General features: G+C 43.8%; 47 protein-coding genes. 22 read left to right on the top strand and 25 right to left on the bottom strand.

What is annotated here, in order from left to right:
* Positions 1-392 precede the first annotated feature (392 nt).
* From KNQ13_RS09615 to KNQ13_RS09605, 3 genes are all read left to right on the top strand, one after another.
* Positions 393-2,027, top strand: a complete 1,635-nt coding sequence (locus KNQ13_RS09615; RefSeq protein WP_026830650.1) for a DUF2075 domain-containing protein — start codon at positions 393-395, stop codon at positions 2,025-2,027.
* Positions 2,024-2,329: a nucleotide pyrophosphohydrolase gene (locus KNQ13_RS09610; protein ID WP_026830649.1), complete on the top strand. Its 306-nt coding sequence runs from the start codon at positions 2,024-2,026 to the stop codon at positions 2,327-2,329. Before KNQ13_RS09615 ends, KNQ13_RS09610 begins: the two co-directional genes overlap by 4 nt.
* A 99-nt stretch (positions 2,330-2,428) precedes the next feature.
* Complete coding sequence (locus KNQ13_RS09605; protein WP_251027401.1) at positions 2,429-3,313, top strand: phosphoadenosine phosphosulfate reductase domain-containing protein; 885 nt, start codon at positions 2,429-2,431, stop codon at positions 3,311-3,313.
* 103 nt (positions 3,314-3,416) lie between these two features.
* On the opposite strand, the gene KNQ13_RS09600 is transcribed toward KNQ13_RS09605, so the two are convergent.
* The 5 genes from KNQ13_RS09600 to KNQ13_RS09580 all read right to left on the bottom strand — a co-directional run bounded on the left by KNQ13_RS09600 (position 3,417) and on the right by KNQ13_RS09580 (position 16,305).
* Positions 3,417-6,764, bottom strand: a complete 3,348-nt coding sequence (locus KNQ13_RS09600) for a hypothetical protein (RefSeq protein ID WP_026830647.1) — start codon at positions 6,762-6,764, stop codon at positions 3,417-3,419.
* Positions 6,761-7,627 carry a DUF4007 family protein gene (locus KNQ13_RS09595; RefSeq protein ID WP_026830646.1) on the bottom strand — a complete coding sequence of 289 codons (867 nt, stop codon included), beginning with the start codon at positions 7,625-7,627 and terminating at the stop codon, positions 6,761-6,763. Before KNQ13_RS09595 ends, KNQ13_RS09600 begins: the two co-directional genes overlap by 4 nt.
* Before the next feature lie 63 nt (positions 7,628-7,690).
* Positions 7,691-12,886 carry an FtsK/SpoIIIE domain-containing protein gene (locus KNQ13_RS09590; RefSeq protein ID WP_026830645.1) on the bottom strand — a complete coding sequence of 1,732 codons (5,196 nt, stop codon included), beginning with the start codon at positions 12,884-12,886 and terminating at the stop codon, positions 7,691-7,693.
* Positions 12,887-12,915: 29 nt separating this feature from the next.
* The gene (locus KNQ13_RS09585) at positions 12,916-14,535 is read right to left on the bottom strand and encodes a hypothetical protein (protein WP_026830644.1); all 1,620 of its coding nucleotides are present in this window, start codon (positions 14,533-14,535) and stop codon (positions 12,916-12,918) included.
* 33 nt (positions 14,536-14,568) lie between these two features.
* A complete protein-coding gene (locus KNQ13_RS09580; protein ID WP_209548322.1) occupies positions 14,569-16,305 on the bottom strand; it encodes a hypothetical protein in 1,737 nt (578 codons plus the stop codon).
* Positions 16,306-16,457: 152 nt separating this feature from the next.
* Here KNQ13_RS09580 and KNQ13_RS09575 point away from each other — a divergent pair, with 152 nt between their 5' ends.
* Positions 16,458-16,844, top strand: coding sequence for a RidA family protein (locus tag KNQ13_RS09575; RefSeq protein WP_026830642.1), 387 nt, complete (start codon positions 16,458-16,460; stop codon positions 16,842-16,844).
* 35 nt (positions 16,845-16,879) lie between these two features.
* Here the strand turns inward: KNQ13_RS09575 and KNQ13_RS09570 are convergent, their stop codons facing one another.
* Genes KNQ13_RS09570 through KNQ13_RS09560 form a run of 3 tightly spaced genes read right to left on the bottom strand, consistent with a single transcriptional unit; the run spans position 16,880 to position 17,918 of the window.
* Positions 16,880-17,146: a hypothetical protein gene (locus KNQ13_RS09570; RefSeq protein WP_034774156.1), complete on the bottom strand. Its 267-nt coding sequence runs from the start codon at positions 17,144-17,146 to the stop codon at positions 16,880-16,882.
* Positions 17,147-17,160: 14 nt separating this feature from the next.
* Entirely contained in the window at positions 17,161-17,544 is a 384-nt protein-coding gene (locus tag KNQ13_RS09565) for a hypothetical protein (protein WP_026830640.1), read from the bottom strand.
* A complete protein-coding gene (locus KNQ13_RS09560) occupies positions 17,541-17,918 on the bottom strand; it encodes a hypothetical protein (protein WP_026830639.1) in 378 nt (125 codons plus the stop codon). The genes KNQ13_RS09565 and KNQ13_RS09560 overlap by 4 nt, the downstream gene beginning before the upstream one ends.
* A 199-nt stretch (positions 17,919-18,117) precedes the next feature.
* Between KNQ13_RS09560 and KNQ13_RS09555 the strand changes: the two genes are divergently transcribed.
* The 6 genes from KNQ13_RS09555 to KNQ13_RS09530 all read left to right on the top strand — a co-directional run bounded on the left by KNQ13_RS09555 (position 18,118) and on the right by KNQ13_RS09530 (position 21,735).
* The gene (locus KNQ13_RS09555; RefSeq protein ID WP_026830638.1) at positions 18,118-18,456 is read left to right on the top strand and encodes a PadR family transcriptional regulator; all 339 of its coding nucleotides are present in this window, start codon (positions 18,118-18,120) and stop codon (positions 18,454-18,456) included.
* Positions 18,449-18,931, top strand: a complete 483-nt coding sequence (locus KNQ13_RS09550; RefSeq protein ID WP_026830637.1) for a hypothetical protein — start codon at positions 18,449-18,451, stop codon at positions 18,929-18,931. The genes KNQ13_RS09555 and KNQ13_RS09550 overlap by 8 nt, the downstream gene beginning before the upstream one ends.
* Positions 18,928-19,437: a permease gene (locus KNQ13_RS09545; protein ID WP_026830636.1), complete on the top strand. Its 510-nt coding sequence runs from the start codon at positions 18,928-18,930 to the stop codon at positions 19,435-19,437. The genes KNQ13_RS09550 and KNQ13_RS09545 overlap by 4 nt, the downstream gene beginning before the upstream one ends.
* Positions 19,438-19,454: 17 nt before the next feature.
* Positions 19,455-20,099 (top strand): Type 1 glutamine amidotransferase-like domain-containing protein, encoded by a 645-nt coding sequence (locus KNQ13_RS09540; RefSeq protein ID WP_026830635.1) that lies wholly within the window; start codon positions 19,455-19,457, stop codon positions 20,097-20,099.
* 11 nt (positions 20,100-20,110) lie between these two features.
* Entirely contained in the window at positions 20,111-20,521 is a 411-nt protein-coding gene (locus KNQ13_RS09535) for an NUDIX hydrolase (protein ID WP_026830634.1), read from the top strand.
* A 242-nt stretch (positions 20,522-20,763) separates the two neighbouring features.
* On the top strand, positions 20,764-21,735 hold the full coding sequence (locus tag KNQ13_RS09530) for a DNA/RNA non-specific endonuclease (RefSeq protein ID WP_026830633.1): 972 nt from the start codon (positions 20,764-20,766) through the stop codon (positions 21,733-21,735).
* A gap of 57 nt (positions 21,736-21,792) precedes the next feature.
* On the opposite strand, the gene KNQ13_RS09525 is transcribed toward KNQ13_RS09530, so the two are convergent.
* Complete coding sequence (locus KNQ13_RS09525; RefSeq protein WP_026830632.1) at positions 21,793-22,878, bottom strand: GGDEF domain-containing protein; 1,086 nt, start codon at positions 22,876-22,878, stop codon at positions 21,793-21,795.
* A gap of 160 nt (positions 22,879-23,038) precedes the next feature.
* On the opposite strand from KNQ13_RS09525, the gene KNQ13_RS09520 reads away from it, so the two are divergent.
* Entirely contained in the window at positions 23,039-23,227 is a 189-nt protein-coding gene (locus KNQ13_RS09520; protein ID WP_071499428.1) for a hypothetical protein, read from the top strand.
* A gap of 117 nt (positions 23,228-23,344) precedes the next feature.
* On the top strand, positions 23,345-25,000 hold the full coding sequence (locus tag KNQ13_RS09515) for a methyl-accepting chemotaxis protein (protein ID WP_026830630.1): 1,656 nt from the start codon (positions 23,345-23,347) through the stop codon (positions 24,998-25,000).
* Positions 25,001-25,043: 43 nt separating this feature from the next.
* On the opposite strand, the gene KNQ13_RS09510 is transcribed toward KNQ13_RS09515, so the two are convergent.
* Positions 25,044-25,568, bottom strand: a complete 525-nt coding sequence (locus KNQ13_RS09510; protein WP_034774153.1) for an NUMOD4 domain-containing protein — start codon at positions 25,566-25,568, stop codon at positions 25,044-25,046.
* A gap of 136 nt (positions 25,569-25,704) precedes the next feature.
* Between KNQ13_RS09510 and KNQ13_RS09505 the strand changes: the two genes are divergently transcribed.
* Both KNQ13_RS09505 and KNQ13_RS09500 read left to right on the top strand, forming a co-directional pair.
* Entirely contained in the window at positions 25,705-26,289 is a 585-nt protein-coding gene (locus KNQ13_RS09505) for a DEAD/DEAH box helicase family protein (RefSeq protein ID WP_026830629.1), read from the top strand.
* A complete protein-coding gene (locus KNQ13_RS09500; protein ID WP_026830628.1) occupies positions 26,286-26,582 on the top strand; it encodes a hypothetical protein in 297 nt (98 codons plus the stop codon). The genes KNQ13_RS09505 and KNQ13_RS09500 overlap by 4 nt, the downstream gene beginning before the upstream one ends.
* Positions 26,583-26,820: 238 nt before the next feature.
* On the opposite strand, the gene KNQ13_RS09495 is transcribed toward KNQ13_RS09500, so the two are convergent.
* Genes KNQ13_RS09495 through KNQ13_RS09485 form a run of 3 tightly spaced genes read right to left on the bottom strand, consistent with a single transcriptional unit; the run spans position 26,821 to position 29,245 of the window.
* A complete protein-coding gene (locus KNQ13_RS09495; protein ID WP_026830627.1) occupies positions 26,821-27,147 on the bottom strand; it encodes a hypothetical protein in 327 nt (108 codons plus the stop codon).
* Positions 27,144-28,196 (bottom strand): DNA alkylation repair protein, encoded by a 1,053-nt coding sequence (locus KNQ13_RS09490; protein WP_034774150.1) that lies wholly within the window; start codon positions 28,194-28,196, stop codon positions 27,144-27,146. The genes KNQ13_RS09495 and KNQ13_RS09490 overlap by 4 nt, the downstream gene beginning before the upstream one ends.
* Positions 28,193-29,245, bottom strand: coding sequence for a bifunctional transcriptional activator/DNA repair enzyme AdaA (locus KNQ13_RS09485; protein ID WP_026830626.1), 1,053 nt, complete (start codon positions 29,243-29,245; stop codon positions 28,193-28,195). Before KNQ13_RS09485 ends, KNQ13_RS09490 begins: the two co-directional genes overlap by 4 nt.
* Positions 29,246-29,313: 68 nt before the next feature.
* On the opposite strand from KNQ13_RS09485, the gene KNQ13_RS09480 reads away from it, so the two are divergent.
* Both KNQ13_RS09480 and KNQ13_RS09475 read left to right on the top strand, forming a co-directional pair.
* Positions 29,314-29,469: an ATP-binding protein gene (locus KNQ13_RS09480; RefSeq protein WP_150111978.1), complete on the top strand. Its 156-nt coding sequence runs from the start codon at positions 29,314-29,316 to the stop codon at positions 29,467-29,469.
* Between the two features lie 125 nt (positions 29,470-29,594).
* Complete coding sequence (locus KNQ13_RS09475) at positions 29,595-31,385, top strand: acyltransferase family protein (RefSeq protein ID WP_026830625.1); 1,791 nt, start codon at positions 29,595-29,597, stop codon at positions 31,383-31,385.
* A 44-nt stretch (positions 31,386-31,429) separates the two neighbouring features.
* Here KNQ13_RS09475 and KNQ13_RS09470 read toward each other — a convergent pair whose 3' ends face one another.
* The 5 genes from KNQ13_RS09470 to KNQ13_RS09450 all read right to left on the bottom strand — a co-directional run bounded on the left by KNQ13_RS09470 (position 31,430) and on the right by KNQ13_RS09450 (position 36,438).
* Positions 31,430-32,449: a copper resistance D family protein gene (locus tag KNQ13_RS09470; protein ID WP_026830624.1), complete on the bottom strand. Its 1,020-nt coding sequence runs from the start codon at positions 32,447-32,449 to the stop codon at positions 31,430-31,432.
* Positions 32,446-33,003, bottom strand: a complete 558-nt coding sequence (locus KNQ13_RS09465) for a copper resistance CopC family protein (RefSeq protein WP_026830623.1) — start codon at positions 33,001-33,003, stop codon at positions 32,446-32,448. Before KNQ13_RS09465 ends, KNQ13_RS09470 begins: the two co-directional genes overlap by 4 nt.
* A 72-nt stretch (positions 33,004-33,075) precedes the next feature.
* A complete protein-coding gene (locus KNQ13_RS09460) occupies positions 33,076-34,449 on the bottom strand; it encodes a hypothetical protein (RefSeq protein ID WP_026830622.1) in 1,374 nt (457 codons plus the stop codon).
* 172 nt (positions 34,450-34,621) lie between these two features.
* Entirely contained in the window at positions 34,622-35,068 is a 447-nt protein-coding gene (locus KNQ13_RS09455; protein WP_014969308.1) for a hypothetical protein, read from the bottom strand.
* On the bottom strand, positions 35,065-36,438 hold the full coding sequence (locus tag KNQ13_RS09450) for a PepSY-associated TM helix domain-containing protein (protein ID WP_034774146.1): 1,374 nt from the start codon (positions 36,436-36,438) through the stop codon (positions 35,065-35,067). The genes KNQ13_RS09455 and KNQ13_RS09450 overlap by 4 nt, the downstream gene beginning before the upstream one ends.
* A gap of 356 nt (positions 36,439-36,794) precedes the next feature.
* Between KNQ13_RS09450 and KNQ13_RS09445 the strand changes: the two genes are divergently transcribed.
* Positions 36,795-38,174 carry a hypothetical protein gene (locus KNQ13_RS09445; RefSeq protein ID WP_026830621.1) on the top strand — a complete coding sequence of 460 codons (1,380 nt, stop codon included), beginning with the start codon at positions 36,795-36,797 and terminating at the stop codon, positions 38,172-38,174.
* Between the two features lie 106 nt (positions 38,175-38,280).
* Here the strand turns inward: KNQ13_RS09445 and KNQ13_RS09440 are convergent, their stop codons facing one another.
* Positions 38,281-38,868, bottom strand: coding sequence for a DedA family protein (locus KNQ13_RS09440; RefSeq protein ID WP_014969305.1), 588 nt, complete (start codon positions 38,866-38,868; stop codon positions 38,281-38,283).
* Positions 38,869-39,238: 370 nt separating this feature from the next.
* Between KNQ13_RS09440 and KNQ13_RS09435 the strand changes: the two genes are divergently transcribed.
* Entirely contained in the window at positions 39,239-40,033 is a 795-nt protein-coding gene (locus tag KNQ13_RS09435; protein ID WP_051590478.1) for an NUDIX domain-containing protein, read from the top strand.
* A gap of 268 nt (positions 40,034-40,301) precedes the next feature.
* On the opposite strand, the gene KNQ13_RS09430 is transcribed toward KNQ13_RS09435, so the two are convergent.
* A complete protein-coding gene (locus KNQ13_RS09430; RefSeq protein ID WP_026830620.1) occupies positions 40,302-41,156 on the bottom strand; it encodes a VOC family protein in 855 nt (284 codons plus the stop codon).
* 120 nt (positions 41,157-41,276) lie between these two features.
* Between KNQ13_RS09430 and KNQ13_RS09425 the strand changes: the two genes are divergently transcribed.
* Together KNQ13_RS09425 and KNQ13_RS09420 are read left to right on the top strand one after the other, a co-directional pair.
* Positions 41,277-41,648, top strand: coding sequence for a winged helix-turn-helix transcriptional regulator (locus KNQ13_RS09425; protein WP_026830619.1), 372 nt, complete (start codon positions 41,277-41,279; stop codon positions 41,646-41,648).
* An 80-nt stretch (positions 41,649-41,728) separates the two neighbouring features.
* A complete protein-coding gene (locus KNQ13_RS09420) occupies positions 41,729-42,499 on the top strand; it encodes a nucleotidyltransferase domain-containing protein (protein ID WP_026830618.1) in 771 nt (256 codons plus the stop codon).
* Positions 42,500-42,550: 51 nt separating this feature from the next.
* On the opposite strand, the gene KNQ13_RS09415 is transcribed toward KNQ13_RS09420, so the two are convergent.
* Together KNQ13_RS09415 and KNQ13_RS09410 are read right to left on the bottom strand one after the other, a co-directional pair.
* Positions 42,551-43,480, bottom strand: a complete 930-nt coding sequence (locus KNQ13_RS09415) for an NADP-dependent oxidoreductase (RefSeq protein ID WP_026830617.1) — start codon at positions 43,478-43,480, stop codon at positions 42,551-42,553.
* A gap of 101 nt (positions 43,481-43,581) precedes the next feature.
* The gene (locus tag KNQ13_RS09410; RefSeq protein WP_236624358.1) at positions 43,582-45,075 is read right to left on the bottom strand and encodes a methyl-accepting chemotaxis protein; all 1,494 of its coding nucleotides are present in this window, start codon (positions 45,073-45,075) and stop codon (positions 43,582-43,584) included.
* Positions 45,076-45,199: 124 nt separating this feature from the next.
* On the opposite strand from KNQ13_RS09410, the gene crcB (KNQ13_RS09405) reads away from it, so the two are divergent.
* The gene (crcB, locus tag KNQ13_RS09405; RefSeq protein WP_026830615.1) at positions 45,200-45,601 is read left to right on the top strand and encodes a fluoride efflux transporter CrcB; all 402 of its coding nucleotides are present in this window, start codon (positions 45,200-45,202) and stop codon (positions 45,599-45,601) included.
* On the top strand, positions 45,598-45,954 hold the full coding sequence (gene crcB, locus KNQ13_RS09400; RefSeq protein WP_014969297.1) for a fluoride efflux transporter CrcB: 357 nt from the start codon (positions 45,598-45,600) through the stop codon (positions 45,952-45,954). Before crcB (KNQ13_RS09405) ends, crcB (KNQ13_RS09400) begins: the two co-directional genes overlap by 4 nt.
* A gap of 62 nt (positions 45,955-46,016) precedes the next feature.
* Here the strand turns inward: crcB (KNQ13_RS09400) and KNQ13_RS09395 are convergent, their stop codons facing one another.
* The 3 genes from KNQ13_RS09395 to KNQ13_RS09385 form a co-directional block, all read right to left on the bottom strand.
* Positions 46,017-46,871: a DegV family protein gene (locus KNQ13_RS09395; protein ID WP_014969296.1), complete on the bottom strand. Its 855-nt coding sequence runs from the start codon at positions 46,869-46,871 to the stop codon at positions 46,017-46,019.
* Between the two features lie 72 nt (positions 46,872-46,943).
* Complete coding sequence (locus KNQ13_RS09390; RefSeq protein WP_014969295.1) at positions 46,944-47,972, bottom strand: aldose epimerase family protein; 1,029 nt, start codon at positions 47,970-47,972, stop codon at positions 46,944-46,946.
* Positions 47,973-48,075: 103 nt separating this feature from the next.
* Entirely contained in the window at positions 48,076-49,761 is a 1,686-nt protein-coding gene (locus tag KNQ13_RS09385; RefSeq protein ID WP_026830614.1) for a LytS/YhcK type 5TM receptor domain-containing protein, read from the bottom strand.
* Positions 49,762-49,984 lie beyond the last annotated feature (223 nt).

The following is a 49,984-nucleotide window of genomic DNA, read 5'->3' as shown; positions in this document are numbered from 1 at the left end:
TCTTCGATCTCGTACATACGAATCAGTCCTTTTTAACTCTATTCCCATAGTATTGAAAACATTACCTCACTAACATTGCGTAAGAACCACAAACCTATTGCAAAATACACATGACTACCAATCACTTGATTTAAATATTCTTCAAGCTATTTTAGAGAAGCACATAGATGATTTCTTAACATTTGCACAGATTGTTATCCAGTTGGAAGACTGACAGATTTTCATGCTTCATCCCCCTCCTCAAATAAATATTTTAAAGTAAATAACCTAGCATATTCAGGATAACCCAATCAAATTCCCTTTAAATAACAATTATTCATGTGTCATGCTATATTTAACAAGAACTACTTTTTACATACCTTGTAACATCACTGGAAGGATGGACACATGTTTTGGAGAAACTTTATTTTGAAAAGTACCGGTTTAACTACGCTGATGTAACGCGTAGTCGAACGCTCTACATAGATAATTATCCAATCGTTTATCTGCTGTATAATCGGTCAAAAGCACAAGCTTACGTCGGACAAACGGTTCAAAAAAATCAACGGTTAAAAGCCCATTTAAAAGATCCACGTCGGAAGCAGCTCGACGAATCAATTTTAATTGGGCATGAACAGTTTAACCAATCCGCTACTTACAATATCGAATCCAATTTGATTAACTTTTTAATTGCAGATGGTCGCTATACACTGCAAAATGTAAGCCAAACCGTCTCCCGCCAGATGCACAACTATTTCCGAAAAGATTTTTTCAATGAGACGGTTTTTGAAAATATTTGGCAACAGTTACGCGAGGAGCAGATTGCGGAAGGAACACTCGATCAGTTGCGAAACAAAGACGTCTACAAACTCTCTCCGTTTCGTGAATTGTCTGAGCAGCAACTGGAAGTCAAAGAGGAAATCTTAAAATTTTGTAAAACAAAAATCACCGAAACCGGTCACCATGTCTTCATTGTCAAAGGTGACGCCGGAACAGGAAAAAGTGTCTTACTCAGCTCATTGTTCAATACAATTCAGGATTTAACGAAAGAAGCAGATTCTGCACTGTATCAGACAGATAACTACCTGCTCGTTAACCATGGTGAAATGCTCAAGACGTATAAATCGATTGCCAGCAGCCTACCGAACTTAAAGAAAAAGCAGTTTCAAAAGCCAACCTCCTTCTTAAATACGTTGGATAAACAAAAGCGGACTGCTGACATCGTGCTCGTGGACGAAGCCCATCTGTTACTCACAAAAGAAGATGCCTACAACAATTTCCACCAACAAAATCAACTGTATGAAATCATTACACGCAGTAAAATCACGATTCTTATCTTTGATCCGAAACAAGTCCTCAAAATTAAAAGTCACTGGGGACGTACGACCTTGCAGGACATCGTCGGTCCCTTTTCGACAAAGACGCTGCAATTATCCAATCAATTCCGGATGCAAGCGAGTCCGCAGACATTGCACTGGATCAATCGTTTTGTGGAACGCGAGCTCTTACCGATCCCGAGTGATTCAAATTATGATTTACAAATCTTCGAGGACTCGGAAGTCTTTAAGCAGGCGATTTTCTCGAAAAACGAACAGCACGGACTATCCCGAATCGTCTCGACGTTTGACTACCTGCATAAAAAAGATGGGGCCGACTACTTTGTTGACGAAGGCGGAATTAACCTTCCATGGAACCGCACTTACCCCCATACAACATGGGCAGAACAACCGGAAACGATTCGAGAAGTTGGATCGATCTATACCATTCAAGGATTTGATTTAAACTACGTCGGTGTCGTCCTCGGTCCGTCGATTCAGTATGATGAAACAACTCAACAATTGAAGCTCAATCCAACGTTATATAGAGACACTGGAGCATTTGTTTCCCGACAAGACTTGAGTCAATCAGAAAACGAACGTGCCAAGGAAGAAATCATTTTGAACTCCCTAAACGTCCTGCTGAAGCGTGGCGTCAAAGGGCTTTATCTTTATGCAACAAATCCTCAATTACGCGCACGATTATTACAACTAAAGGAGACACAACTATGAACGAAATCAAAGCATTAGTACAAAAAATCGATGACTTCCGTGACGAACGAAACTGGCGACCACACCACAACCCAAAAGACTTAGCGATTTCTTTGTCCATCGAAGCATCCGAGTTACTTGAAGCCTTCCAGTGGCGGACCAGCGAAGAAGCTTGGGAAGAAAATCAAGAAAATATTAAAGAGGAAATTGCCGATGTGTTGATTTATGCATTGACGTTGTGTAGTGAGTTGAATGTAGACGTGGAGGAGATTGTGGTAGATAAGATTAGGAAGAATGGAGAGAAGTATCTACTAGATAATTGAAGCCACAAAACATATCATTGTTTTTTATTAGAAATGAGCTTTATACTTATAATTAGAAAATAAATGGATATTTTGTTTTCGAGAGAGAGGTGTTTTAAAATGAATATGAATAACGTAAAAACTCAAAAAACCTCTGATCGATCAGCACTAGGTGTATTAAAAGCAGGTACTACTCCTTCATTATCTGGTAGAAAGCCAGTGCACGTAGCAATGTTTAGTGGCGGTGCATCGTCAGCATATGTTGCTTATCATATCGTTCAGAAATATGGAAAAGAGAACTGTGTACTCTTTTTCACTGATACACTTTGGGAAGATATCGATAACTATCGATTCATGGATGAAGTAGCAGAGTATATCGGTATGGAAATTACTACTCGAATAGATGGAAGAACGCCCGATGAAGTTTTCCATGATGTTAAATTCTTGGGTAATTCACGTATGGCTAAATGCTCAGAGGAATTAAAGGTTCGACAAACAATGATTTATTTAGAAGAACTCCGAGATGAGCATAATCTTGAACCAATACTTTATTTCGGTATTGGACCTCATGAGCAACACCGAGCTATCAACCTTCAAAATTTCTACGAGCACAACCCAATTGAACCGATCGAAACACGTTTTCCTATGATTGAAACTTTTAAAGGTGATTTTGATACGAAAGAGATTATTCGTGACGAATGGAAAATTGCATTGCCGCGAATGTATGGTCTAGGTTTTTCTCACGCAAACTGTGCTGGTCGATGTGTCCGAGGAGGCCTAGGTCATTATGCTCTTTTATATAATGTCTGGCCCGAGCAATACGCGGAGCAAGAAGCTATGGAAGAACGCTTCCGTAGTAAGTTTGAGAAAGATGTTTCTATTTTAAAAAGAAATGGTGGACCATTCACATTGCGTGAATACAGAGAACTGATGGATAGAGATGGAATTGAAAAATATTTAAGTGAAAAAGACGATACTATTCCTTGTGTATGTTCTTTCTCATAAATAAAAACTATACAAAAAGGTAGTGGATAAAATCCGCTACCTTTTTGTATAGTTTAACTTGATAAATAAACGTACTTTAGCTCCTAGATGATCATAGTATCTATCAAGATTCTAACTCACTTAAAATCTTGTACACAACGAAGCGAATTTCATCATCCGACATCGTTCTACTACCAGCGTTTACGATTCTGCTTACATTGTTATAGATAGTCTTACCTTTAACAGAGAGCTCGACTTCTTTAATTTCCATAATGGTTTGATTGTCAGTCACTATTTTTATTAATCCATCTTGATTTTGGTTAGTCACCAATAACTGCTTGAAGTTCATCCAAAACGAATCATATGTGACATCTGACCAATCTTTTAATGCAACTCCGACAATTTTTTCGATCAAATACGCTAACCAATCTTCATTCTGAGCGTACTCTGAAACGAATCCAGCTAATATTGAGCTGTTTAATACAAGTTCTTTATTGCTATCAGCCCACTTATAGATGTCTTCGTTTGATTCGATTTCCATCTTAAGAAGAACTTCTTCTTTAATCTGTTCTATCAAAAGACTTAAATGGTTTTCTAATCCTGATTTTAAAATCTTTAAATCACGACTATCTTCAATAATTTTTGCTAGATTAGTAATCGATGCTAGTGGGTCGGTTTCACTATGTCGAATAATTTCTTTGAATTGATTTTCAGCATTAGTTAATTGGTCAGTTACTTGAGTATACCTTGGCAAGTTCCGTAACCATCGGGTTAGCTCTGTAAAAATGATTACAGGCTGTTCTGATAAAGTACCATCAAAGAAAGTAGTATTTAAATCTTTGAGTAGATTTAAATTTGCTGAAGATAATTCATATAGTTCGTATTCATAAAAATCTGCTCTTAACTCTAAAATTTCATATAGCATATCTGCATTCAATTCATGGATATAAAAATCATTTGAATAAAACGCCATCTGATGCCAAGCGTCTTTTAATAGAGCTATTAGTAATAGTGGTATTAGTGGTTCTCTAATGCCATAGGGTTCATGTCTCAATAAATCGTATAAACCAACAATTTTCCCTCTTCTATTCTGTTTGAGATACGAGAGTAAATCGTACCTTAATTTCAGCAGATTATCATCAGCTATTTGACTTAGATTATTTGTATCAATTCCTGTATTTTTAAACATAGTTGCATAAATTAAATAATCCGGACCAAATCCTTGAATATCAAAACTACCTGAAAATGTAGGTGAAAGTAATTGAGACAAGATACTTTTAGCAGCTTTCTTTTGAATGGATGTAACATTCTTTTTGTTGAACCCTTCATTTCTAATTTCCGGCGTTGCTGGGAATCTCTCGAACATCCAATTTGAAATTTTCTTTTCGAGTGAATTCTTTGAATCGATTTTGACAACATCATTATTGATATACCAAGTTAAATTATCTTTCTCAAAATGCCTAATTGGTCGTAAAAGTTTTTCGATTTCAAATCTTATATTCTCTAAATGAATCAAAATTTCCGCTTCTAAATTCTCATCTTGTTGCATTAGTTCTGAAGTATTTAATAGAAGATCTAAGATCATAAATTCATCTAATTTAATAATTAAATCTTTAGTGTTTAACTTCGTAATGCAAACTAAGATATCTTTTCTTTCAGGATTTATTGCGAAGTCCTGGATATTTTTTAATTCTTGATCATTTTTATAGATCATATATAGTATCATTCCATCACCGATAGGGGTATCTAAATTTAAAACGTTTCCCCAGGCAAATTGGGATTCCACAAAACGGGTCATACTTTTAACGCTATTATACTCATGAGGTAGAAAATATTTGTTAGGTAAAAAATCATTTAAAAATTTAATTCTAGTTCCATCATTTATAACTGTTTTAGAACGATATTCTTCTATTAGGAATTCTAAAGAGAGTATAGATCCACTATATAACTCATATGATGAAGCTAGCGGATTGTATCTTATAATCTTTATTTTTTTCAGTTCTTCTATGCTTTCGCGTATTTTCATCTCATTGCTACCTAGTGAAAAGGATAAAAAATCTACAGAAAGTTTAAAAGGCTTATTAGATATATTCAATAAAGTCATTAACTTTACCAGTCTTTTTGCTTCGTTTGATATTTGGTAACTCATTGATAGTCGATAGTACTTTAAATCATCAATTAGATAAAATGAAGATTCATCTGGATAAAAATAATTAAATAACTGATCCGCATAATACCAATCAGTCTCTAGACTAGTCTCATCAAATTGAGATAAAAATGTATATAATGTTCGATCGTTTTGTCCTAGCATATTCGAAAGAATAGGTAATAATCTAATTGTTAATGGATGTATAGGCTGGCACTTCTCTAAAATAAAGTTCTCAACTTCAGATACTTCCATATCTGGAAAAAGATTATACTTTTTTAAATCGTTTTTTATTCTTTCTATATCGTTTAACAAAAATAAGTTTGCTGTATTATCTTCTTTAACAATCTCAAGTATTTTAAATGCTGTTCTATAAAATAAAGAAGGATCACTATCTAGCCGATGCGATTCAAATCTTTTTTCAACTCTTTCTAATTCCTCTTTAGATAAGTTATTACTCTCTGTTGAATACTGTCGAAGACCTGTATGAGTAATAAAGAGTAAGCCTAAGTTCGAAGATCTATTTGCAAATTCAGCGATATCTTGTAAATCTTGCATGGTTTGAAAAATCAACGATTGATTTACACCTTGAAGAAACCTCCCAAACTCATCATAAATAATAAAAAGCCCCATTTTCTTTATAGATAATTGATTAGTTAGGTGTTGAATTTTTTCAACAAATGATGCTTTTGATTCTGAAATATATGTAGCTCCAGAAGTCAAAGTCCCATACATTTTTTTAAATTCCACTATAAATCTTTCATCATTTATAGTAATTCCTTGAATCAATTCCTCTATAGTACATCCAAAAGATGTACATAAATTTACTAATTTCAAATACGTATCTTTATAGTCATTATTCCACAGTTCAATCATTTGAAGAATTTGCTCACTATCTCCTTTAAGAGATAAAACAATTCCTTCTGACTTTAATTTCAACTGAATAGCTTCTAAAATAATTTCGTCAATCCGTCCATTTTTACCTGTAATTGTAATCGGAATCCACTTGATACTATTCTCATATAAATTATTTTTAATTTTATCCGATAAATCATTGTTCAAACCGCTCACATTGTATAAGAACGATTTTACATCTTTACTGTTTTTTCTTGCCGTTATTAACGAGGCGGTAATTGCCCCAACCATTGACTTTCCTGCTCCATATGGACCAATCATAAGATGAGAATTGACTAAGCTTTTTTTGGACAGACTTGATATTATATTCTCCATAATTTCTAACTGATCATTGTTAGGAACAAACATATCAAACAGTTCGGACTTCCCTGTGTCGTACACTACATTAATACTAGGTTGAAACTTTTTCATAGCACTACCTCATTTTCAAAAAATCGTTCCATATAATCTAAGTAACTAGTTTTATCAGTAACCCTAACTACATCGAGACGGTTCGTTCTAGTAAAAATTATTGGATATCTTTTTTGCATCTCCTCTAGACAGTTGACAATTTCAGATCTTGAAAGATTAAAAATTTTCCCCCATAGATTCTCACCCTCTATTAATTCATCAAGACTCACTTCATTGAGTTCATTTCTTTCTGTATAAATCAAAAAAGTGATATAAAGTACTTCAAACTTAAATACCGTATCCAGTGGTGTTTTTTTATAAGTACCTTTAACTGTATTACTTATCAACCCTAACTCTTCGAACGGACTTTTGATAACGTCTTCAGGAGTAGATGAAAGATTATTTGGGCTATACATCTGAATGAGACAATCGATATCTCTTTTTAGTGAATTAGCAGACACTGATTTTTCTAGCGTATGACTGACCCAAGTTTCTAACGTTTCTATTAGTATCGCTTTATCGAAAATCGATTCTCTAAATACATTAAAAAACCAATACCAACTTGTTGCGATTTTTGGATCAGAGGCTAAAGTATAATGCAGAATACTTTTTGTAACAGGATGTTGAATATATTTATCATGTTTATCAACTAGTTCTCCCAAAGAAGTAAGGTGATGTTCTGTTTTTCCTGATTGTCTTTTCTCTTCCATGAGACCTGTTGAGAACAACCAGTACTTCGCTGATTTCGCCATATTTTTTCCTAACCCTAGTTGTTCAAAATGAGTGTCATTATAAAAAAAGCGAGCATCGCTTTTAATTTCATTTAATCCTTTATACAGCCATTGCGGACGTAAGTAAAAACTTTGATGCTGTCCAAAACCCATTCGTAACCCACCTTAATTTTAACAAAGCAAAGTAGCCAGATTACTCTTGGCTACTTTGTAAGTTTAGTTATTTTTAAAGAACCTCATTAAAGCTCGTAAAGATTGTGGCTCTAAATAAGGACTTTTCCCTCTAACTGGTTCTCTATCTTTCTTTAAAAGATAATCACCTTTTCCTGCTAAATTTTCTGCACCACTTGTATCTAATACAACATTCGATGCAACTGCGTCTGTGACTTTTAATCCTAAGCGTGCTAGTAAATTATTTTTAATAGTAGTACTAATAATCTCCGCCTTGGGTGATTGTGTACAAACTATCATATGAATTCCCGCAGCTCGTCCTTTTTGACCAATCCTTTTAATTGCAGTTTCGATGCGTTGTGCAAATTCTTTATCCTGCATCATGAAGTCAGCAAATTCATCAAAAACAATAACAATACGAGGTAAAACTTCTGATGATTTATTTTCTTCAATTAGCGCTTCATTATATTCTTTCAGATTTTTTGCATAAGAATCTTTAAATTTACTATATCGATTTTCCATTTCCATAATCATAACATCTAAATAATCAGCAGAATCCATTAAATCTAATAATACTTTATCAGTATGCTGAACATCTTCAAACATAGAGAATTCAACTTGTTTTGGATCTATAAATACGAACTTCAATTCTTCGGGTGTGTATAGACACATCATAGACATGACAATGGAATTCAAACTTACGCTTTTTCCACTTCCTGTTGATCCAGCGACTAACATATGAGGTTCTGTACCGTTAAAATCAACTGACATCACTTCATTTAAAGGATTTAGTCCAATAGGAACAAGAAAACCATTTTTCAGTTCTGTTTCTGTGATATCTCTTCGAACGTACTTCATAAACTGTGAAAAGAAAATTGTATCAGGATCATTACGATTAATGTCTATATTGATACCATTTCGATCACTAAAAATAGTTGGTGGCGAATCGATATGCAGCCATAAAGGCATATCTTTAGCCTTCTTTTCAACTGCTGTAATACTTTGATCCGACGGAATTCTACCAATAATACGAATGACACTAGCACCTACGATAGTTCGTTCTACTGTAAACTGAACATTGTTTATTCTAAGTTTAGTCTGTAGAGTGTCTGCGTAACTATCCCCTTGTTTTTTCAGTGCTTCATCAAATGATTCTGTTTGTGGAGCTTGAACGTTCTTTAATGCGTGATCTTCTGGGTATTGAGATTCCTCAATATCTTTAACTACTTCGATATCTCGTATTTCATTTTTTATATTCGATTCACTTTGATTCTGTAAGTCGCTTTCCTCTATAACTTTGTCCTTCGGTATTTCAGTCAAAATAAAATTACTATTATCTATTTGTGTATAGTGATTAAAGTATTCACTATCATCAGTTATAGCAACCTGTTCTAATAATACTTCTTCGTCCTGCAGTTCATTATTTACTTCATGATCAGGAACATTCATTTCAGATAAAATGTATGATCTAGTAAAAGTATTTACTGCTATTTCATTTTCGTCTTCTCTTTCGTAATAATGTCCAGGTGAAAGTTCCGAACGACCTTCAAATTCAATATTTTTATTATGAATATAAGCATAAATTGACTTTGTGAATTCAAAATTGATTTGAATGTTTTCGTTATTTCTTAATTCATGTAGTATCGCTAATTCAAATTCTTCATATGCACGCTTATCTTCTAAATGAAGCAAAAATGAATTTAAATATAGATTTCTTTCGAGTGTCGAATCAAATCTTCTAAAGAATTTTTTCAACGTTTTCTCACCGGATATTAATTGAACTTTAGCGTCAGTTACTTCACTAACATAACTTTCTTCCTGTATAAGCTTTAATTCTATTAAATCAAATTTAACATTATACGTTTCTGATTCCGGAGAATATTGAATAGTTGTTTTTAATAAATCCGGACGTTTTTGCCGGGTTCTAAACCACTCTAATTCATCACACATATCCCATAAAACTACAGTATTATCAGACTTTCTATCCTGTAAAACAGTTAAATATACTGATAAAAACTCGTTAACAAATTTCCCGGGTCCTAATGCTCTTAGCACTAGACCACCGGATAATTCTTTTACAACTTTAAGAGCTTTATCAACCTGTTGTATATCTATACTACTAACTTTCAACTGATCTTTTAATCTACTATGGAGACGATCACGATAATAATTGACTTCCATATCCACTTTTGAAGATCTTCTAATTGAGTCTGAAGAAGAAACAAGAACTTTAATTTCTTCTTTTCCTAATCGATTTACATGATAACGAATAATATTCGACCCTTCGGCTACTTGTTTCATTAATAAAGGATCCATAAATCTATCGTAAGTGACAACCCAATTAAACTTTTCATGTGCAAGTTTGTATAGTGTATTTGTTTCTGTACGCGTTACAGATAATCTACCTTTTAATAGACCAATCTTGTTAGGTTCGATGACTAATCCGTCTTTTAAAATCGCTTGCATATTATAAAATTGTTGCATCAACTTTGGTTGGTTAGGTGAAACATAGTTGATTAATCGAGTACCTTCTTTGACAGCTTTAAATTCACGATTCTCATAAAAGACCCAATTTTTATCTGTAAGCTCACATTCTTTGTAGCTTTCCGAGTAAAATTGATGTGGAATTTTTAAGTTGTCACTTTGACCGAAATAATCAATAAACACTGCTAAATCAAAGTCTAGCATGGATGTATCTAGCTTTTCCTCAAGTGTTTTAGGATCGCTAAATGGTAATACATTGATTTCTAATCTAGGAAATTCACCAAACGAATCCACAGCGTTAATGTACTCTTCTTGCGATTGAATCCATCGATTTATCTCATCATAAAGCATTGCAGCTCTCGCAGGACTGTGAATTGTTATATTCAGCTTTTTTAAACTATCATTTTTCAAAATTTGTTCCACACTCTTTTTTACAAACTCTAAATTTGTAACATATAAGAATAAAATATCTAAACAATCCGCAGCATATGGATAAACTCGAACATAATCGTTTGTAACTTTTTCAATTTCTTTCGCAAAGGAAGTTGCTTGGGAGGAAACACTCTCAACTTCTCCACCCTCGATATACGTTCCCTGACCGTATAGTTCATCTTGTGCAAATAGATGATTACCATCCCTAGATACGTAATAAGATGGTGCTAAGTTAGTAAACGATCCTCTTAGATACTCTTTGTACTGCTTTAAATCTTCTACATCTTGGATTTTATTACGTTGTTCCGATGTATCAGAAATATTAGAGAGTAAATTTCCAAAATGAATAAGTTTAAATCCATAAGCAATAAATCTAATAGGATTGAACACAGATACTATTTTCCGTTCAACTTCTGCTTGTTTAACATTTTTAGTTTCAAAAATCTTTATTGTTCCAATTTCATTCAGAAGTGAGTATATTTTCCTAACACTATCTACATCATGATCAGAACACTTTAAAAATGATTCGCTAAGGGCAGCTACTCGATTTAAATCTTCAGTAGTTATTCCTCTATTTTCGTCGATAATAGATTTAAGAATACTAGTGTATTCTGTATTGTATTTTTTAAATTGCTCGATGGGTTCTAACAATCTTTTATCAGACATCAAAGTATAATTTTGTTGTTCATTCAAATACTCATTAAAATCTTCTTCAACTGGCGTACCCTTTTTCGTAACAATAGACTGTAAAAATCCGTTTTGAATTTGATTAATAAACTTTGAGAAACTCGTCTCAATTAACGTTCTACTAGCATCGACTTTAACGATAGATTTCGATATCGAATTTTCATTTTTTAAGAGTCTTAATTTAACAGGAATTACATCAATCTCTTTTGATGCTTCATTGGAACTTTTCAATTCAGAAAGAACAATTACGTTTGAAGATAGCATTGATAAAGATTTCAGATGGAAATTAAAGAATCTAGCTTGTTCTTCAGAAACTTCTATGTTTTGATCAATTGAAATTTCAAAGGAAAGATTACCATTGAATTCTTCATGTTCTATTTCCTCTAACATCACTAAGCTTTCAGATAAAATCGCTTCAAAAATATCAATATACTCAGATGGATTTTCAAGCTTATTTTCAAGATTGATAATTTTTTTTAATATATTTTCTTTTTCAAGTTCTTGTTCATATTCTTCTCGAAATTCTCGAATCGCCTCAATATCATTTTTACTATTTACGGCTTCAACACCGCGATCAAAGCGACTTTCTGCTTCCATTTTTTCTTGTTTTAACTGGTTCTCTTCTTCAATATTATTTGCTTCTCTAATTTTTTCTGCAAAATTGTCTAGAATTATATCTCTTGTATTATTCAATTTATCTTTTAAAGAATTAGACACTTTAAAACCAAAAATTCGTTCTGCATCATTGTAAGAAACTAGACTTAAAAGATCATTATTTCGTCTTTCAACAAACTCCATTGTTTTTTCTAAAAATAATATTTTATCGTTATTAAAGTTTTTCCAAACTTCACTTGAAAAATTATTTTTTTCTTCATTACCAATGAAATTATCCACATTTTTAATCAATTTTTCTGGATCTAAATAATTTACTAAAGTTTTTCTTAGGTGACTTAATAAAAAGTTTTTTCTAAGCTGATTACGAAGTCCCTCTAACGACTCAAACTTTAAATGCTCGTCTTTAAATAATCGAAAATGAGGTAAAGATTTCCCTAAAATCACTTTAAATGTATCATTAGATGTTTCTTTCTCTTGTAACACACTTTCAATATATGCAATAAGCATCGAAAGTTGTAAATCTAGTTCTCCTCTATGTTGATATGCTCCAATTAGTTTGAGTAAATCTTTTATCTGATGTGGTTCTAAATATCCTCTTTCTTGAAGAGATTGATCTAAACTGAAAAAACCATCTGATGATAGTAGCTGTGTTTCATCAATAGAAACAATATCTTTTAAGCTTTGAGCTTCTGGTGTTCGTTCATTCATTAATAAAATTAATGCTTCATTCGTTTTTACATTATTTCGCAACCATACTCCATTTTCATTTTCATTTAAAACAAAGGAATCATAACCATCAATTTGTTTTATAGTTCGTATCAATGGTTCATAAAAGCTTTTGAGTTGAGCTTGATTTTCTAATAGAGCGTTCAAAATGGCTGGAAAGTATTCTTCATTAATTCCTTCTATTTTTACTAATACTTTTTCAGCATTTTTATTTTTATGATCTTTAAGATAATTAAGTAAGTGTTGTGCAATCCAGCTGCCTATTATTTTTTCTTTTTGAGTAATTCTTGCAATCATTTCTTAATGCTCCCTCCCAGTACTTTGAATTAATTAAAATAAGGGTTTGTAACTAGTGCTGTTGCATCTGAGTATTCTTGGAGAAGCCCATTTTGTTTTAATTTTTGTCTCATTTTCTTCTCATTACTTCTAAAATGAGTTAGATTGATTCCTTCTTTTGAATATAACCCAGAATTTTTGGCAGCATTTTCTCCAATAATAATGCGATATTTTTGGAATAATTCATTCAAAAAATCATCATACGGTAAATTATTCTGACCATTAAGTGTTGCATACACTAAAGCACTTAAGACATTATCATGTAGTACATATCGGGCTTTAGATCCTTTTCCAGAAACGATGAACTGACCATCACGAGCTAAAGTTTTCATAATAGGAACTTGTGTTTTCGATAAATCCTCCATATAAAGTTCTACGATACGTAATCTAAGTAACTTTTTAGCGTTATTAATATCTTCAGTCTCTAATGCCTCTATAAGTTTTTTCTTTTTGGCTGCTTGAAGACTAGTAAAATTTAATTCGTTAAAAAATCCAGAATAGCCCTTCACTTTATCTTTTTCGGAGCTATCAAGGCTATTTCTCCACGAATAAATTTTTTCTTCCGCTTTGACTTCAGAGAATATTTCTTCTACTCGGTCTTCTACAAAAGTTTTATAGGCTTCTCTTACTATAGTTTCGTGAATCCGATAAGAATCTTGTGCTAAAAATTTAATTGATTTATTTTGACCTTCTAAGCAATCAATGAAATAATTGCTCGTTTCACCAATAATTTGTTCTGATTGAAAAATCATATAACGATGAAGTTGGAATGTTATGAGCGAAGTTAAAATATCAAACATTTCATAAATATCAATATTTAGCATGAGCAGTGCATTAAGTTCTTCTGCAAATTCTTTATACAATGCTAAATCTGTATTTGGTAATGTTGGGTATTCACTACTTTCCCAACTAGTAATGACAGTTGATAACTCTTCATCTTTGATTAGTGGTGCAGGCTGATCTCCAGTACTATACTCACTAAATGCTTCGTTAATTTGATTAATGACAGCAATTACTCCACTAGAACTAGATAATAGAGTTTTCATGTTTTTCTCGATATTAATTCTTAATTCAGGATTATTTAATGTTCCGTAATGCAACATTAAAAAGTACAGTTCTCCACCACGAGCAAAAAAATTACGCTCATAATTAATTGTTAAATTTTTCAAATTACCTTTATCTCTATTTACACGAACTTCAGAAAAAAGCAAAGATTCGTGGAGAGGATACATCGTTTGAGCGTACCAAGAGCGATCAACTGGTTTTCCCATCGGTGTCATTAGAGGTATAGTTAAATTTTTAAAGAACACCTGTAAATCCTCTAATTGTTTTTCGCTTACTCCAAGTTTCTTTCGAATTACATCTTTTTTCTTTTCTTCGAAAATTGCAATATGACCTTTCGCGCCTTCTTTCTCTCCTTCATAAACAAACTGACGAAATTCAATCATTTTTCTTCGATCATAATACTTCTTTTCTAAACTAAAACCTGTTCCAGCAAACACATTTAAAAACTCTAAAGTATACTCTGGTCCACGCTGACCATCTTTAAACCGATGTCCCCATATTTCAGCACCAATCTTGCTAGAAAATTTTGCACTTTCTTCTTGCATATATAACACCCTTTCAATTACTTTTGCTTAGATTTAAAAATCATCATCTTCAGGTTCAATATCTACAACAGAGTCCCTACCATCACAAATTTCAATTGTCTCTAATACGAATGCTCCTTGAATACGATCGAACTTTAAAATTTGTAAAATATTCTCGTCCTGTTTTTTTAGCGAAATCAATCTATTTCGAAAACTATTAAGTAATATCTCTACGTGTTCTCTTAGAACGTTTAACATGCCTCCGTTACTCAAGCGCATTAAATACTCAAACGTTACTAAATTAATAGCTAATTCTATGCCTTGTACTTTCAAAGTTAACGTTGTACCTGTTTGATCTATTGTTTCATTTTTACCTTGAATATGAAATTCAACTTGATCTAGTCCAATAATTTGATGAACTAATAAACTATCCGAAGATACATACAGCTGATGAGAGGGAGAATATACCATTCTTTTTGCGAAGAATGTATTTAATCCATCGACAAGCTTAATCTTTATAATATGTTCAATTCTTCCTCTATGAAGAATGCTTATGAAATCATATCGATGCCGATAGGGGATTAGTTTTTCAACCTTTTTATTGTCTTGAGATTCAAAGTAATATTTTCTTCTTAACCTTGGAAACCACTTATTCATTAGTTCAATACCGTTCACATTATCACCATGTATATTTGAACGATACATCTTTACATCTTCGTAATAAGCGCCGTTCTCAACATCAATATCCTTACCAAACAAAGTGTGATGTGTGTCTTTTATTTGTTCATTACTACTTAAGTCACCATTAAGTAAAAAGTCATCAATTAAAGAGTCTGAAATATATCCAGGATCTAACGATTTAAATTCTTGAATACCACCAATTTCCTCAAAAACTTCTGGTCTTAGATTATTACCGAAAAAATTCTCATAGTACGATTTTTTTGCTAGTGCTTGAATTGATTCACTATTAGAAGCTTCATGTATATCTTTACAAGACATTCCACCTGTTTGTGTGTAGGCTAAGTGAATGAGTAGCTCTCGCATTGTCATATGCTTACCATTCATATCCAAAGATTTATACATGCGCATCATTCGATTTTTCGTTGTTTTATCACTCAAAGCTAAATGATTGCTATTTATGATGCATTTATTTCTACTAGAACAGTCACTACAAATACTCCAGTTCTGTTCTTCATTCCATCCTTCTACTATTTTTTCAGCATAAATCGACGATGAGGCGTACAACAAGTTATAAACTTTTATTTCTTTCGTAGCTTCTAATTCCTTATTGTTTGATATAAATTGAGGAATAACGATACTTTTTAATTTATTTAATTCAGGATATTTTACAAGAGTATGCGTTAATTTCCCTTCGTTAGCCGCAATAAGGAAATATACATTGGAAAAATTATTTTCGAGTGTATCTTGTAATTTTTTTAATTCCTCAACAATTACTTCATTTCTCAATTCTGATAAATCTTTTATTATTCGAATTCTGTAGTTGTTATATACAATTTCTTTAATACCAGATTCAGGCCATCCTTGAAATTCATCTTCTACTAATTGATCGTATACGTTCCTGCAAATCCTAGTTTTTCCATCTCCTGCGTTTCCTGTTATGATAATAGAGCGTGGCTGTTTTGAAAGTTCTTCGATAATTTTTTTGTTAATATTAGTATCGATACTGTACTCAATTTTTTTTGTATGTTCATCAAATATCTTTGAATAGTCTGCTGTTGTAAGATCATATTGATGCATAAAAGAAACAAAAGGATTGATTTGGTTTTGCATTATAAAGTCTCCTTAAACTATTGATGTCAATTGTAATAACCTACCTTATAAATTATATCATTTATGGGTTTTTATTCATATTGTGAGATTATTTTTTTGTAATTATAGTAATATTGATTTATATTAATAAAATTTATATGGAGGGTCTTTTTATGAATTTTCTCAAAATCGAAACAACCAACGCACCTGCTGCGATTGGTCCTTATTCACAAGGCTTTATCGCTAACGGTACGTTATACGCATCGGGTCAAATTCCGATCAATCCCGCGACGGGTGAAATGGTCGCTGGTGGCATTACGGAGCAGACGGAGCAGGTTATGAAAAATGTTGATGCCATCTTAAAAGAAACCGGTCTGACACCGGACCGTGTCGTCAAAACGACGTGTTACTTAACGAGCATGGATCATTTTGCTGCATTTAATGACATCTACTCGGACTACTTTGCTCCGCACAACCATTTCCCGGCCCGATCCTGTATCGCCGTCAAAGAGTTGCCGAAAGGTGCTTTGGTCGAGGTTGAGATTTTAGGGTTAGTCTAATGACTTGGAACACGTCACGTTTGGTGGCGTGTTTTTTATCTGCGTAATCCCCAATGTCCTGTCCCTTTGCCGGTCTCACTGTAGAATAAATCCTGCGTCCCTTCATATAGTTCACACTCACTCGCATGGAGATAAATCAATTTTCGAATTCGTGCTTCTAATCCCGCTTCCGTCGAAAAACGTGAAAGATCCAAATCACTCCGCTCTCGTACACGCTGGTAAAGCTCCGTCAAATCCAGTTGTCGTCCTGTCCCTAAGATGTCGATGATGGCTTCTAAAAGTGCTTTACTGCTTTCATTCATTCGGCTACCTCCCTTCATTCCGTCATGTGTTCCTTCGTCCGCTGTTTCGCTTCCAGTGACATCGCCACCACTATCGCAATCAATTGTGGAATCAGCATCAAGAGACTGACGAACAAAATCAGTTGTTCCGCCGTCAACGGTTTGAAATAGCCGTCAAAGCCATAGGCATCTGTTTGACCTGCAAAATAAATGGAGACGAAGTAAGACAGAACATTACCGGTCATCACAAACAGCAGATGAACCCATCGTTGACCGGTGAAAGCGAGAACCGTGAATCCGGCGAGTAACAGCACATAACCAAGTAATGTCCCTGTCTTGAAGTCTTCGAGTAACGCCAGGTAGACGAATGGAATACAATAGCCTGCTAAGACAGCTAACCCGATCCACCACTTCTTCATCCAAACTCCCCCACGTCCCTTTCGAACTGACGGTACAGCCAATCCCGAAGCAATTCCCAGCCATCCGGATAGGCGTTACTGCCCTGAGACGCTCCTTTTCTCTCTAATCCGGTCCAGCTGATTTCCCAATATGTCCCGTCGAGAATCAGCCATTCCGTCGTGTATTGCGCTTGCCAGTCGATGACACCGGCTTTCTCTAAACGTCGTGTCAGCTCCTGCTGTTGCCGTCGGGACAAGAGAACGATCGTTTCTTCTCCTGCCCCCTCTTCCAGTCGTAATTCCTCGGTCGCCGCCGTCCACGTAAATACTTGTTCTTCTCCCATACCGGATTCCCGGTAGCGGAATTGATGGATTGGAGTGTCGCTCATTTTCATCTGCCCTTCCTCGTTCACTCCTGTTATTTCCAGTATAATTCATTTTCCGTTTTCTACCTATCTCAAAAAATGATTAGGTTCTGATGATGCACTTATTTCCAATCGGCAGTTGCTTTTTCATCTTTCTGATTCTATACTGTTAATAACAGTTAAGTGTTAATAACAGTCATAAATCATGATGGATCAGGAGGGATTTACGTTGAAACATACCGGTCGCCATACAGGCGCTTTTTTACTCTTATTCCTTGCGAAAGGTCCCACCTATGGCGGGGATCTGCTCCAACGCTGCGAGCAGGAATTGCCGTTTAATCCGATTGATAGTGCGATTCTCTACCGGACACTCAAAAAGCTTGAAGAAGAAGGTTTTGTCACCTCCATCGTCACGACGTCTCCTCAAAACAAGATGGTGAAAATGTATCAGATAACATCGTCCGGTCGGGCACAGCTCGACCGCTTTCATGAGGACATCGAACAAAAACTGCAAAATCTGCTGTATTTCCAGACGCATTATGCAAAACAGGTGAAATCCGATGGGTAACAGCATCGTGCTGTATGGACTGGTGCTTCTTCTATCCAGTTTTTCCTTCTACAAAGACAAACAAAAGACACAGGCGGCGTTTGCGAAAGCCTGGAAAATCTTTACGAACCTGTTGCCGGATCTTCTGGCCATTCTGTTGTTCGTCGGTTTGTCGTTATCGATTCTGTCGCCTTCCCAAATTTCAGTCTTACTCGGACAGGATGCCGGATTTCTTGGTATCGCACTGTCACTCGTCATCGGGGCGATTGCTCTGATTCCGAGCTTTGTCGTCTTCCCGCTCGGAGCGACCTTGCTTGAGAACGGTGCCGGACTGGCACAAGTCTCGGCTTTAATGGCTTCACTGATGGCCGTCGGAATCATGACGATCCCGTTAGAGAGCCGCCTGTTTGGCAAACGGTTTGCTTACGTGCGCAACCTGTCCGCCCTTTTAATGTGTCTGTTCTTTTCGTTACTTGTCATGGAGGTGCTTGGATGAAACACATCAAAACATACGGCTTCTTCCTCACGATGTCCGTCCTCCTGCTCGGACTTCTGCTCGTTGATCCGGTACGCGGTCAGCATGCCGCCCGGCTCAGTTTTAACAGTCTGCTCGATATGCTGCTTCTGTTGCCACCGATTTTGGTACTGGTCGGTCTACTTGATCAATGGATCAAAAAAGACACCTTGCTAAAATACATGGGACCAGATGCAGGGGCTCAAGGGTATTTGTATGTCTTATTACTGGCTGCCATCGCAGCCGGTCCGCTCTATGTCGCTTTTCCCGTCGCTGTCCTTCTGCTTGAAAAAGGGGCCAGCGTCCGGTATGTCGTCTTTTTCCTCGGAGCGTTTACGACGGTCAAGTTGCCGGTCCTGCTGTATGAAATCTCTTCGTTTGGTCTTGTCTATACCGCGCTTCACATCGGATTCGGTCTGCTGTTCTTTTTCATGACGGCCCAACTTTTTGAACGGTATCAGACCGCTTTGCAGATGAAATCATTTTAAACAGAGGAGGTTTTTTCATGAGAGATCAACAACTGTTTCTCTTTGGCGGCGGTCCGCCGTTCACTCCAATGCTTTTCCAACAATTCGTCTCTTGTCTCGACCAATCGGGACCGGTTGCCTTACTGTATGTACCGCGTCCCGGCTCAAACTGGGACGCTTATGCCCCGACCTATACGGATGTATTAACGGCAAATGGTGCGACAGATTTCTTCCACTTTCCGTTGTCTGCGCGTCCGACACCTGAACAACTCGAACAGTTAGCCGGAAGTTCCGGGATCATCATCTCGGGCGGGGAAACGGAACGGTATCAACAGTTCATCGTCGGCACACCGATCGGCACCATCATTCAAGAACGGTTTCAGCACGGTGTTCCCGTCGCCGGATTTTCAGCCGGTGCCTTATTGATGCCGGACGAGTGTAGGATTCCCGCGATTGACCAACGGAACGGTCAAGCCTTAGTTCTGAAGGGTCTCGGACTGTTAGCGGACGCTGTAATTTCCGTCCATTACGATACGTGGCAGGAAGAAACGAACTTACGGCAAGCGTTCCTTTCAACAAGCAGTACATCCGGCTACGGTTTACCGGAACGAAGCGGCATTTATCTGAAGAATGGTCGGCTGATGCAACAGGAAGGACGAGAAGCTGTCCTTCTCAACCAATAGGAGGAAATCATATGACAACGATCGTAACAGCCGTCAAAGGCATCGTGCAATACGACAACCGAATCTTAATCGTTCAGCGTGCTGCTGCCGACTCCGGGGGCGGAACGTGGGAATGCCCGGGCGGAAAAATCGATTTCGGTGAGTTGCCGGAAGACAGTCTGATCCGGGAAATCTGCGAAGAGACCGGATTGACGGTCACCGTCGACCGCATTGCGTATGCTTCGAGTCTGATGACGCATCCTGACAGGCAAGTCATCCTGCTCGTCTATTTCTGCACGGCAACAAGCGGTGCTGTCGAACTATCCGACGAGCACGACGATTATCTGTGGGCAGATGAATCGACATTCCGCCAACAGATTGCACCGAATATCCTCGCTGATTTTGAACGGCATCAGATTTTCCCGCAACTGGTTTCATCTTAAAGACATGTCTGCCTTATATGAATCCAACACCGGACGACATCTATTCGGACACGTCACTTTTAGTGGCGTGTTTTTTTTGGTGTACACTCCATTTCTTTTACCGCTGTATTTTAAAAAGTCGTTATTTTTGTTGAAATGGCTCCCATCATATATTTAATTTGGTTAATTATTTAAAATCACCTTGTATTCGAACGTAAAGATTCCTAGAATGAACGAGTACGTCACGGAAAAGGAGTCGAACCATGAAACACACACTTACATATTTCACTTTGCCACTGGCCGCTCTTCTGTTAACCGGATGCGCGACGGAAGAACCGGCTTCGCAAGAGCCGAAAGTCGAGCAACAGACTGTCCAGAAGGAAGCACCCGAAAAGGCTGAACCTGTTCAAAAAGAAACGGAGCCGGAAGACTCCGCTCCCTCAAAGAAGGCTGACACAAAATCCGCAGAACCAACAGTCCCCGCTTCGAATAAAGCCTTGTTCTCCGGTTACAAACAGATCAATGTCGACGGCGGTGATCTGTCGGGAAACCGGGAGCCAAACGTCGTCGTTGATATCGGTTTCGGCGACCGCAAGTACTGGGCGTTTACGAACGAACACGCCCAACTCGTCAAAGTCGTCGCCAAAGAAATCACCTTACAACATGATTCAGAGGAGATGACGTCATCCGGCCGTTACTATTCGGACGAAGCAAAAGTCCCAGGTGTCGAAGATGCTCAATTAGACGAGGGACACATCATTGCCGATTCACTCGGTGGTGTCTCGAACGCCTACAACATCACGCCGCAAGACAGCACACTCAACCGCTACGGCGATCAAGCCTATATGGAGAACAGCATCCGCCAAGCCGGTGACGTGACGGATTTTGAGGCGATCATCACCTACCCCGATACCAAGACGCAAATTCCGTCTCATTATCAGTACACGTATACGTTAAAGGGCAATGTCATCGTCGATGATTTCGACAATGTGAATCCGGATGAAGTCAATGCCGCACTCGGGTTGACAGAAAACGAGGATAAGACAGCAGAAGCTGCTGTTGAAACGGCACCTGCTCCGGACACGGGTGATGTCTCAACTGTCGATACCGACGGCAACGGACAAGTCACGATCCAAGAAGCGAAAGATGCCGGTTTCCGCATGCCGATTACGGATGATCATTGGCTGTACTCTCACATGCGGGACAATGACCAGGACGGGATGGTCGGCGAATAATTTTTACGTGCAACATGAAACAGGCGGACTCCTCGGAGCCCGCCTGTTTGTGTTGGGTTATTCTTCGCTGTAGCCGACGACCTTGTTCCGTCCCGTCTGTTTCGCTTGATAAAGGGACTGATCTGCCTTTTGGACGACTTCAAACGATGTCTCGCCTTGATCCGACGAGGCCGCCCCGATTGATAACGTGACATGGAATGCCGGATACGTGCTAAAGACGAAATGTTGATCCGCACACGCCGAGCGAATCGTTTCACCGAGCCGGACGGCTTCTTTGAGCGTAATATCCGGCAATAACAAGACAAACTCTTCCCCACCGTAACGACCGACCATCGCCTGATCCGGACAACAGTGTTCGAGCAGATGACTCAATTGACGTAAGACGACGTCACCCCCGTCATGGCCATATGTATCATTGACCGACTTAAAAAAGTCGATGTCGACGATCAAGACGGAAAAGGCAAAACCATCTTTGTCATAAGACGCAAGGGTCTCGTCGAGTTTACGCCGGTTCGCAAGATTCGTCAGACCGTCCGTCAAGGCAAGCTCCTGTTGCATCTGAACGAACTGGAAATGTTTCCGTAGCTCCTGTAGGAAACGATACGTGACATAGCCTCCAAGGAGAATGAAGATGATATAGACGAGTGAAATTTCGAGAAACCGAGTGAATGTTTCTGTTAATAAATAGAGTGCCGGTAGGCTATAACCGATCCCAATCACAATCAAAATCAAATAGTCTTTGAGCGTATGGGACGCAAAGCGACGGTAAACGCTCGCCGTGACGAGTAAAGCACTACAAATCAGAGCCGTTAAAATCAACCCTTCATAGGCGCCCGGTGGTGTGATGATGAAACGTGCCCCAATGATTGCGACCATCGTGATACCACCACTGACCCACCCTCCGTAATAAAAGGCGGTCACGAGGGCGACGAGTCGTAAATCAACTTTTGCCCCGTCATAGGTGACGCTGTTCAGGACAAGTAATATACTGATCAAACCGGCAATCACCCCAACAATCAGCCGAATCCGAATCGGAGACGTCGGTGAAATCCGTTTGATGTGCCGGAGCGGTAAAAAGGCAAACAAGAGTGATGTAATCAACAATGAAAAATTCAACAGAAACTGATTAAACTGACTCAACATGATATACGGACATCCCTTCGTCTGACAAACTCCCTACTCTGTATAGTTCTTTATCGGATCGTTTACTTCCTGTTTTGACCATGCCAGAGGTTTCCATTTTTTTGATGAGGGAAACATTCCATACAGGCTTTGCCTATTTTGGATAAGGGGGATTATTATAATGGACATGAAAGAAGAAAAACGTAAGAGTAAGATGCCGTTCTTTATCATTCTCGCCATTGTAGTTTTTGTCATCGTCGTTGCCGCTTTGATCATCTATGTCACGTCCGAGCCAAAAGAAGAAACCCGGCAGGTGTTACAGATGATGACAACAAGTTTCGTCTCGTCGTACTTACCACATGCAAGCTGACACCAGACATCCTCGGATGTCTTTTTTTGTGTAGCAAACCTTTACAAGAACACTACGGTTTCTTCATACAATCTACCCCTTCACTTTCCGATAGGAAGAATGGAGGAGATGAGACTGATGAAGCAACCTACAGAGAAAAAAAGACTGCTCGCCCAGCAATTGAATAACTGGTTGATCCCGATCGTCGCGGCGGGACTCTTAGTGATCAGCGCACTAAGCGTCGAAGAGTTATACCGGACCTCGACGAAGTCCGTCAGTGAACGGCTCGAACGGGAGATGACGATGCTTGATGCCAATATCCGTTCGATCTACTTAGCCTATCCGGAAGACGAACAGGAGCGGACACGCGCCATCAAACGTTTGAAGAATCAGCAACTCGCAGATATGGCACGCGACGACTATGATGCGGCCATCCAGTCGTTAGCGACAAAAAACGTAGCCATCCAGCCGTTAGCGTTGACGACGAAACAGAAAAAAGACGTCACGCAACAATTGAAGAAAACACGCGTGATGACGTTTACGAGTAACGATCGATTCGTTCTCGCCATGTCGATTCCAGAAGTCAATGATGTGTTGTTTTTATCGGTCGATCAAGCACGATTGGTCGCGCCTGCTAAAGCACTCGCCTTGAAACTCGGTGTGCTCGGAATCATCGTCCTGTGTTTCGTCAGCCTGTTGATCCGCGCCCGTATCAAAAAACAACTGGCGCCCTTGTCCGTCCTCTCGTTAAAAATCGAGGAGGCCTATGCGAGACGAACCTATCAACCGATCCAGATCCACTCGACGACCTTTGAATTACAGCAACTGACCCATCAATACAATCAACTGATGCAGCAAGTCGGAACCTTAACGCAAGAAATCGCGATTGCGAGCGAACGACTCGAAGCGACGCAACCCGGTTTTTCCGCACAGCTCGACTCGATTGATGCATCCGTCCTTGCCGTTCATCAGGTGGCGACGTCTTTGACGGACCAGTCGACTCAGATGGAGCAGATTGTCGAAGAATCGAGCCGATCCCTTACGACCTCGATCGATGCACTCGCGACGATGGATCAATCGATTCAGACCAGTCACCAACGGGTCATCACCTTTAATGACGCAGCAACGTCCAGTCATCAAATCCTTGAGTCGTTGCAACAAGATACGACGTTGCTGCAAACTTTGTCGTCGAAGACGTCACACTCGCTTGAAGACGCAACGGTACGCAATCAGCAAATGAACGCATCGATCCGTTACATCCAACAAGTAGCGGAAGCGACACGACGCTTATCGCTCAACGCCTTGATCGAAGCAACCCGCGCCGGCGAAGAAGGCCGCGGTTTCGTCATCGTCGCCAAAGAAGTCGAGTCGCTTGCGCTCGATATCAAACGGAGCATCGATCAGATCAATCAAGCCAATCGCGATTTGACGGCCAGCATCGGGCAGATCGAACAAGATGTCTTGCAGATGACGACACAAATCGAGACGACCCACAAACAGCTTGAACAAAGCACTCGACAGATGGTTTCCGTTCTGCATAATGCCCAACTGATTGAAGCCTCACTCGTTCAGGTCGAGACGGACCGGACACTGGTCCATTCGTTGCAACCGCGAATCCGGGAACATTTCCAGCTGATTCAGACGATTTTGCTGGAATTGACTACCTACAGTCAGGCTCTTGAAACCAATATTCAAGCGAACAGCGAACGACAACGTGAACTAAAGTCACATGGTCACATCATCGGGGAACAAATCGAGTCCCTCAACCGGACGATTGTTGGTCCGTCCCATTAAAGACAAACAGACCCCGTGCCTCAGCACAGGGTCTGTTTGTTGTTTAACTAATATACTGGGCTTCCTTCTTATCGATGATGTTGCGAATCCGATTTTCCGTCACCTGATAGGTCAACGCCAACCGGCGAATCGAAAGCCCGGTTTGATAGCGACGCCGAATGTCCCGGATCTGCCGCGGCGACAATTCGATGTGTTGCGTCAATAACAGGTCGAACTCGTCGAGGAGCGATGCATACGCTTGAGTCGTCGACGGTTTGACGGTCAGATTATCGATCTGATCGTTTACACGATCACCGTCCGCCCGGATAATCCGGTCGTGCGTGGCCTCGGAATCGAGAAACGCTTTGGCGACAAGCTCGGCGACATAAAACCGTTCCCCGCGTCCTTGTTTGTACAACGTCACTTTCCGGTAACCTTCTTGATTGATCCGTGGGCGCAACACAACACCTTGCCGCCGTTGTTTGACACCACGACTCGTCTCGATGGTCCGGTCGAGCGACCGGACGTTCCCTGATGTTGAGACTTGATACATGCCTGCATAGCCCTGTACTGCCTTCCAATGTTCCATATAATCAATGACCTCCATTCGGTCCTAAAACGACAACACTTCCTACTGTCATTATACCATTTTGCGAACAAACGTTCTAATGTGAACACTCCGTTTTTCTGTGCTAGTATTAACAAAAAAAGGAAGAGGTGTCAGGATGAAGTTTGTTATGTTACTCGGTCCGCAAGCGGTCGGCAAAATGACGATTGGTCAGGAACTCGAACAAAAAACGGGCATGAAATTATTCCATAACCATCAGACGATCGACTTGTTGCATCCGTATTTTGATTTCACGAAACCGGCGCATCATAAGCTGAAGGACTTGATCCGGCGGGAAATGTTCAAGGAAATGGCGGTCAGTGATCTCGAAGGCGTCATTTTTACGTTTTTATGCTTGTTTGGCGTCGAAGACGGCGGCATCGAATTCATCGAAGAGACCGTTCAACTGTTTGAAGAGGCCGGTGCCGAAGTCTTCATCGTTGAACTGGAAGCTGAAATGTCCACCCGTCTGGCCCGGAACCAGACTGAGAACCGTTTACTCCATAAGTTCACGAAACGGGACATCGCCGCGTCGGAAGCCAACTTGCTTGAAACCGCCGAACAGTACCGGACGCATTCGCTTCCAGGGGAACTGCCGTATCCCAACTATCTCCGCCTTGATACCGAGGGGCGTTCGGCCGGCGAAAGTGCCGAGACGATTTGCCGACACTTTAACTGGTCGACGAATCTGGTCGAACGATGAATCAATCCAAGCAGACGTATTTTCCGGTCTTCTTGACGCTCGGTTTGCTGCTGTTTAATATGTTGACGTCCTATTTACTGAGCGGACGGTTTTTCCCGAATCTCAGCCTGTGGGTGCCGATCGGTCTCAACATCTTGGTCGGAATCGGGTATATCGTTTCGCTGGTGCTTGGGCTTCGATCGGAGAACAGCTACGTCAAATGGTTTAGCATCTTGGCGAACATTGCCTTTTTACTATCGTTATCCGTCATCACCTTTTTGCTGTTACTCGCAAACGGCATCTCAGAACCGTAATCCGGACACGAAAAACCGTCTCTTCAGAAGCACGTTTTCTGAAGAGACGGTTTTATTTTTGTTTATTCAAAAGAATCGTCGACTCCACTCGACTTCTACAGGAAAAGGAAGCGTGCTTCCGTCAGGAACAGGCGAAACCCGGTCGTCAGGGGGACGACCGCGGCTTGCGTTCCGCCTGAGAAAAGCGAGCGGAGGAAAGACGATTCTTGGCTCACTTTGTTTAATGATTTTCCCCACTTCAATGCATCAAGTCACGTCGAAAGACCGGTCCGTCCGCATGAAAGCCATTCCCGAGCCAAACCGCTGCTTCTCCGTCCCGTCCCATCACGAACGGTAATAACAACGTTCGGGCCAGATACGCGACGATGACCGTCAATGCTTCTTCGATGTACCCCGCTCGGTCAGTCGGATCAAGTGCGTCATAGCTGAGTTGCTGACCGCTGAACTGAATCGTTGCAATCTGTTGTCTATCCCGTGTCTGCAGTGTCCAGACACAACCGTCCGTCGTATCTGCTGCTTCAATGTGTAAACGGGACGTCGTAAAGTCCGGATGCCGACCGTTCATTCTGTTTCCTCCTCTACGTCAAAAGCTGCAGTCGCATACGCTTCACCGTTAATCAGGATTGTTAGCTGGTGTGTACCCGGATAATGGACCCGCGTCGTCAAATTCCGGAACGACTGCCGTTTCGCAAACGTTTCCCGTCCCGTCACCTGCCGTTCACTGATCCGAAAGACCTTTTGACTCGTCCCCCGTTTTTTGACATAGTCGATTGCATATTCGATGCGCAGAACTTGTGGTTCTGTTGTCGTCACTTCAAAGGAAAAGGTCAATTCTCCGCCAATCGCAAGCGTCGGTGTCACCGTCAGTTCGTCGATCGTCACCGTCCCCCGCGTAACGAGACCAAACGCCTTTAAGACGTCCGGATGTCCTTGTTTCAGGAGCATCCGTGACGCATGCCGTAAAATCCAGTCCGTATGCGGATGGGTCCCGAGCTGTTCCAACCGTTCGATGACGAGTTCCGGATGGGTCTTTGCGATATCGTTGAGATGATTAGCGACACTCTTGCGGACGTACAGCGCCTCGTCCTGCAGCAAGTCATCTAAAATCGGCAGAACCGGACGCGGATCGGCAATCAACGCTGGAATCCGTTGTCCCCACGGTAGGCGCGGCCGGGTTCCTTCTGATGCCAAGCGCCGGACGTGCTCGTCACTCGACTGACTCCACCGGACCGCGATTTCTAAAAACCGCTCTTGATCTTCGAGCAGGAACCGTCGGACGGCAAACTCCGACGTCGAGTGACGGGTCAACCGTTCCAGTGCTACCATTGCCCGGTCCCAGGCATCATTCGGCGCATAAACTTCAATATAATCCGGAAAAACGATGCCCGGCAGTCCCGGAAACTCCGGGGCGATTGTTTCGAGGTGTGTCGCCGCTTGCTCAAAGTCAGCCGGCAAATATCGCTCGAGCTCGGTTGCAATTCGGCGGACCCGCTGCTTAAACGCCAGCTCCTCCCAGTCACCTTGTTGCACGACGTCTTTAAAGTCCGGTGCCTGCACCGCTTTCCCCAACCGGTTCAACCAGTCTGGTGTAAACACATCTTTAATCAAACTCATACATGATTCAATCCCCTCTTCGTCCGCTCCAATTTTAATAAGGCGGCTTTTCGCGCCAAGCCGCCGGCGTAACCTCCGAGATCACCCGTCAAGCGGATGACCCGATGACACGGAATGATCAGTGCGAGTTGATTGGCGCCATTTGCCCGGGCGACGGCACGGACCGCTGCCGGATTACCGACGCGCACTGCGAGTTCCTGATAGGAAATCGTCTCACCTGCAGGAATCTGTTGCAACTGTTCCCAGACCTGTCTCTGAAACGGCGTCCCGTAGAGGACGAGCGGAAGATCAAAGCGGTCACATCTTCCGGCAAAGTACGCTTCCAGTTGAACTGTCACTTGCTCAAAAACCGGTGTTTCGCCGGGAATGATGACGGCGCGGGCTGCGAGCCGCAACCGTTCCACTTCCCGTTCCAGCCCCCGGCGGTCCACGAATTCCAGTAAGTGGAGTCCTTGTTCATCGGCAATCGCCAGCATCGGTCCGAGCGGCGTATCGAGCCACTTCGCCTGAAGGTATGTTCCGTCCCATCGTTTGGGTGTCTCGCCCATGATGCGGGCAAAGGCATCGCGGAAACCGCTGCTCGATTCATAACCGCTCGCCAGTTGCGCCTCGATGACCGGTTGCCCGTTGCGGATTTCTTTCATCGCCAGTCCCATCCGCCGGGACCGGGCGTATTCGACGAATGTCATCCCGAACCGTTTTTTGAACTGACGCCGGGCGGTCGAGGCATCGAGTCCCAATTCACGGAAGTCGGCGTCTTTGAACCGTTTCTCGGGACTTGCTTCGACAGCGGCAACCAAGCGGCTGATGACGTCACTGTCACCAGGATAGGCCAGTGGTTTACAGCGTAAACACGGACGGTACGACGCAAGCAACGCCTCTTTCGCCGTCTCAAAAAATTCGCAGTTCTCCGGCTTCGGTTTCCGCGCCGGACACGTCGGCCGGCAAAAAATTCCTGTCGTCTTGACGCCGACAAAAAAGCTCCCCTCGTAGGAGGCATCACGGCGGACGAGTGCCGCATAATAATCCGTTTCCGGTAAAGTATTCATATCAGGCCCTCCCCTTCTTTTCTTCAGTATACCGAGTTTATCGTCCGGCATGTCGCCGAAAATCAGGCATGGATGTTTTCTTAAGGTACAAGGTTTCTTCCAACGGTGGATCCGGCATCGGTCTGTCGATCATCGAGCAAATCGTCACACTCCATACAGGAACATTGGAGTTGACGTCCGCAAAAACTCGGTTCATCGTCTCGATTCGGTTACCCGTTGCCTGAAACAATCCTTTAACGGGATTGTTTTTTTAGTTTGTTGTTACTGGTTCGACACTCCTTCTGAATTGGAATTCGATACACTAGAGAATGTCATTCTTTAGGCACAGCTTTGAAGGAGTTTTTTACTTATGAAATCATCGAACCGTTCGACCACATATATGCCCGGACTCGATGGACTGCGCGCCTTTGCTGTCATCGCTGTCATTTTGTACCATCTTTCGGTCCCGATGCTGCCTGGAGGATTCCTCGGCGTCGACCTGTTTTTTGTCCTGTCCGGTTATTTGATTACCGGCCTGTTGCTCAGTGAGTGGCAACAGACCAGACGGATTGATTTAAAACGGTTTTGGGTGCACCGCTTCCGCCGGTTGTTCCCCCCGCTTTTCGTCCTGCTTGTCCTCGTCCTCAGTTATGTGACGCTGTTTGAGCGGGACTTATTACATACGCTTCGCCAGGACATCGCCGCTTCGCTCGTCTACCTGACGAACTGGTGGTATATCGTCCATGACGTCTCCTATTTCGAATCATTCGGAAAACCGTCTCCCGTCCAAAACCTCTGGTCGCTGGCGATCGAAGAACAATTTTATCTCGTCTTTCCGGTCGTGCTCAGCTTCGGGCTTGCCTCCAAACGGATCTTGCTGTGGGGGATCGGACTGACTGCCGTCCTGTCGGCAGTCTTGATGGTGTTCCTGTTTACACCAAATGCGGATCCGAGCCGTGTCTATTACGGGACAGATACCCGGTTGTTTACGTTATTGATCGGCAGTCTTCTCGCCTTCGCCTGGCGACCGGAACGATTTAAGCGGGAGATTCCGTTACGGGGTTTCCGCTTATTGAACGCTACCGGTGCCGTGACTATCCCGTTCCTCCTTTTCTTCATGATCGTCACCAGTGAGTCCGGTCGTTTTCTGTATTATGGCGGGTTTGTGTTTGTCGCTATTCTTGCTGCTTTACTCATTGCCGTCGTCGCTCATCCGGCGTCTTTCTGGAGCCGTTTATTCGCAGCGAAGTGGCTGATTGCGATTGGTAAACGGTCGTACGGTCTGTACTTGTGGCACTTCCCGCTTATCACCTTGATGACGCCCGTCGAACAGATCGGCAGCTTTTCGTTCGGACGGAGTCTCGGAATTCTAACGGTTTTACTCATCATGACCGAACTCTCCTATCATTTCGTCGAGCGACCGATTCGCCGGCTTGGTCTTTTCGGATACATCCGACAATTCCAGATTCACCCCCGGACCTTCCGGCAGTTTTCCCGGACGAAGTGGGTTTCGGTGTCACTTGTGAGCCTGCTCCTGCTCAGCTTTGTCGGGAATTTATCGATTCTCGCCGTGTCGGACGAACCGGCTCACCAAACGATTCCGAAAGTCGCCGCGCCGCACGCGAAACCGGCACTCGTCAAAAAGCCAACGAACCCGGTGCCTGAGAAACGAACACGATTGATGTGCCGCCCGACGCTTGCGATCGGCGACTCGGTTCTGCTCGGGGTCGAGGATTATCTCGGCAGTACGCTCCAACAAGTGACGATCGATGCGAAACTTGGACGCCAGCTCCGGGAAGCTCTTCCGCTCAGCACGAAATATGCGGCGTACAACCAAACCGGACATCAAGTTGTTCTCCATCTTGGAACAAACGGCAGTTTCCGTCCTGATCAATTAGATGAACTGCTCGACCGGTTCGCAAACGCCGATCACGTCTTCCTCGTGACGATACGGGTCCCGCGTCCGTGGGAGCAGGAGGTCAACACGATGCTCAAACAAGCGGCCGAACGCAAACGGGTCTCGCTCATTGATTGGCATGCGGTCGCCGTCAAACATCCGTCGTACTTCGAACAGGACGGTGTCCACTTGAACATCAAAGGTGCCCGGGCTTATTCGAAGCTGCTCGCCAAAGCGACCGGGTGTAACGCTACTACTAAATAACGCAGCACAGCCACCATTCTCCGTTTGTCGAGAAGGTGGCTGTTTTAGAGCGTATAGACGAGTCCGATATATAGCAAACTGACACCAAGCAGACAGAACAGACTGCTGAGCAGGAACGGCAGGCGCTTTTGATAGGTCAACAGCAACAATCCGATACTGCCACCACCTGTTAAGAGGAGGACGATGTTCGACCAAAGAATCGGCGTGACCTCTCCAAGGGTTTGTAAATCCGGTGGCTCCAGATTACTGAGTGCTGCTGTCGCAAGAAACACACAACAGAGGATCAGACTCTCAAAACGTAGACCGCGCCGCGGATCAAAGTCCGGTTCCTTCTGCAACCGCCGTTTGACGAGTGTCCCGTTGATGAACGCATAACCAAGCACGGGAATCAGTAATAAGTGTTTCCATAATAATGCCTGCCCATACGGGACGTTCCACGCATTGCGATACTCGCTTAACGGAACACTTTGACGCATCAGGAAAAATCCGGTCACGATGACACCTAAAAACGTCAGTTGGGCGAACGGACTGAACCACCGTAAAAACGACGACCAGCGATTGGCATCCCGTGCACACCAACCGATGACGAACACGATGCCAACCCAAAACGCCATCAGGCTAAAATGGCTGGTCTGTAATATAAGCCCCAACAAGCCATGCTTCGCCGCGGCGTGACTGGTTCCGGAAATTCCAAGAAACAGCGGGACTGTCACACCAAGCAGTAACCACCGTTTGATGAGCAAGATTCGTTTCATGAACACGATGATGATTGCCATCAGTGCTGAAAAATACACCATCAAAAAATACTGACCGATCCTTACCTCAAATAGACTCGCCCGTATCGCTTCACGGATCGACAGCTCCAGTTCATGATGAAAATAGGAAAAGACACGCCACAGCGGGAAGCCGGCTCCTGTCACGATGCTGATCAGTGCTACACACGCCACACCGTCCAACACACCGAGTGTTGGTTTTTTATCGTCTGTCACAAACAGGAGTACCAACCGTCCCGCCCAAAGTGCCCCGCCTAAATAGATGAGCAGTTCACTGACGAGCCCACTCATGACCGTTTTTGACGGCGGAGCAACAGACCGATCACGATGATTCCTAAGACGAGGACTGCGACCATCCACGGTAAGACGGTCGGGACAAGACCGGTTTGAACGGGTTCCGTCGATTCTGTCGGGACGACACTCGCTTGTTCTGCTTCCATCGTCGCCGTTTGTTGTTCGGTTGGTTCAACTGAGCTTGCCACGGCTTCATCTAACCTTGTTTCAAAACGAATCGTCCCTTCGACCGGGTGACCGTCTTCTGAAATCAATTTCCAGCCAATCCGATATGTGCCAGTTTCTAGTTCCTGTTTCAACACAGCACTCAATTCGTTGCCGATGATCAACGGCTTTTCGAGCTCAACCGTCTGACCTTGAGCCGTCTTCAGCTCCAACGTACTTGTTTTTTCGATCGGCGTATCAAACGTCAGGCGGATCCGTTCCAGGTTTTCTTTTAAGACGGCACCCTCTTCGGGATTTGAATTCTTTAGACTTGTGTGAGCCGAGACCGAAAACGGCTGAAAGACGAATAAGACCAGAATAAACAGCACAAACCATTTTATCTTCATCGTAAACTCCTCCTGATTTCAGAAAAATGTGTAGAAAAAGACCCGCTGTTTCCAGCGGGTTCGGTTGTCCGATTAGTGTTGTGAGCGACGACCGCGAAGTCCGAAGAATCCAAGGATCGAAGCGGCTGCGATTCCGAGTAGTGACCAGAGGATACCCGCTGACGATTGTGCTTCAGCTGCTCCACCAAGACCTGTGTTCGGCATTCCGGCCGGGCTGCCTTTGAATTTATCCGGGAACTGATCGACGATGGCTGTCGCTGTCCCTTCTCCGACTCCGTACATGTGACCGTAAGCTTCACGGATCGCCGGGTACGTTTTATCGTAGTCTTTTTCATTGTAGCTATTGAAGGCCAGTAACAGTTGATCGACGTGGACCTTGAGTCCTTCTTCCAAGTCTTTCGACTTCATGCGACCTTCCGTTGCAGCATCGAGGAAGGCGGCTTGTTCGACGCGGTATTCATCCAGTTCTTGAACGGCCATGTCACGAGCTTCTTCGTCTTTCGCGCCAGTCGCTTTGACATAATCGACGAAGTAACCGATGTGGCTCGACCAAATTTTCTTGAACTCTTGTGCCGCTTCGCTGCCGTAGACAGAGCCGATCGATGCTGTCAGGTCATCTGTGTTCTCACCAAGTGCTCCTGCTGCTGCGTCGAAGTCTTTTGCTCCGTCAATCCCTTTTTGCATCGTCAGAATCGCAAGCGCTGCGTGTTCCGAGAAGTTTCGGTTTAATCCGGCACGAAGATCAGCTGCCGGTGTATCGACTTTCGTATTTTTGAATTTATCCGGGTATTGATCGACGATGGCACCGGACAACCCTTCACCCACCATATACATATGCTCGATGGCGATACGCAGATTGCTGTACGTGGCGTCATAGTCGCCCGCGACATAGCTGTCAAACGATGTCAGCAGTTGTGTGATATGGACTTTCAATCCACCTTCTAAGTCCGCTGCCTTCAGACGACCTTCTGTCGCCTTGTCGAGGAACGCCGCTTGTTCGACGCGGTATTCGTCAAGTTCTTTTAAGGCTTTTTGTTTCGCTTCTTCATCTTTGGCACCCGTCGCTTTGACATAATCGACGAAGTAACCGATGTGGCTCGACCAGATTTCCTTGAACGCTTCGCCTGCCTCATCTCCGTAGACAGATCCGACAGCGGCCGACAGTTCATCCGTATTCTGATTCAAGGCACCCGCTGCTTGTTCGAAGTCTTCTTTTCCGTCAATTCCTTTTTGCATCGTGACGACTGCTAAATACGCGTGTTCAGATAAAAGCTGATCAAGCGTCGCTCGCAAATCCGACGCGGGTGACGAAACATCGAGGGAGACCTTACCCGAACTGTGGGACATCTTACTATGATCTTCATGACCATGGGCACTGACACCTGCTGCTGGAATCAATAATGCGGCACTGAGTGGAACGGCGAGATACGACTTTTTCATCTTCATCTTGTAAACACCCCTTTGTTTTTTTGGACTACACAGAGATAACGTAAGCAGTTCACAAATAGTTTTACTTTTTCACATTTTTTCTCATAAATATTTTTCCAAGGAAAATATTCTTTCAATCCTTCCCAAAAACGCCTCTTGCCGACGAATGTCAGGAAGAGGCGTTTTGAGATCAATGATGATGCTGACCGCTAGATGTGGCTGGTGCTTGTGAGTGATAGGTCGCTTGTGCTTGTTCCAGTTCTGCTTCTGAGACGTCACCGACTTGAATCAGTGATTTGGGTGTATACAGCTGATCACCGACATGGACCATCCCGTTGACGACATACACGCCTGCTTTTTTGAACGGAATACTACTTACATAATGACCGTCTTTGTTTTCTGCTTCGAACGTCTCCGTATCGTCACTTCCAATTGGTGTGACTTGCACGTGGACGATCTCAATGTCCTGCGGATTTTCAATTTCAACAGCGACCGTCGTGCGCGTATCGGCTGCAATTTTCTCTGGCGCATAAAGTCCGACCTTCATCATCGGCGGTGCTGCTTTTGTTTCAAACTGGCAACCGGCAAGTAAAACAACGCTACTTACTACTATACTCGTCATAAACAGTCGTTTCATGCTGCAAGCTCCTCCTTGTCATGACGGCGTCGATTAAAAATTAAGAAGTCGAGCACGATGATAGTGACGACCGATAGAGCGGCCAGCGGCATCGTCAGACTAATCCATAAAATCAAACCGGCAACGATTTTTTGAACACGTCGGTCGACGGCCCGTTTCGGTGCGGTTAATTTTCCAGCTCCGTTACGGCGTTTCCACCATAAGACACTTGAGCTGATGACGATGAAAATCAAACCGAGACAAAGCGCCAGTCCAACGAGTTGATTCAACAAGCCAAACAGTTTTCCTTCGTGAAAACCAATCCCCATCGAAATCATCTTCGCGAGCAATCCATAATCGGAAAACGCCACGCTCGAGAGAATCGTACCCGAATATTGATCAAAATGCATCGTCTTCTCCTGCACCGGATTACTATGTAAGGAGGAGATCGTGTAGACACCCCGTTCGCCTTGCGGGAGTGTGATTTGATAGGGCTTGACGATGCCGCGTTGTGTCGCTGCCCGGTCCACTTCTGACACGGTCATCGGAATCGGTTTCGCCGGACCGGAAGTTGGAACGACATCATTTTGTGTCGCCCACGGAATATCCGCCGCGATGTCTTTCGTGACCACTTGCGACGTCAATGTCTCATCCAGTCCATACGCGTATTGCGGGAAGTTGGAATTCGTTTTCGTCGCGATTGTATTGATCCACTCTCCTGCGACACCGGACCACGCAAGTCCGGAAGCAATGATCAGAACAAGTCCAAGCGTCGACCAGATCGCGACTGAACCATGGAGTCCTTTCCAAAAGTTCCGTGCCCCGTCTTTCTTTTGAAAGGACGGGAACAATACCCGTTTGAAACTTCCCCGTTCACCACGCGGCCAAAAGAGATAGGACCCGGTAATCAATAGAATGATCGCCCAGCTTGCCGCAAGTTCGACGAGCAGGTTCCCGACTTTACCGGCAAATAATTCCCCATGGATTGTCTTGATGAATCCAAGCGGACCCTCACCGAGCCGTTGTCCTGTCACTTCTGCCGTATACGGGTCGACATAAACAAATCCGGCTTCTTCTCCGAACATCGCGCCCATCCGCGTCGTTCGATCGGCTTCTTCGAATTGTCCGATGGATGAGACCGTCGCTTCCGGATACTTCTTGTTGACTGCCTGAACTTGTTTTTCTAAAGAAACCCGTTCTCCGGACTCTTCGGTAAAGACCATCTCACTGTACAATCTGTCTTCAATTTGCGGTTTAAATAAGTAAATCGATCCCGTGACGGCAAGTATGATAAAAATGGGTGCAAAAATAATGCCTGCATAGAAATGCCACCGCCACATCGACTGGTACCAACTCCGTTGTTTTTTCGAAGTTTGATTCCGTTCTGTCATCGTATCCCCCCTTTTTGTCCCCCAAAAATATGTCCGCCTCGTGAACACCAATTAAGTATAAGCGGTTTCAAGATCTGTAAATTCTTCGTACTGTGGCGATTTTTTGCCAATCCGGTGATATGTCTACGTATTAATTAAGTAACTTCACCAGTAAAATCCACATCGTTTTTTCACTCTTATATAGGAAAATACTTATTTCCCCTACAAGTCGCCTCAATGATTTTGGAATTATTTCATATTTTTTAAGCTTTTTTAAATCCAATTAGAATCCGGGGGCGTATGCTGTTCAGAACGATACAGACAACAACTACCAAATACATGTTAGATGCACCCAAATTTGAGAGGATGATATCAAGATGAAACATACTAAAAAATTCGCAGCAACAGCCATGGCAGCAGCACTCGTATTACCAGGAACGGCAGCATTCGCTTCCGGCGGTTCGTCAGATGACAAGATGATGCATGAGGACAACGCGAAAAACGTCACGGTCAACACGAAAGCCGCTGACCTGCGTGCAACACTTGATCAGTTACTTTCTGAGCACTTCGTGCTCGCCGTCATGGACATGAAAAAACAATATGACGGATCAAAAGATGCTAAGTATTATGAAGCAGCACTCAAACAGAACGCCCTCGACATGACACCTGCGATCGCATCGGTCTACGGTGAAGAAGGCGCGAAACAGTTCGAGAAAATCTTCGTCGACCATAACAAATACACGACGGATCTCGTCAAGGCGGTCAAAGCAGACGACCAAGACGGCATCAACGCATCAAAAGCAGAGACGGAAGAGTTCGTCCAAGATCTTTCAAGTTTCTTAGATACAGCAACAGAAGGTAAGTTGCCGAAGGCAGCAGCGGAAGAAGTCCTCCGTACCCATGAAGCAGACGTCTACAAAACATTCCAACAATATGCAGCCGGTGACTACGAAGGATCGTACAACACGTTCCGTGAAGGTTACAGCCGCATGTATGACATCTCAAAAGCCCTATCAGTCGCGATCACAACACAGATGCCTGAGAAGTTCGACAACACGAAAGCCGATACAAAAGCAGCTGACCTCCGGTCAACACTTAACAGTCTCGCAGCGGAGCACGTCGCTCTTGCGAACATCAGCATGACAGCTGGCGTCGATCAAGCGAAAGACTACGATGCTGCAAACTGGGCTGAAGACATGCACACAGCAGACTTCAAAGCAGCTATGAAATCGGTCTACGGTCAAGCGGGTGCCGATCAGTTCGAGCAAGTCTGGACGAAAAACCACATCGAAGCACAAGCGAACCTCGTCACAGCAGCGATCAACGATGACAAAAAATTGATGGGTGACGCACAAGAGATGCTCAAAATGTTCTCAAATGACTTCGGCGCGTTCCTCGGTGCAGCGACGGAAGAAAACCTTCCGACAAAAGCAGCACAAGAAGCGGTTTCTGGTCATGAGACGTACGTCCAAGATACGTTCATGCAGTATGCCGAAGGCGACTACAAGGGATCTGTCGACACGTTCCGTGAGTCATACGCTTACATGTACGGCGTCGGGGCGAACCTTGGTGAAGCAATCGTCAAACAATCACCAGAGAAGTTCATGGACGGTACACCAGAATCAATGCCGAACACAGGTAACGGCGGCATGAGCGACACGAACTCAAGTGCAGCGACTACAGGCGCAATCGCACTCTTCGGTCTTGCTCTTGGAGCAGCTGGAATCGTGCTTGCACGTAAACGTCAAAACGCATAAGAATGGATTATCAAAAATATCCCCCTCAGAAATCATTTCTGAGAGGGATATTTTTATGTATAGAATAACTCGATCGAATACGGTGTTTTTCCAGGGTCCGATAAAGTTATTCCGTGATGTAGTCCTCTTCTTTTTTAAGGCGATTGCGACGTTTTGCGTGCACGACACCTGAAATGATGATCGCCAATAAAGCCGCCATAATAACAAGTACCATACTTGGATTTTCACTTAACCATATCCCTAGTTCCGACCATGTGACGGCTTCTCCGATCCGAACAATCAAAAAGGTCCATAAACCGGTATAGAGACCTGCCGCAGCGAATGTCATCGCTAAATAACGGGGTAACGGATAACCCAGTAATCCTGCGACGTAATGAATCGGATGACGGACACCCGGTAAAAAGAACGATAACCCAATCGCCCATAAACCACGGCGCTCCAAAATCGACTCTGCCTGCTCTAAAAATTTTGATTTCATCAAACGTTTCACGATCGGAATCTCACGGAAAAAACGGGCCAGCAGATAAAACCAGGCAAAGGCAATGAAAAAGACCGGCCATGCTGTCAACCAAATCAAAATCGGATGAATGCCTTCTCGTATTCGTAATGCGACATGCCCCATCATCAACACATCATCCGATAAAGGGGTAAACATAATTCCGCCCGCCAACCGAATCAACGCCATAACATCCATTACCTTCTCACTTCCCTCTTTTTCTCTCTATACTAAAGTATGCCCGATTTTTCTGTAGTTGAGCCCTTTTCTTTTCTTAACTAGTTCTTATCTTTTGGTCATCCGCCCAAAAAGTGCTTTCGATTTTTATGTACCATCAGGCTCAGAAACGGCTGTACTAATTGGAATTATAGTAGGTAGTCTCGTCACCGAACACTTCGATTGGATCGTCTGTTCTTTCGTGACGTCCAACGGCATCTTCTCAAACAACTTTGCTCTAAGCGGAGTCGTTTTTTCGTGAACGGATTCAGGGGAAAAGAAGGAATTTCGTTTGGAGTACGAGAAGGTAGTCTAAGAACATAACTGCTGAAACGATAGAGGAGGAATTTCCATGTTACATCGCCGGAAGACCTATACGATTCGCCCGGAACGACTGCAGGAATTTACCGAGTTCTTTCACACGTATCTCTACCCTTTACAAATCAGCCACGGTGCCCGTCTTGTCGGTCGCTGGGTGAACGAAGCAGAAGATGAAGTCATTGCGATCTGGGAATATCGTGATCGTGAACATTACGAACAAGTCGACCGGGACGTCCGTGGCAGTACACTGCGCCGCGAAGCGATGAAAAAACGCGCTCGTCTCGGAAAAAACCTTTATATTAAATCAACGGAAGACTTTTTGACCGCGACAGGTGTCTATGCCCCGCCGCGTGCCATCGTCAGCGTCACCGCCTATATTACGAATGAAGCCGGGCAAGTCCTGCTCGTCCGCAATCTCCATCGGGGCGACACGTACGAGATGCCGGGCGGCCAGGTCGAAAATCATGAATCGATTCTTGACGCCGTCAAACGCGAAGTCAAAGAAGAGACCGGTGCTGACGTAACGATTGACGGTATCACAGGGATTTATCAAAACATCTCGAGTCACGTTCTCTGTGTTGCATTCCGCGGTACGTATACAGCCGGCGAACTCCGTCCGCAAGAAGGCGAAACGGCAGAAGTCGGTTTCTTCGACTTGAACCGGGAGAACATCGAAACGTATATCAAACGGGAACATTTCCAGTTGCGGACGCTTGATGCGATGGATCCGCATTACTTTCCACATGCCCTTTATAAAGTCCGTCCTTATGAACTGGTCAGTCGTTACGATGGCAATGCACCGTCAGCTTTGTCCGGTCACAATTAATAGATATTAAAATGGACTGATGCAAAAAAGAATCACTCGACTTTTCGCGCCCTTTTCTCAGGCGAGACACAAGCCAGGTTTCCCGCCTCATTCAGGCAGGGAACCGGGTCTTGTTTGTCTCTGACAGCGCAAAATGCGCTTTTTCCTGCAGAAGTTGCGTGAAGCGAGTGATTCTTTTTTTACGAGATAAGGGTGGCAGATCATTATTCTGCCACCCTTATCTTTGTAGAGAATGATTTTTGAGGCCATCCTTTTTTCTATAGGTTGATCATTCTTTAGAGAGTAAACGTGCAGTAATGCCGGCGTCATCCGTGACGTAAACTGCATCCTCTTGCCGGTTGACTTCGTAGGGAGATTGTTCAAGTGTTGCCACCGCTGTTTCAAGCGAAGCAGCATCCGGATAAATCAGTGTCCAGTAGGTCAGACCCACCGCATCAGCCGGTGTTTTCGGTGCATCGACCCCCGCCCAGACATTTGTTCCGATATGGTGGTGGTAGCCGCCGGCAGCGAGGAACAATGCCCGCATTCTTGAAGTATCCGCCGCCACATCAAAGCCGAGCGTCTCGACATAAAACTTCCGCGCCGCTTCCAGCGATTTGACGTGGAAATGGACGTGTCCCATGACGGTATCTGCCGGCATGCCGTACCAGTCTTCTTCACCTGCTTCGACGAGCATACTTTGCCAGTCGACCGGGTCTGTCGTCATCTTGACGTCGCCGTTCGCTTCATACGTCCACGTGTCACGTGGACGATCGGCATAAATTTCAATTCCGTTCCCGTCCGGATCCGATAAATAAAACGCTTCGCTGACGAGATGATCCCCCTGCCCGAGTTCAATATCTTGGGCGATTAAGTTGCGGATGACGAATCCGAGCTCTTTTCGGTTCGGCAATAAAATCGCGAAATGATACAGTCCCGCCACCGAATTTTTGGGCAGTTGTTTTGCCGTGCTGTGTTGCTCCAAAATGACGAGTGGTGTTGTCTTTGCACCGAGTGTTGCCGTTTTCTCGTCTTGTGTTAAAACGTTTAGCCCCAGTGCATCCCGGTAAAACGCAATCGATTGTTCTAGATTGGTAATCCGTAAGCTGACGGGTCCGAGTGTAATGTTTGGATTGATGTTCATCTTGCTTCCTCCTTATAAGTTCGCTTCGTATCTCCATTATCAGTCAGAAGTGAAGAGAACGGAAGTAGGCACAAAGAAGTGGTATAGTATCCTAAACGATACCATGAAGGAGGACTACCGATGGAAGAGACCCCAAGTTGCCGCGTCGAGACGGCACTCGAAATCCTGACCGGGAAATGGAAACCATCGATTTTGCTCGAACTGATCACACATGACACGCTCCGTTTCAGCGAACTGAAACGAAATCTCCCGAACATTACGCAAAAAATGCTGACGGCCCAGCTCCGGGAACTGGAGTTGAACGATATCGTCCACCGGGAGATTTATCAGGTCGTTCCGCCGCGTGTCGAATACTCGCTGACGGATTATGGAAAAACACTCATTCCTGTTTTAAATGCCATTAATGCCTGGGGCGAAAAACATGTCGAGCATTTGGCGCAGAAAGACAGGCTTCAAGATGCTACTAGTTCTAGTACCAGCGATTCATTTTAAGTGAATCGCTCTTTTTTATGGGATAATCTCCCTTATTTCGCGTATACTGATGGAATAAACTATATAAGGGAGCGAAACCCATGCATCAACTTCATGCGATTGAACAGTTAGTGGCACGCTTCAAACAAGATCCGGCTGTCGAAGCCATTTTTTTGAAAGGTTCATTTGGACGTGGTGAAGAAGATGTTTATTCGGATATCGACCTCTACTGCCTCGTGTCGGAAGAACGGATGGATAAGTTTTTAACCCGTCGACTGACGCACCTGTCCGTCTATCGCCCGATCATCTGGAAAGACGACATCTTTATCGTTGCACCGCAATTGATTGTCGTATACGACGATCTTCTGCATGTCGATCTGTTTACGGTAACACGCGAATCGTTAAACCATTCCGATACGATTCGTGTCTTGTATGATCCGAAAAGACAACTCGATGCGTACGTCGAGACCTCTTCTTTGGCACTCGGGACACAAGAAGCTGCAGATGAAGCGATTGATTCTGTCTGGTTTTTGTTCCAGTATCAAAAAGCAGCCGGTCGCGGGAATGCGTTATGGGCAGTCGAGATGTTGCGGAGCGCTCTGATCAAATTTGCCAAAGTCCTGTTGCACCGGTATGTTCCTCACCGGGCGCAACTCGGTTTAAAAACGATTGCTGATTATTTACCCGAAGGTCCACGTCTACGTCTTGAAGCCATTTATGCGGTTCTCGTTCCGGCTACACATGTGGAGGCGGCCCGTCTCTACCGGGAGTTTCTGCAGGCAGAACGGTCACATCTCCAACTGATGCTGGCTGATCAGCCGGAGACATTACAGTTACTCGACCGTTTGCTCGAATCCGAACAGGTCTGTTAGACGTCACACAAAAACCGGTTTCCTTTTAAAGGAACCGGCTTTTTTTATGTCTTACTTTACCTTAATCACAATCTTGCCTTTCGCATGACCTTCTTCGCCGTAATCGTGCGCTTCTTTGATCTGATCCAAATCAAAAATCCGGTCGACGACGGGTTTCAGCTCTCCGCGTTCGACGGCTTGCGCGATATGTTGCAGACGTTCGCCTGTCGGTTGCATGAAGACATAGGCGACACGTGCCTGTGCTTCTTTCGCCTGTTCCTCATCCGGTGGTGTCGAGATCGAGACAAGCATTCCGTTTGCCTTGAGCATCTGATACAGTTTCGCTTGTCCGTCGCCTCCCATCGTATCAAATACAAAATCAAGATCACGGACACGGTCCGCCGGGTCCTCTTGTGTGTAATCGATGACTTCGTCTGCGCCGAGTTCCTTCACCCAGTCGACGTTTTTTGTACTTGTCGAGGTAATGACGTGCAACCCGTGAGCTTTCGCGAGTTGGATCGCAACGGTTCCGACACCACCTGAACCGGCACCGATAAAGATTTTATCTCCGGCTTTCGCATCCATCACTTCAAACATGACTTGCCATGCTGTATGAGCGACGAGTGGTAAGGATGCTGCTTCTTCAAACGTCAGCGCTTCCGGTTTCTTGACGACAAGATGAGCATCCACCGCTACATACTCCGCATAAGTCCCTTGACGGGCAATATCCGGACGACTGAATACTTCATCGCCGACTTTTAAATCCGTCACGTTCGCCCCTACTTCTTCGATAATACCGGAGACATCCCAACCGATAATCAGTGGCATATCATAGCTGAGCATTTCCTTTAAGTATCCTTCACGCAGCTTCCAATCAACGGGATTGACGCTTGCCGCATGAACCTCAATCAAAACATCTTTCGGCCCAATCGTCGGACGCTCTAGCTCACCAACCTTAAATTGCTCTGATCCACCATACTGTTCAATATAAGCTGCTTTCATGTCATTTCCTCCTCTGATTGTTGTACCTCTTAGTTGTTCCCCTTCAAGACTTGTGACAAACGAAAAAAATGTACCGACTCGTCAGAATCGGTACACGTGTGTCAGGCATGAGCGGTTTGTTGAAGTGTTAATGCCGTGGCATTTAACGTATGAATGGCTTGCTGCAGATCACTGATTTGTTCCACTTGCGAGCGTGTCAGTCCTGATAATTGATCACTGCTCGTCAGTAAAAGATCCATGAAGGCATCCAGTTGTTCCGTGGCCTGAGTGATGTTCGTCAAACTGTCTGTAATCGTCACGAATTGTTGCCGCGCTCCGCTGATCGCTTGAACGGAATCGTTTGAATCCGTTGCAATCGTCTGCAATGCAACATGACTTCGTTGCATCCGTGCTTCTTGCTCTCGAAGTAACGTTGTACTGGCGTCGATTGAACTTCCGGTATTCATGACATCATGATCCACCCGTTCGATGATCTGATTGATTTCAGTTGAGGCTGCTGCCGTCTGTGCTGACAAATTTCGAATTTCCTGCGCAACAACAGTAAATCCTTTACCAAATTCTCCTGCACGAGCTGCCTCGATGGATGCATTAAGACTCAGTAAGTTCGTTTGTGTCGCAATCGCATTGATGCTTGACGTGATCGTGACGATTTCTTTGAAACGTCCTGCAAGTTGTCCAAAGGCAGCAACGGATTCGTCCATACTTCGTGTTAAGTGTTGCAGTGATTCACTCGCTTCACTGATCGTCTCTCGACTTTGTTCTGCCGTCACCTTCGAAGACGAACTGAGCGTCAAGGCTCGATCGACGGCTGTCGCGACGGCTGCAATCAACTCCACATTATCTGTGTTCATTTGTTTAATTTGTCGGACAGATCGTGCATTTTTCGATGAATTCGTTGCGAGCATCTGCATCGCCTCGTCGATTTTTTCAAAAGATCCTTTCGCCATATCGACGGTTTCACTCATCTCTTCTGTGAACGTCGTGACATCGGTCGCGGTTGCTGCCGATTGACTGAGTGTCAATTGAGAAGTTGCCGCATAGTGCTCCGCCTTTTCTTGTTGGTGTCTGACTTCGCGCATGACATTTCGTCCGAATACGGCGACAAACGTGGCTGCTGAAAATACCATCAAGTAGATGATCAAAGCAACGATTAAATCAAAAGTGCTCGTAAAAACAAGGGTTCCTGTTACCGTAAAGAAAATTAATTCGAATAACCCGAGCACACCTGCAAGAACGACTACACGCGGCATCAAATAAATGACGGAAATGGTTAAGTACAGATACGCAATCGTAAAAATACTTTGAGACGGTAACGTCACAAGCACAAGCGCAAGAACAAGATAGCTTAAAACGATTTGAACGTATTTCCCACTCGGTCGATCTCCGAAAAAATGATTTCCGGCAAGTAGCGCCACGGTCAACAGCAGACCACCGATTAAAAATTGATAAAATACACTCATCGAGACAAAATCAATCTGCGCAAAAATAAAAATAAGTGGATGGGCAATTGTGATCAATACAGGAATCAGACGAGAGAGTATCTTCGTACTCAATCGTTCAAGGGGCGACACCATATGCAAAACTCCTTCTGTCATATTCGTACAGTCTTTTATCGGTAAAAAAGGATCTGACGTTTAGTCTTCAACCGATTTTTCATGACTTGACGCTTGATTTCTGAAAAGCGTATGGTGAAATAAAACGATTGAAAGGTGGCTCCCTATGCTGTATGTATTAGTCGGGATCGCAGGTATTTTGGGTGCCTCTGCCCGCTATGGTCTTAGTCTGCTGATTGGTCACTTCACAGTCGGTTCGTTTCCATGGGCGACGTTAAGCATTAACCTGATCGGCTGTTTCGTCTTAGGATATGCAACTCATTTTTTATTTAAAACGACGTTGATTCATCAATACGCAATGACGGCACTCGGAACCGGTTTTGTTGGTTCCTTCACGACGTTTTCGACGTTCAGCGTCGAGTCCGTTGAACTGTTACGGGCCGGTTTTTACGGTTACGCCTTTGTGTATATCGTCATCAGTTTGTTCGGTGGATTGTTGATGTCTTATCTCGGCTACGCCCTTGGGACAAGACGGTTACGTCTGTTTCAGAAGGAGGACGCCTCATGAACCTTGTTGCTCTTGCGACCGGTGCCTTTTTTGGCGCTATCAGCCGATTTGCCATCAGCCAGTGGACCAAAACGATTTGGAAAAAAGATTTTCCGCTGGCGACATTCGTCATCAACACCCTCGGTTCTTTTTTACTCGGTCTCGTCATCGGTTCGCATCTTGATTCGACATGGACGTTATTGCTCGGAACGGGTTTTCTCGGCTCCTTTACGACGTTTTCGACGTTTAAACTCGAGACACTGCAACTCGTTCAGAATCAAAACAGAAAAACGTTGGCCCTTTACCTTGGACTCAGCTATCTTCTTGGTATCAGTGCCGCATTTTTAGGAATCATTGTTTCATTCAACATCTAAAAAGAACCAGGACTTGCCCCGACACACGGGAACAAATCCTGGTTCTTGTTCGTTCTTATTTTTTAGTCATTCAGCCAGAACAAGCCAACCGTTTCCGCTCCGGCATGTGTGCCAATTGCTGGACCAAACGTTCCGTCAAGGACGGTCAGTTCCGGAAACTTCGCTGCCACTTGTTTGCGTAAGTCAGCAGCCATCTCTGGTGCCATCGTCGTTGCGACATAAATCCGGTTTTTGTAGAAGGTCTGCTGACGCATAGCTTCTTCCACCTGTTTGATGATTTCGATGTAGGCTTTTTTCAGTGATCGTGCCTTTTTGAACGGGACGATTTTCCCTGATTCATCCGTCGTGATGATCGGTTTGATGCTGAGCAAGTTCGCGAGGAACAAATCTCCGGACGAGACACGTCCACCCCGGCGCATCGTCTCCATGTTCCCGACGATCATATAAAAGTGCGTTTTTTTCGCCAACTCATGTAAAGCCGCCGTAATCTCTTCGACTGACTTCCCTTCTGCTTCAAGCGCCATCCCGTAACGAATGAATTCCTGTTGGTTTTCAAACGCCGTATGCGAATCGATGATGTGGACCGGGAAGCTTGCCGCTTCTGCTGCCGATGCCGAACTTTGAACCGTACTCGACAGTCCATTCGTACAGTGAACCGCAATCGCACAGTCGTATCCTTCTTCTTTTAAGCGTTCATACGTTCCGACGAATTCTCCGAAAATCGGTTGTGAGGTCTTGGCGACTAGCTTTTTATCTGCCTCAAGCGCTCGGAATAACCGTTCGACGGTAATCGTATCCTCACTATAGGCTGTCTCACCGAGCAGGATTTGAATCGGTACGACATTGACGCCGATTGCTTCTGCCTCTTCCTTTTTGAAATAGGCCATACTATCGGTCACCCATGCTATTTTAGTCATTTTCCTATGCCTCCGTTAGATTCTTCTCGCTTTATCCTACCACATTCGCTTAGGTTGTTAGCAAAAAAAACGTTACTGCATTCGACTAAATTGGAAGGTCGTCCGTTTTTCATAGACTTCGCCTGCCCGTAAGACGACAGACGGAAAGTCCGGTTGATTGATGGCATCCGGTAACCCTTGGGTCTCAAGACAAATCCCAAGATACGGTGTCGCACGACGCCCGGCAATCGTAAAGTCACCGGCTAAATGATTGCCGGTATAGACGACAACACCCGGTTGATCAGTCTCGACACGCAATGTTCGACCACTGACCGGTTCTTCTAACACGATTTCTCCGCCTTCTTTTAATAAAAAGGGATGATCGACACCACTGCCCGCTTGTCGTAACGCTTCGTCACTTGCATGTGTCACTTCGTACAACGACCGAGCTGTCCGAAAATCAAAAACCGTCTCATTGACGGACAGAATCTCACCCGTCGGAACGGATTCGTCGTCTAACGGAATATAAAACGGCGCATCCATCCGTAGACGGTGTTGTTCAATCGTCGTTTTTGCATTTCCCGTCAAATTAAAATACGTATGGTTCGTCGGACTAAACGGAGTCGAAGCCGTCGTGTTCGCATGATACGTCAAGATCAACGCATCGTCATCGGTCCAGTCGATGGTCAACCGGACATCCAGTTGTCCCGGGTACCCGTTTTCGCCGTCTGGACTCGTCAACAACAGATGTAATGTCTCGCCGTCGATTTCATAATCAAAAAAACGGTTCGACCAGTTGACGCTCCCCCCATGCAGGTGATGGTCCCCTTCGTTTTGTTCCAACAGGTAGTTCATGCCCTCAAGAGCAAACGCGCCGTTGGCGATCCGACCACCGACCCGACCGATAGTTGCTCCTAAGTGATGCGGATCTTCTAAATATTCTTCAATATCATCAAAGGCCAATACGACATTTTCGATTGTTCCCTGTTGATCCGGAACGCGAATTGCCGTGATTTTACCGCCTAAATTGAGTAACTCTACGCTGTGTCCGCTACGATTCATCAATGTAAACGCGATGATCGGTTGCTCGCCGGAAAAACCGACTTCTTTTGTTGTAATCATGCGTTTTATCCTCCTGTGTCAATCTACTCTTGCTTTCATTTTTACCCAGGATCGGCTAAAAAAAAACAATCATTCGATTCTACCGGGCAGAATCAAATGATTGTCAGGACCAATCGGTGGTGACGGGAAGGAATATCTCTAGCCGTGTCCCGTTACCCGGTCGTGAATGAATCGTACAGCGTGCCGCAGTTCCATAACGCCGATGCAGTGCCCGCCGCAACAAAAATAAGTTGCTTGTTTCCGTCCGTTTGTCCTGCTCCCATCGCTTCAAAAATTCAAGTGGCATCCCGGTCCCATTGTCCGAGACTTCTACCACCCAATGCAATCCCTGTTGAAAGGCCCGGACATCGATCCGATGATGCGGACCACTTTGTGGAAAGGCGTGCCGTAACGCATTATCGACCAGTTGCGTCACAAACAACGGGAACACGAAATGTTCCTCGACGGCCGTCTCGATATCCAAATCAATCGTGACGGCCGCAGGTGTCAATGGATGATGACGCCGAATTCCTTCCAAGGAGAGATACGATTTGAGCGTCAGCAGCTCTTCTCGTAAGGGATAGGCATCGAGGCGTCGGGCCGTCATCAATAGTTGGCGAAGCGCTCCCAGTTGATGTTTGACCGGTGTACCGGGATCAGCCGTCTGATGAATCTCATCGATGATTCCAAGGAGGTAGTTCGTACTGAGGATCGGCTTGATCGTCGCACTCGGAAACTGTGCCAATTGTTCCTCTTGATAGGTGATCAGTTCGCGGGCAAGTAAGTCAACCAACTGTTCCATCGTCCGCTCCATCGTATCGTCAAATAAATCGGCCGGAAACCAGCAGACGATACCGGCTTTTTTCCCTTCGATGTGTAATGGATGAAACGATACGACTTGATGGGTCAACTTGTCTTCTGACCGATAGATTTGTCCATCCTCGACCCAGTCGAGGATGGTCTGATGCTGAAATAAATCCGCTGTATCCTGTCCAGTCCGGACATCGGCTAGAATCCCTTCCGCTCCAAGCAAGACGACACGATTGATTTTCGTTTCCGTCAGAATCGTCGCTCCGATCTGCCGGGCGACATCAACCGTCATTCCGTTTTTACGCAATGGACGGATTGCGTCTAGTAATCGATAGGAACGGGCCGATTCGCGAATAAATAATTCTTGCTCCAGTCGTAACTGTGTCCGTAAGATCGCGATGAAGACACTGACTCCGACCACATTGGCAACAAGCATCGGAAAGATCGCTTGACGCGTCAGCTCCAACACAAGGGCTTGATTCGTCGCAAGTATCAAGGCCACTCCAATATCAAGCAGGACGGCACACAAGACGATTCCAATCGGTTGCAACAAGGAATAACCATCCTTGACCCGCCACTGACGGCTGTACAATCCACTTAACAGTCCTGTGCCGATGGCGATGATCCAACCGGACTCTGCGCCGAACGAACCGAGCCAAAAGCGGTGAAACCCAACAAGCAGTCCCGTCAAACCACCGATGACCGGACCGCCAAGCAGACCACTCGTGACGACGATCGTCAACCGCGTATCGACGATCCACTGATCCGGTGAGACGGCTAAGCCGAGTAACGGGTCAATCGTTTGATCGGCTGAAATGCCGATGCCTGCATAGTTCATCAAAATACCGGATAGGACAAACAAACTCAATAAAATCAGACGATGGGCACGCCGTGAAGATGTTTGGAACAGGTGGCGTGACGTTCGCCACTGGGACAATAAAAAGGCCAATAAGGCTAACATACCTAACCGGCTCAGTAAAAACGGGATTTGCTCAAGCACTGGACTTCTCCCTTCTCGTCTAAAAACATCTTTTGTCTCTTTACTCTTTCCCGCTCACCCTTCCATTTCCCTACTCCTGTTTTGATTCTTTGCACACTCTGATCGTTTTTTAGTTTTCAACTGATGTTTTATACAGACGAATTGTAATATTAAGTGCAACACCTGACGGAAAACACAAAAAGCCCATAACGGCCTCGTGTAGAATGGAGTTACCACACCACAT

The sequence above is a fragment of the Exiguobacterium sp. s128 genome (assembly GCF_018618815.1).
GTDB classification, from domain to species: domain Bacteria; phylum Bacillota; class Bacilli; order Exiguobacteriales; family Exiguobacteriaceae; genus Exiguobacterium_A; species Exiguobacterium_A antarcticum.
This window is presented reverse-complemented; position numbering and strand designations above follow the sequence as displayed.

Coding starts and splice junctions, on each gene's coding strand:
- KNQ13_RS09590 (WP_026830645.1), bottom strand. CDS start 12,886: ATGATTGCAAGAATTACTCAAAAAGAAAAAATAATAGGCAGCTGGATT.
- KNQ13_RS09575 (WP_026830642.1), top strand. CDS start 16,458: ATGAATTTTCTCAAAATCGAAACAACCAACGCACCTGCTGCGATTGGT.
- KNQ13_RS09435 (WP_051590478.1), top strand. CDS start 39,239: ATGTTACATCGCCGGAAGACCTATACGATTCGCCCGGAACGACTGCAG.
- KNQ13_RS09540 (WP_026830635.1), top strand. CDS start 19,455: ATGAGAGATCAACAACTGTTTCTCTTTGGCGGCGGTCCGCCGTTCACT.
- KNQ13_RS09515 (WP_026830630.1), top strand. CDS start 23,345: ATGAAGCAACCTACAGAGAAAAAAAGACTGCTCGCCCAGCAATTGAAT.
- KNQ13_RS09535 (WP_026830634.1), top strand. CDS start 20,111: ATGACAACGATCGTAACAGCCGTCAAAGGCATCGTGCAATACGACAAC.
- KNQ13_RS09495 (WP_026830627.1), bottom strand. CDS start 27,147: ATGAACGGTCGGCATCCGGACTTTACGACGTCCCGTTTACACATTGAA.
- KNQ13_RS09460 (WP_026830622.1), bottom strand. CDS start 34,449: ATGAAGATGAAAAAGTCGTATCTCGCCGTTCCACTCAGTGCCGCATTA.
- KNQ13_RS09440 (WP_014969305.1), bottom strand. CDS start 38,868: ATGGATGTTATGGCGTTGATTCGGTTGGCGGGCGGAATTATGTTTACC.
- KNQ13_RS09390 (WP_014969295.1), bottom strand. CDS start 47,972: ATGATTACAACAAAAGAAGTCGGTTTTTCCGGCGAGCAACCGATCATC.
- KNQ13_RS09425 (WP_026830619.1), top strand. CDS start 41,277: ATGGAAGAGACCCCAAGTTGCCGCGTCGAGACGGCACTCGAAATCCTG.
- KNQ13_RS09465 (WP_026830623.1), bottom strand. CDS start 33,003: ATGAAGATAAAATGGTTTGTGCTGTTTATTCTGGTCTTATTCGTCTTT.
- KNQ13_RS09450 (WP_034774146.1), bottom strand. CDS start 36,438: ATGACAGAACGGAATCAAACTTCGAAAAAACAACGGAGTTGGTACCAG.
- crcB (WP_026830615.1), top strand. CDS start 45,200: ATGCTGTATGTATTAGTCGGGATCGCAGGTATTTTGGGTGCCTCTGCC.
- KNQ13_RS09480 (WP_150111978.1), top strand. CDS start 29,314: ATGGATGTTTTCTTAAGGTACAAGGTTTCTTCCAACGGTGGATCCGGC.
- KNQ13_RS09560 (WP_026830639.1), bottom strand. CDS start 17,918: ATGAAAATGAGCGACACTCCAATCCATCAATTCCGCTACCGGGAATCC.
- KNQ13_RS09585 (WP_026830644.1), bottom strand. CDS start 14,535: ATGCAAGAAGAAAGTGCAAAATTTTCTAGCAAGATTGGTGCTGAAATA.
- KNQ13_RS09610 (WP_026830649.1), top strand. CDS start 2,024: ATGAACGAAATCAAAGCATTAGTACAAAAAATCGATGACTTCCGTGAC.
- KNQ13_RS09550 (WP_026830637.1), top strand. CDS start 18,449: ATGGGTAACAGCATCGTGCTGTATGGACTGGTGCTTCTTCTATCCAGT.
- KNQ13_RS09600 (WP_026830647.1), bottom strand. CDS start 6,764: ATGAAAAAGTTTCAACCTAGTATTAATGTAGTGTACGACACAGGGAAG.
- KNQ13_RS09545 (WP_026830636.1), top strand. CDS start 18,928: ATGAAACACATCAAAACATACGGCTTCTTCCTCACGATGTCCGTCCTC.
- KNQ13_RS09415 (WP_026830617.1), bottom strand. CDS start 43,480: ATGAAAGCAGCTTATATTGAACAGTATGGTGGATCAGAGCAATTTAAG.
- KNQ13_RS09455 (WP_014969308.1), bottom strand. CDS start 35,068: ATGAAACGACTGTTTATGACGAGTATAGTAGTAAGTAGCGTTGTTTTA.
- KNQ13_RS09410 (WP_236624358.1), bottom strand. CDS start 45,075: ATGACAGAAGGAGTTTTGCATATGGTGTCGCCCCTTGAACGATTGAGT.
- crcB (WP_014969297.1), top strand. CDS start 45,598: ATGAACCTTGTTGCTCTTGCGACCGGTGCCTTTTTTGGCGCTATCAGC.
- KNQ13_RS09605 (WP_251027401.1), top strand. CDS start 2,429: ATGAATATGAATAACGTAAAAACTCAAAAAACCTCTGATCGATCAGCA.
- KNQ13_RS09430 (WP_026830620.1), bottom strand. CDS start 41,156: ATGAACATCAATCCAAACATTACACTCGGACCCGTCAGCTTACGGATT.
- KNQ13_RS09525 (WP_026830632.1), bottom strand. CDS start 22,878: ATGTTGAGTCAGTTTAATCAGTTTCTGTTGAATTTTTCATTGTTGATT.
- KNQ13_RS09490 (WP_034774150.1), bottom strand. CDS start 28,196: ATGAGTTTGATTAAAGATGTGTTTACACCAGACTGGTTGAACCGGTTG.
- KNQ13_RS09520 (WP_071499428.1), top strand. CDS start 23,039: ATGGACATGAAAGAAGAAAAACGTAAGAGTAAGATGCCGTTCTTTATC.
- KNQ13_RS09570 (WP_034774156.1), bottom strand. CDS start 17,146: ATGAATGAAAGCAGTAAAGCACTTTTAGAAGCCATCATCGACATCTTA.
- KNQ13_RS09565 (WP_026830640.1), bottom strand. CDS start 17,544: ATGAAGAAGTGGTGGATCGGGTTAGCTGTCTTAGCAGGCTATTGTATT.
- KNQ13_RS09475 (WP_026830625.1), top strand. CDS start 29,595: ATGAAATCATCGAACCGTTCGACCACATATATGCCCGGACTCGATGGA.
- KNQ13_RS09510 (WP_034774153.1), bottom strand. CDS start 25,568: ATGGAACATTGGAAGGCAGTACAGGGCTATGCAGGCATGTATCAAGTC.
- KNQ13_RS09505 (WP_026830629.1), top strand. CDS start 25,705: ATGAAGTTTGTTATGTTACTCGGTCCGCAAGCGGTCGGCAAAATGACG.
- KNQ13_RS09470 (WP_026830624.1), bottom strand. CDS start 32,449: ATGAGTGGGCTCGTCAGTGAACTGCTCATCTATTTAGGCGGGGCACTT.
- KNQ13_RS09595 (WP_026830646.1), bottom strand. CDS start 7,627: ATGGGTTTTGGACAGCATCAAAGTTTTTACTTACGTCCGCAATGGCTG.
- KNQ13_RS09485 (WP_026830626.1), bottom strand. CDS start 29,245: ATGAATACTTTACCGGAAACGGATTATTATGCGGCACTCGTCCGCCGT.
- KNQ13_RS09580 (WP_209548322.1), bottom strand. CDS start 16,305: ATGCAAAACCAAATCAATCCTTTTGTTTCTTTTATGCATCAATATGAT.
- KNQ13_RS09395 (WP_014969296.1), bottom strand. CDS start 46,871: ATGACTAAAATAGCATGGGTGACCGATAGTATGGCCTATTTCAAAAAG.
- KNQ13_RS09445 (WP_026830621.1), top strand. CDS start 36,795: ATGAAACATACTAAAAAATTCGCAGCAACAGCCATGGCAGCAGCACTC.
- KNQ13_RS09530 (WP_026830633.1), top strand. CDS start 20,764: ATGAAACACACACTTACATATTTCACTTTGCCACTGGCCGCTCTTCTG.
- KNQ13_RS09420 (WP_026830618.1), top strand. CDS start 41,729: ATGCATCAACTTCATGCGATTGAACAGTTAGTGGCACGCTTCAAACAA.
- KNQ13_RS09500 (WP_026830628.1), top strand. CDS start 26,286: ATGAATCAATCCAAGCAGACGTATTTTCCGGTCTTCTTGACGCTCGGT.